At 34.1% G+C, this 57,671-nt stretch carries 60 protein-coding genes and 3 pseudogenes (1 of these 63 only partly in view); 15 read left to right on the plus strand and 48 right to left on the minus strand.

Annotation, left to right across the window (positions count from 1 at the left end):
* From ACUN28_RS17925 to ACUN28_RS17950, 6 genes are all read right to left on the minus strand, one after another.
* Nucleotides 1-2,835, minus strand: partial view of an amino acid adenylation domain-containing protein gene (locus ACUN28_RS17925; RefSeq protein WP_016087961.1) — the start only. Its footprint begins 4,320 nt before the window's first position; only the first 2,835 of its 7,155 coding nucleotides appear in the window; its start codon is at nt 2,833-2,835; its stop codon lies beyond the left edge, outside the window.
* 31 nt (nt 2,836-2,866) lie between these two features.
* Entirely contained in the window at nt 2,867-3,754 is an 888-nt protein-coding gene (gene dhbB, locus ACUN28_RS17930) for an isochorismatase (protein ID WP_016087962.1), read from the minus strand.
* Nucleotides 3,755-3,784: 30 nt separating this feature from the next.
* Nucleotides 3,785-5,401 (minus strand): (2,3-dihydroxybenzoyl)adenylate synthase, encoded by a 1,617-nt coding sequence (locus tag ACUN28_RS17935; protein WP_016136680.1) that lies wholly within the window; start codon nt 5,399-5,401, stop codon nt 3,785-3,787.
* 12 nt (nt 5,402-5,413) lie between these two features.
* Nucleotides 5,414-6,613 carry an isochorismate synthase DhbC gene (dhbC, locus tag ACUN28_RS17940; RefSeq protein WP_016087964.1) on the minus strand — a complete coding sequence of 400 codons (1,200 nt, stop codon included), beginning with the start codon at nt 6,611-6,613 and terminating at the stop codon, nt 5,414-5,416.
* 26 nt (nt 6,614-6,639) lie between these two features.
* Complete coding sequence (gene dhbA / locus ACUN28_RS17945) at nt 6,640-7,425, minus strand: 2,3-dihydro-2,3-dihydroxybenzoate dehydrogenase (RefSeq protein ID WP_016087965.1); 786 nt, start codon at nt 7,423-7,425, stop codon at nt 6,640-6,642.
* Nucleotides 7,426-8,047: 622 nt separating this feature from the next.
* A complete protein-coding gene (locus ACUN28_RS17950) occupies nt 8,048-9,250 on the minus strand; it encodes an L-lactate MFS transporter (protein WP_016087966.1) in 1,203 nt (400 codons plus the stop codon).
* 480 nt (nt 9,251-9,730) lie between these two features.
* On the opposite strand from ACUN28_RS17950, the gene ACUN28_RS17955 reads away from it, so the two are divergent.
* The gene (locus ACUN28_RS17955; RefSeq protein ID WP_016087967.1) at nt 9,731-9,916 is read left to right on the plus strand and encodes a YkvS family protein; all 186 of its coding nucleotides are present in this window, start codon (nt 9,731-9,733) and stop codon (nt 9,914-9,916) included.
* A 115-nt stretch (nt 9,917-10,031) separates the two neighbouring features.
* On the opposite strand, the gene ACUN28_RS17960 is transcribed toward ACUN28_RS17955, so the two are convergent.
* Complete coding sequence (locus ACUN28_RS17960) at nt 10,032-10,331, minus strand: ArsR/SmtB family transcription factor (protein ID WP_000214798.1); 300 nt, start codon at nt 10,329-10,331, stop codon at nt 10,032-10,034.
* 329 nt (nt 10,332-10,660) lie between these two features.
* On the opposite strand from ACUN28_RS17960, the gene ACUN28_RS17965 reads away from it, so the two are divergent.
* Entirely contained in the window at nt 10,661-10,834 is a 174-nt protein-coding gene (locus ACUN28_RS17965; RefSeq protein ID WP_001142748.1) for a hypothetical protein, read from the plus strand.
* Nucleotides 10,835-10,957: 123 nt separating this feature from the next.
* On the opposite strand, the gene ACUN28_RS17970 is transcribed toward ACUN28_RS17965, so the two are convergent.
* The 4 genes from ACUN28_RS17970 to ACUN28_RS17985 all read right to left on the minus strand — a co-directional run bounded on the left by ACUN28_RS17970 (nt 10,958) and on the right by ACUN28_RS17985 (nt 15,900).
* Nucleotides 10,958-14,047 carry an AAA family ATPase gene (locus ACUN28_RS17970; RefSeq protein WP_016087968.1) on the minus strand — a complete coding sequence of 1,030 codons (3,090 nt, stop codon included), beginning with the start codon at nt 14,045-14,047 and terminating at the stop codon, nt 10,958-10,960.
* Complete coding sequence (locus ACUN28_RS17975; protein WP_016087969.1) at nt 14,044-15,201, minus strand: exonuclease SbcCD subunit D; 1,158 nt, start codon at nt 15,199-15,201, stop codon at nt 14,044-14,046. The genes ACUN28_RS17970 and ACUN28_RS17975 overlap by 4 nt, the downstream gene beginning before the upstream one ends.
* A gap of 15 nt (nt 15,202-15,216) precedes the next feature.
* Complete coding sequence (locus ACUN28_RS17980; RefSeq protein WP_016087970.1) at nt 15,217-15,456, minus strand: DUF2584 family protein; 240 nt, start codon at nt 15,454-15,456, stop codon at nt 15,217-15,219.
* 186 nt (nt 15,457-15,642) lie between these two features.
* Nucleotides 15,643-15,900, minus strand: coding sequence for a hypothetical protein (locus ACUN28_RS17985; RefSeq protein WP_016087971.1), 258 nt, complete (start codon nt 15,898-15,900; stop codon nt 15,643-15,645).
* Nucleotides 15,901-16,216: 316 nt separating this feature from the next.
* Between ACUN28_RS17985 and ACUN28_RS17990 the strand changes: the two genes are divergently transcribed.
* Both ACUN28_RS17990 and ACUN28_RS17995 read left to right on the plus strand, forming a co-directional pair.
* Nucleotides 16,217-17,272, plus strand: coding sequence for an enoyl-CoA hydratase/isomerase family protein (locus ACUN28_RS17990; protein WP_016087972.1), 1,056 nt, complete (start codon nt 16,217-16,219; stop codon nt 17,270-17,272).
* A gap of 224 nt (nt 17,273-17,496) precedes the next feature.
* Nucleotides 17,497-18,129 carry a LysE family translocator gene (locus tag ACUN28_RS17995; protein WP_016087973.1) on the plus strand — a complete coding sequence of 211 codons (633 nt, stop codon included), beginning with the start codon at nt 17,497-17,499 and terminating at the stop codon, nt 18,127-18,129.
* Nucleotides 18,130-18,200: 71 nt separating this feature from the next.
* Here the strand turns inward: ACUN28_RS17995 and ACUN28_RS18000 are convergent, their stop codons facing one another.
* The 8 genes and pseudogenes from ACUN28_RS18000 to ACUN28_RS18035 all read right to left on the minus strand — a co-directional run bounded on the left by ACUN28_RS18000 (nt 18,201) and on the right by ACUN28_RS18035 (nt 27,879).
* Nucleotides 18,201-19,661 (minus strand): CoA-acylating methylmalonate-semialdehyde dehydrogenase, encoded by a 1,461-nt coding sequence (locus ACUN28_RS18000; RefSeq protein WP_016087974.1) that lies wholly within the window; start codon nt 19,659-19,661, stop codon nt 18,201-18,203.
* Nucleotides 19,662-19,698: 37 nt separating this feature from the next.
* The gene (locus ACUN28_RS18005) at nt 19,699-20,589 is read right to left on the minus strand and encodes an NAD(P)-dependent oxidoreductase (RefSeq protein WP_016087975.1); all 891 of its coding nucleotides are present in this window, start codon (nt 20,587-20,589) and stop codon (nt 19,699-19,701) included.
* A 16-nt stretch (nt 20,590-20,605) separates the two neighbouring features.
* Nucleotides 20,606-22,327, minus strand: a complete 1,722-nt coding sequence (locus ACUN28_RS18010) for an acyl-CoA dehydrogenase family protein (protein WP_016087976.1) — start codon at nt 22,325-22,327, stop codon at nt 20,606-20,608.
* 154 nt (nt 22,328-22,481) lie between these two features.
* Entirely contained in the window at nt 22,482-23,390 is a 909-nt protein-coding gene (gene prpB / locus ACUN28_RS18015; RefSeq protein ID WP_016087977.1) for a methylisocitrate lyase, read from the minus strand.
* Nucleotides 23,391-23,405: 15 nt separating this feature from the next.
* On the minus strand, nt 23,406-24,845 hold the full coding sequence (gene prpD / locus ACUN28_RS18020; protein WP_016087978.1) for a 2-methylcitrate dehydratase: 1,440 nt from the start codon (nt 24,843-24,845) through the stop codon (nt 23,406-23,408).
* A gap of 98 nt (nt 24,846-24,943) precedes the next feature.
* Nucleotides 24,944-26,065: a citrate synthase gene (gene mmgD, locus ACUN28_RS18025; RefSeq protein WP_016087979.1), complete on the minus strand. Its 1,122-nt coding sequence runs from the start codon at nt 26,063-26,065 to the stop codon at nt 24,944-24,946.
* A gap of 469 nt (nt 26,066-26,534) precedes the next feature.
* Nucleotides 26,535-26,718, minus strand: a pseudogene (locus tag ACUN28_RS18030) (HesB/YadR/YfhF family protein).
* A gap of 15 nt (nt 26,719-26,733) precedes the next feature.
* A complete protein-coding gene (locus tag ACUN28_RS18035; protein WP_016087980.1) occupies nt 26,734-27,879 on the minus strand; it encodes an MFS transporter in 1,146 nt (381 codons plus the stop codon).
* 238 nt (nt 27,880-28,117) lie between these two features.
* On the opposite strand from ACUN28_RS18035, the gene ACUN28_RS18040 reads away from it, so the two are divergent.
* Complete coding sequence (locus tag ACUN28_RS18040) at nt 28,118-28,399, plus strand: hypothetical protein (RefSeq protein ID WP_016087981.1); 282 nt, start codon at nt 28,118-28,120, stop codon at nt 28,397-28,399.
* Between the two features lie 79 nt (nt 28,400-28,478).
* Here ACUN28_RS18040 and ACUN28_RS18045 read toward each other — a convergent pair whose 3' ends face one another.
* The gene (locus tag ACUN28_RS18045) at nt 28,479-30,980 is read right to left on the minus strand and encodes a transglycosylase domain-containing protein (RefSeq protein WP_016136678.1); all 2,502 of its coding nucleotides are present in this window, start codon (nt 30,978-30,980) and stop codon (nt 28,479-28,481) included.
* Nucleotides 30,981-31,446: 466 nt separating this feature from the next.
* Here ACUN28_RS18045 and ACUN28_RS18050 point away from each other — a divergent pair, with 466 nt between their 5' ends.
* A complete protein-coding gene (locus tag ACUN28_RS18050; RefSeq protein WP_016087983.1) occupies nt 31,447-31,656 on the plus strand; it encodes a KTSC domain-containing protein in 210 nt (69 codons plus the stop codon).
* A gap of 67 nt (nt 31,657-31,723) precedes the next feature.
* Here ACUN28_RS18050 and ACUN28_RS18055 read toward each other — a convergent pair whose 3' ends face one another.
* The 4 genes from ACUN28_RS18055 to ACUN28_RS18070 form a co-directional block, all read right to left on the minus strand.
* A complete protein-coding gene (locus ACUN28_RS18055; protein WP_016087984.1) occupies nt 31,724-31,936 on the minus strand; it encodes a YqaE/Pmp3 family membrane protein in 213 nt (70 codons plus the stop codon).
* 210 nt (nt 31,937-32,146) lie between these two features.
* Entirely contained in the window at nt 32,147-32,806 is a 660-nt protein-coding gene (locus ACUN28_RS18060; RefSeq protein WP_016087985.1) for a DUF6944 family repetitive protein, read from the minus strand.
* Between the two features lie 204 nt (nt 32,807-33,010).
* Nucleotides 33,011-33,718: an SDR family oxidoreductase gene (locus tag ACUN28_RS18065; protein ID WP_016087986.1), complete on the minus strand. Its 708-nt coding sequence runs from the start codon at nt 33,716-33,718 to the stop codon at nt 33,011-33,013.
* Nucleotides 33,719-34,027: 309 nt separating this feature from the next.
* Complete coding sequence (locus ACUN28_RS18070; protein WP_016087987.1) at nt 34,028-34,363, minus strand: hypothetical protein; 336 nt, start codon at nt 34,361-34,363, stop codon at nt 34,028-34,030.
* A gap of 209 nt (nt 34,364-34,572) precedes the next feature.
* Here ACUN28_RS18070 and gerPF point away from each other — a divergent pair, with 209 nt between their 5' ends.
* A complete protein-coding gene (gene gerPF / locus ACUN28_RS18075) occupies nt 34,573-34,788 on the plus strand; it encodes a spore germination protein GerPF (RefSeq protein WP_033659688.1) in 216 nt (71 codons plus the stop codon).
* A 203-nt stretch (nt 34,789-34,991) separates the two neighbouring features.
* On the opposite strand, the gene ACUN28_RS18080 is transcribed toward gerPF, so the two are convergent.
* The 5 genes from ACUN28_RS18080 to ACUN28_RS18100 all read right to left on the minus strand — a co-directional run bounded on the left by ACUN28_RS18080 (nt 34,992) and on the right by ACUN28_RS18100 (nt 39,599).
* Nucleotides 34,992-35,327: a YolD-like family protein gene (locus tag ACUN28_RS18080; RefSeq protein WP_033660065.1), complete on the minus strand. Its 336-nt coding sequence runs from the start codon at nt 35,325-35,327 to the stop codon at nt 34,992-34,994.
* Between the two features lie 446 nt (nt 35,328-35,773).
* Entirely contained in the window at nt 35,774-36,181 is a 408-nt protein-coding gene (locus tag ACUN28_RS18085; protein ID WP_016087990.1) for a hypothetical protein, read from the minus strand.
* A 241-nt stretch (nt 36,182-36,422) separates the two neighbouring features.
* The gene (locus ACUN28_RS18090) at nt 36,423-36,641 is read right to left on the minus strand and encodes a hypothetical protein (protein WP_016087991.1); all 219 of its coding nucleotides are present in this window, start codon (nt 36,639-36,641) and stop codon (nt 36,423-36,425) included.
* An 897-nt stretch (nt 36,642-37,538) separates the two neighbouring features.
* The gene (locus ACUN28_RS18095; RefSeq protein ID WP_016087992.1) at nt 37,539-38,390 is read right to left on the minus strand and encodes a peptidylprolyl isomerase PrsA; all 852 of its coding nucleotides are present in this window, start codon (nt 38,388-38,390) and stop codon (nt 37,539-37,541) included.
* 195 nt (nt 38,391-38,585) lie between these two features.
* On the minus strand, nt 38,586-39,599 hold the full coding sequence (locus ACUN28_RS18100) for a glycoside hydrolase family 25 protein (protein ID WP_016087993.1): 1,014 nt from the start codon (nt 39,597-39,599) through the stop codon (nt 38,586-38,588).
* Between the two features lie 280 nt (nt 39,600-39,879).
* Between ACUN28_RS18100 and ACUN28_RS18105 the strand changes: the two genes are divergently transcribed.
* Both ACUN28_RS18105 and ACUN28_RS18110 read left to right on the plus strand, forming a co-directional pair.
* Complete coding sequence (locus ACUN28_RS18105; protein ID WP_016087994.1) at nt 39,880-40,074, plus strand: hypothetical protein; 195 nt, start codon at nt 39,880-39,882, stop codon at nt 40,072-40,074.
* A gap of 427 nt (nt 40,075-40,501) precedes the next feature.
* Nucleotides 40,502-40,927 (plus strand): GIY-YIG nuclease family protein, encoded by a 426-nt coding sequence (locus tag ACUN28_RS18110; protein WP_016136676.1) that lies wholly within the window; start codon nt 40,502-40,504, stop codon nt 40,925-40,927.
* A 339-nt stretch (nt 40,928-41,266) separates the two neighbouring features.
* Here the strand turns inward: ACUN28_RS18110 and ACUN28_RS18115 are convergent, their stop codons facing one another.
* From ACUN28_RS18115 to ACUN28_RS18140, 6 genes are all read right to left on the minus strand, one after another.
* Nucleotides 41,267-41,878: a hypothetical protein gene (locus ACUN28_RS18115; protein ID WP_048894630.1), complete on the minus strand. Its 612-nt coding sequence runs from the start codon at nt 41,876-41,878 to the stop codon at nt 41,267-41,269.
* 107 nt (nt 41,879-41,985) lie between these two features.
* Entirely contained in the window at nt 41,986-42,522 is a 537-nt protein-coding gene (locus ACUN28_RS18120; RefSeq protein WP_016087997.1) for a C1q-like domain-containing protein, read from the minus strand.
* 241 nt (nt 42,523-42,763) lie between these two features.
* Nucleotides 42,764-43,075: a hypothetical protein gene (locus ACUN28_RS18125; RefSeq protein ID WP_016087998.1), complete on the minus strand. Its 312-nt coding sequence runs from the start codon at nt 43,073-43,075 to the stop codon at nt 42,764-42,766.
* A complete protein-coding gene (locus ACUN28_RS18130) occupies nt 43,057-44,079 on the minus strand; it encodes an anti-sigma factor (RefSeq protein ID WP_016087999.1) in 1,023 nt (340 codons plus the stop codon). Before ACUN28_RS18130 ends, ACUN28_RS18125 begins: the two co-directional genes overlap by 19 nt.
* Nucleotides 44,069-44,569, minus strand: a complete 501-nt coding sequence (locus ACUN28_RS18135; RefSeq protein WP_016088000.1) for a sigma-70 family RNA polymerase sigma factor — start codon at nt 44,567-44,569, stop codon at nt 44,069-44,071. The genes ACUN28_RS18130 and ACUN28_RS18135 overlap by 11 nt, the downstream gene beginning before the upstream one ends.
* A gap of 596 nt (nt 44,570-45,165) precedes the next feature.
* On the minus strand, nt 45,166-45,417 hold the full coding sequence (locus tag ACUN28_RS18140; RefSeq protein ID WP_016088001.1) for a DUF3947 family protein: 252 nt from the start codon (nt 45,415-45,417) through the stop codon (nt 45,166-45,168).
* Between the two features lie 431 nt (nt 45,418-45,848).
* Here ACUN28_RS18140 and ACUN28_RS18145 point away from each other — a divergent pair, with 431 nt between their 5' ends.
* Nucleotides 45,849-47,429: a collagen-like repeat preface domain-containing protein gene (locus tag ACUN28_RS18145; protein WP_048894631.1), complete on the plus strand. Its 1,581-nt coding sequence runs from the start codon at nt 45,849-45,851 to the stop codon at nt 47,427-47,429.
* Between the two features lie 284 nt (nt 47,430-47,713).
* On the opposite strand, the gene ACUN28_RS18150 is transcribed toward ACUN28_RS18145, so the two are convergent.
* Complete coding sequence (locus tag ACUN28_RS18150; RefSeq protein WP_033659685.1) at nt 47,714-48,067, minus strand: hypothetical protein; 354 nt, start codon at nt 48,065-48,067, stop codon at nt 47,714-47,716.
* A 242-nt stretch (nt 48,068-48,309) separates the two neighbouring features.
* Nucleotides 48,310-48,624 carry a hypothetical protein gene (locus ACUN28_RS18155; RefSeq protein ID WP_016088004.1) on the minus strand — a complete coding sequence of 105 codons (315 nt, stop codon included), beginning with the start codon at nt 48,622-48,624 and terminating at the stop codon, nt 48,310-48,312.
* 75 nt (nt 48,625-48,699) lie between these two features.
* Here ACUN28_RS18155 and ACUN28_RS18160 point away from each other — a divergent pair, with 75 nt between their 5' ends.
* Nucleotides 48,700-49,308 carry a hypothetical protein gene (locus ACUN28_RS18160; RefSeq protein ID WP_016088005.1) on the plus strand — a complete coding sequence of 203 codons (609 nt, stop codon included), beginning with the start codon at nt 48,700-48,702 and terminating at the stop codon, nt 49,306-49,308.
* On the opposite strand, the gene ACUN28_RS18165 is transcribed toward ACUN28_RS18160, so the two are convergent.
* Both ACUN28_RS18165 and ACUN28_RS18170 read right to left on the minus strand, forming a co-directional pair.
* The gene (locus tag ACUN28_RS18165; RefSeq protein WP_016088006.1) at nt 49,287-49,460 is read right to left on the minus strand and encodes a hypothetical protein; all 174 of its coding nucleotides are present in this window, start codon (nt 49,458-49,460) and stop codon (nt 49,287-49,289) included. The genes ACUN28_RS18160 and ACUN28_RS18165 overlap by 22 nt on opposite strands.
* A 177-nt stretch (nt 49,461-49,637) precedes the next feature.
* Nucleotides 49,638-49,727, minus strand: a pseudogene (locus tag ACUN28_RS18170) (helix-turn-helix domain-containing protein); the annotation flags it as partial.
* A gap of 142 nt (nt 49,728-49,869) precedes the next feature.
* Here ACUN28_RS18170 and ACUN28_RS18175 point away from each other — a divergent pair.
* The 3 genes and pseudogenes from ACUN28_RS18175 to ACUN28_RS18185 all read left to right on the plus strand — a co-directional run.
* Nucleotides 49,870-50,221 (plus strand): annotated as a pseudogene (locus tag ACUN28_RS18175) (site-specific integrase); the annotation flags it as partial.
* 64 nt (nt 50,222-50,285) lie between these two features.
* The gene (locus ACUN28_RS18180; protein WP_016088007.1) at nt 50,286-50,600 is read left to right on the plus strand and encodes a thioredoxin family protein; all 315 of its coding nucleotides are present in this window, start codon (nt 50,286-50,288) and stop codon (nt 50,598-50,600) included.
* 291 nt (nt 50,601-50,891) lie between these two features.
* A complete protein-coding gene (locus ACUN28_RS18185) occupies nt 50,892-51,773 on the plus strand; it encodes a cation diffusion facilitator family transporter (RefSeq protein WP_016088008.1) in 882 nt (293 codons plus the stop codon).
* Here ACUN28_RS18185 and ACUN28_RS18190 read toward each other — a convergent pair.
* The 5 genes from ACUN28_RS18190 to ACUN28_RS18210 form a co-directional block, all read right to left on the minus strand.
* The gene (locus ACUN28_RS18190) at nt 51,763-52,398 is read right to left on the minus strand and encodes a phosphatase PAP2 family protein (RefSeq protein WP_016088009.1); all 636 of its coding nucleotides are present in this window, start codon (nt 52,396-52,398) and stop codon (nt 51,763-51,765) included. The genes ACUN28_RS18185 and ACUN28_RS18190 overlap by 11 nt on opposite strands.
* Nucleotides 52,399-52,475: 77 nt before the next feature.
* Nucleotides 52,476-53,231, minus strand: a complete 756-nt coding sequence (locus ACUN28_RS18195; protein WP_016088010.1) for a sporulation protein — start codon at nt 53,229-53,231, stop codon at nt 52,476-52,478.
* Complete coding sequence (locus tag ACUN28_RS18200) at nt 53,213-54,034, minus strand: serine/threonine protein kinase (RefSeq protein WP_016088011.1); 822 nt, start codon at nt 54,032-54,034, stop codon at nt 53,213-53,215. Before ACUN28_RS18200 ends, ACUN28_RS18195 begins: the two co-directional genes overlap by 19 nt.
* Nucleotides 54,034-54,216 (minus strand): hypothetical protein, encoded by a 183-nt coding sequence (locus ACUN28_RS18205; protein WP_016088012.1) that lies wholly within the window; start codon nt 54,214-54,216, stop codon nt 54,034-54,036. Before ACUN28_RS18205 ends, ACUN28_RS18200 begins: the two co-directional genes overlap by 1 nt.
* A 110-nt stretch (nt 54,217-54,326) precedes the next feature.
* Nucleotides 54,327-54,506: a YozD family protein gene (locus tag ACUN28_RS18210; protein WP_000658451.1), complete on the minus strand. Its 180-nt coding sequence runs from the start codon at nt 54,504-54,506 to the stop codon at nt 54,327-54,329.
* A 149-nt stretch (nt 54,507-54,655) separates the two neighbouring features.
* On the opposite strand from ACUN28_RS18210, the gene ACUN28_RS18215 reads away from it, so the two are divergent.
* Nucleotides 54,656-54,823 (plus strand): DUF3930 family protein, encoded by a 168-nt coding sequence (locus ACUN28_RS18215; protein ID WP_000456535.1) that lies wholly within the window; start codon nt 54,656-54,658, stop codon nt 54,821-54,823.
* 4 nt (nt 54,824-54,827) lie between these two features.
* On the opposite strand, the gene ACUN28_RS18220 is transcribed toward ACUN28_RS18215, so the two are convergent.
* The 4 genes from ACUN28_RS18220 to ablA form a co-directional block, all read right to left on the minus strand.
* Complete coding sequence (locus tag ACUN28_RS18220; protein WP_000101496.1) at nt 54,828-55,490, minus strand: hypothetical protein; 663 nt, start codon at nt 55,488-55,490, stop codon at nt 54,828-54,830.
* 188 nt (nt 55,491-55,678) lie between these two features.
* Nucleotides 55,679-55,894: a YozE family protein gene (locus ACUN28_RS18225; protein WP_000750725.1), complete on the minus strand. Its 216-nt coding sequence runs from the start codon at nt 55,892-55,894 to the stop codon at nt 55,679-55,681.
* Nucleotides 55,895-55,966: 72 nt separating this feature from the next.
* The gene (locus tag ACUN28_RS18230; protein WP_002119088.1) at nt 55,967-56,239 is read right to left on the minus strand and encodes a YokU family protein; all 273 of its coding nucleotides are present in this window, start codon (nt 56,237-56,239) and stop codon (nt 55,967-55,969) included.
* Nucleotides 56,236-57,657, minus strand: a complete 1,422-nt coding sequence (gene ablA, locus ACUN28_RS18235; protein WP_016088014.1) for a lysine 2,3-aminomutase — start codon at nt 57,655-57,657, stop codon at nt 56,236-56,238. The genes ACUN28_RS18230 and ablA overlap by 4 nt, the downstream gene beginning before the upstream one ends.
* Between the last annotated feature and the right edge of the window lie 14 nt (nt 57,658-57,671).

The following is a 57,671-nucleotide window of genomic DNA, read 5'->3' on the forward strand; positions in this document are numbered from 1 at the left end:
ACCATTTGGCGTTAATTGTAATTCTTCTAGCACAACAAATGCTGATGGCACCATATAATTCGCTAAACTTTCTGAAACATAAGAACGAATTTCTGCAAGATCAATTTGTTCCTTTCCTTCGGCAACGATATACGCAATGATTCGTTTATCATTTGGGCGATCTTCTCGTACCATCACTACTGCTTGCTTAACATTTTCATGTCGTTGTAATACCATTTCAATTTCAGCTAATTCAATTCGGAAACCGCGAATTTTAATTTGATGATCTGCGCGGCTCACGTATTCTAGCACACCATCGTTACGCCATTTCACCAGATCACCTGTGCGGTACATACGCTTCCCTGGTTCTCCATATGGATTTGCAACAAACCGTTCAGCCGTTAACTCTGGTTTTCCTAAATATCCGTTCGCGAGCCCCTCCCCCGCAATATATAGTTCACCAATCACTCCAGGTGGAACTGGTTGTAAGCCTGCATCTAATACATACACGTCTGTATTCCAAATCGGTTTTCCAATAGGAGGTATACCACTTTCATCAATGTTCATGAAAGTAGACCAAATAGTCGTCTCGGTTGGTCCATATAAGTTTGTAATAGCGCAACCTAATTCTTTTAATGTATTTGCTAAATGGGCCGGAAGAGCTTCACCACCAACGAGCACATTTAGCCCTTGTAGCCGCTCTGGATATTCAGTTACTAACGCCTGCCAAAGCGTCGGTGTAGCTTGCATGATTGTCACTCTTTCTTCTTGTAACAATGCCGTTAACGCAGAAGGTTCTTGAATTACCTCTTTTTGTGCAATTGTTAAACTTGAACCACTAATAAGAGGTAAATAAATTTCTAGAGCAGAAATATCAAACGCAAACGTTGTAACTGCTAATAAATGATCATTTTCATGTAATGAAAACATATCTTTCATGGCCAATAAAAAGTTACTTAAAGCTTTCATAGGAACAATTACACCTTTTGGATTTCCGGTTGATCCTGAAGTATAAATTGTATACGCAGGCTTTAAAAGTGATTCATCATTTCTAAATGGTAGATTCATATGAGAATATGCTTTTAACGCTAGTTCTGTTTCTTCACTATCTAATTCGATTTTTTTCATATCATTTTCTATAACTAAGGTTGATGAAACAGATGAATGTGTGATGATACAAACTGGTTTTGCATCATTTACTATATAATTTATTCGCTCTGCTGGATATTCTGGATCTATTGGTAAATACGCTGCACCTGCCTTTAAGACTGCTAGCATACTGACTACCATTTCTATTGACCTTGGAAATACTAAAGCTACAAACTGATTTGGCCCTATTCCTTCTTCTACTAAATAGTGCGCCAGTTCATTCGCTCGTTCATTTAGCTCTTTATACGTAAGATCTTCACCGTTACAAGTAACCGCTATTTTATTTGGAGTCTTTTGTACTTGTTTTTCAAATAATATAGGTAGAGAGATGAATTTATCAGCTGCCTTCGTTTCATTCCATTCCAATAAAACTTTATGATTTTCTTCAGGAAGAGTAATGTTTATGCTTCCAATCGACGCGTCTTTTTGATAAACATTTATCATTAATTCTAATAAATTCATAAATCTCTCTTTATGCAACGCTAGTTCCGCGCCATTATATACTTCTAGATTCGCATCAAAATGAATCATTAGCTCATTTTGATCAAAACGTTTATATACATTTATTGATAAATCATCGACAGGTCCTGCTGATAAATTATGTGTAATACCACGATTTCCAGCAAAGTTAAGCCCATAATCAAAAGGCATAACATTCACTAATGGTCCAAATAATCTTTGGTTTTCACCTAATAACTTTAAGTCTCTTCTTAATTCCTCATGACGGTATTTATGATGACGACGTACGTCTTGGATTTCTTTAGAAACTTGCTGTAATAATTCCGCAAAAGTTATATTTGGAGTTATAGTGAGACGAAGTGGTACTAAATTCATTACCATACTCGGTGTATGAATAGATACAGAACCTAGACGCCCCATCATCGGTAAACCTAAAACAATATCATTTGCACCTGTTAACTTATGCATATAAATACTTGTTACAGCTATAATAAATTCCGGCCAACTTGTTAACGAAATATTGATATCTTCTAGTAAATTTTTCGTACTAGAATTTGATAAATAAGCCGTTTCTCGTAAAAATCCATTTGATGTTCTCGGCGCTCGTTCTGCTAAACTTACAACTTCCGGTTCATCTGCAAACTTCTCTAACCAAAAAGTACAATCTTCCTGAAATTGTTTAGACTCACGATACTCCATATCTTCTTGTACAATTTTCGCAAGAGAACCAAATGGCTTTTCATTCCTTTTTGTCTCTTCTATAAGTGATGTATACTCATTGGCTACCTTTTGGCTAAGAAGTGAAAATCCATAGCCATCCATCACAATGTGATGGATGCGCTGATACCAAAAGAAACGATTATTTTCAATTTGAATAAGTGCTTCAGTAAATAATGTATCTTTTTTCAAATCGATTGGTATAGATAAATCATTTTTCATCCATACCTTAGCAGCTTCTTCAGGATTTTCTTCTTTACGAACGTCAATAAAATGCATATGAAACTTTGACGATTCCTCAATAACTTGCCATGGGCCAATTTCATCCTCTTCAAAACGAACGTGTAGTGCTTCTGCTTCTGTTACAACATTTCGTACTGCTAATTCGAAAATTTCTTGATTAATATTTCCGCTTATTTCAACATATTCCCCAGTATTATAAATCGGATTCAGCGGATCTAATTGCTGTGCAAACCACATACCAGTTTGCGCAGATGATAACGAATGGCGAACCTTTTGACTATTAGGCATTCTTTACTACCCCTTTATTATGTAGTCTATATTAAAGTACATGCTCTGTTTGCGGAGATAATAAGCGGTACCAATCAACAACCGTTGGGCTCTCTGCTAAATCCGCAAAAGTGATTTCTTTTCCTTCGCGGCGCCATTTCTCTACTAAACTCATAATTCTGACCGAATCAAGTCCTCTATTTAATAAATCTTCATCAGTCTCAACACTCTCTACTGGTTCACGAAGTAATTGTGCAACTAGTTCATGTACTTGCTGTAAAGTGATTTCATCATTATCTTTTAAACTTTGTAACTCTGTTAACAAAATGTTAGTTGATGTCGTTACTGCACATCTATTAGATGCATACTCCAACGCTTGTTTATGATGTTCTAGTGAAAAATCAGCAACTGCATCTGCTACAAAGAACGGCTCTATACCATCCATAAACGCTTCACAAGCTGTTAATAGGCAGCCAATATGTGCATAAATACCGCAAATGATGAGTTGATCTCGTCCTTGTTCATTTAATATTTCTAGTAAATTTGTCTTTTTAAATGCACTATATCTCCATTTTGTTAAGAATATATCATCCTCATCTGGAGTAAGTTCATCAACAATTTTCTTTTTATCTGGTCCAGCAGGAATACCGTCACCCCAGAAGTCTTGCAATAACCCTCGCTGTTCTAACGTTTGTCCACCAGGTTGTGCTGTATAAACAACTGGAATACCAAGTTCCTTACATTTTTCTCTTATCACCTTAATATTTGAAATGAGTTCTACTTTCGGTGATTCTGTATCGCTGTATGCATCAAGAAAATATTCTTGCATATCATGGATTAGAAGAACCGCACGTTTCGGATCTGGCGTCCAGTTCACTTTATTTTTTGGTAGTTCTGATTCAACTGGCATTTTGTATACTGAAATAGATGGAATAGCCATCTAATCACTTCCTTCCAATTTTTATATTATTTATCGTTTTACCGTAATAAGTTTTTCAGCAATAGCTTTACGTAATTCTTTTTTGCTTACCTTTCCAACACCTGTTTGTGGGAATGATTCAATAAATTCAATTCGATCTGGAATCTTATAAGCTGCTATACCACGTTCTCTTAAAAACATTTTCAATTCACTTACAGTTGGAGCTTGTCCGCGAGCTATTACAAATGCACAAGTACGTTCTCCTAAATAATCATCAGGCATTGATACAATTGCTACATCATGTACTGCATCATGTGCTAATAGATGATTTTCAACCTCTTCCGCAGCAACTTTCTCACCACCACGGTTAATTTGATCTTTATCTCTTCCTTCTACAATGATGTAACCTTGTTCATTTACTTTTACAAGATCACCTGTGCGATAAAATCCATCCTTTGTAAAGGATCTTGCATTATGCTCTTCTGCTTTATAATAACCACGAATTGTATATGGCCCTCTTGTTAATAAACTACCTACTTCTCCAGGTTTTACATCGTTATCATTTTCATCAACGACCTTTACCTCATCAAATGTAGACATCGGTCTCCCTTGTGTATGAATAATAATTTCTTCAGGATCATTTAATCTTGTGTAATTTACTAATCCTTCTGCCATACCAAACACTTGTTGTAACGTACATCCAAATGTAGGGCGTATACGCTTTGCAACTTCAGCACTAAACTTAGCGCCCCCTACTTGAATCACTTCTAGGCTCGATAAATCGTTATTACGTGAAGAGGCAGCATCTAGCCATACCATTGCTAATGGTGGAACGAGCGCTGTAATCGTCACTTTTTCTTTTTCTATAAGAGTAAATGCCTCATCTGGACTACCCCCAGTTGCCAACACTACTTTTCCACCTGCGTAGAAAGTTCCAAACGTTCCAGGAGAACTCATCGGATAGTTATGTGCTACTGGAAGTACCGCCATATAAACACTATCTGCATTTAAATTACAAATTTCAGCGCTAACACGTAAACTATAAATATAATCATCATGTGTTCGAGGAATTAATTTAGAAAGTCCTGTTGTCCCTCCTGATAATTGGAGAAATGCAACATCACTTGGCTGGACTTCTGGTAATGGAACGGGATCTATATACAGATCATTTATGTTCACAAACTCTTCTTCTTCTCCCACTACAATTACATGTTGTAAAGTTGGCACTTTCTCTTTCACTTCTCTTGCTAGTTTTCGATAATCAAAGCCGAGAGCCTTATCTGAAATAACGTAAGCACTCGCCTCACCAAACTCACAAAAATAACTAATTTCACTGCTTCGATGTGAAGGTAGTGCAAAAATAGGAAGTGCTCCAATTCGAAATAGCGCAAAACATATTTCGAAAAACTCGATAATGTTAGGTAACTGGATTACAACTCGATCTTCTTGCTTTATTCCTAAATTCAGTAAACCTGCAGCTAAACGATCTACCTTTTTATCAAGCTCACTATACGTTATTTGCGAATTACCGCTTACAACCGCGATTTGATCTCTATATTTTTCAGCACGCTCTTTTAACATCGAACCAAATGTTTCTCCAAGCCAACATCCTTCTTCTCGGTAACGATTTGCAAATTCTTTTGGCCATTCCGTATAACCTTCTAACATTCTTTCTTCCCCCTACTTTTCATTAAGTGAACTATCCTTTAACCCTAAAGCTTTCAACATTGTTTGAAATTTAGCAGAGGTTTCTGCTAACTCATCTTCAGGATTAGACTCAGCAACAACTCCAGCGCCTGCATATAAACGAAGTGTATGTTCTTGTACTTCAGCACAACGAATTGTAACAATCCATTCACCATCTCCATTTAAATCGCTCCATCCTAACATTCCTGTAAAGAATTCACGGTCAAATGGCTCAATTTTTTGAATAGCTTCTCTCGCTTCTTCCATCGGCGTTCCGCAAACTGCTGGCGTAGGATGAAGAGCAATTGCTAATTCCAAAGAAGTAGTATTTGGATCCTTTAGTTCACCTTTCACTTCAGTAGACAAATGCCACATCGCTTCACTATGAATAACGGATGGTTTTTCCGGAACATTTAATGTATGACAATACGGACGAAGCGCAGCAGCAACCGCTTCCACTACTACCGCATGTTCGTGTAAATCTTTTGGAGAAGAAAGTAATTCCTCTGCTCTTCTTTTATCTTCCACTGGATCATCACTACGAGGTCTTGAACCAGCTAACGGATTAGAAGTAACTTGCATACCATTACGTGAAACGAGTAATTCAGGGCTTGCTCCAATTAATGTCTTATTATTCTCATTTTCATCTTTCGGTAAATTCACAGCAAATGTATAACCATGCTTATTATGTTCTGCTAATTCTCGAAGAAGTTTTTGCTTATTAATCTGTTCAGAAGATTCAACATCTAACGATCTGGATAGAACGATTTTCTTTAAATCGCCGTCTTGGATTTTTTCAATTCCTTGCTTCACACCGTTCATATACACTTCAGGCTCTGGGACTGGCGTCATTTCGAATGTTAAGTTCTCATTTGTTTCAAGCTGATTTGTTGTATCCAATTGTAAACGCTCAGAAATTCTACTATATTCTGGGACGATAAGTTGAACTTCTTTTCTACGATCAAATGGCAAGGCACCTACAACGATAGGATTCGGATTTCCTGCTTGTTTTGCATTACGTAATACGGCTTGCACAAGCTCTGGAAAACTTTCAATTTCACGATGCTTTACTGTAGCAAACCCTCCTTCTGTCAATATCGTTCGAGTTGGTGAAGCAAAAAAGAAAGAAGATTCAGTCTTATAATCTTCTAATAATTTTTCTGACAGTTCCTTTACAGCCGTAAATTCATTCATAGTATAGTAGCCCCCTAAATTTTTTATTAAATTCCTAATGTAGCTCCGCCATCGACACATAAATTGTGCATGGTAATGTGGCTTGCTTTATCTGAAGCTAAAAACAATACCGCTTCGGCAACTTCTGAAGGCTGTGCAATTTTTTGTAACGGTATACCGAGTCTATATGTGCTTTGAGAACCAGCAATTATATTTTTTGCCCCATTCTCATCAGCCCATAGTAACCTTTGCATTTCAGTTTCAGTAGAACCTGGAGAAACTAAGTTACAGCGAATGTTGTACGCTGCAAGTTCTAATCCTAAACACTTCATAAACATCGTCGTTGCAGCTTTTGATGCAGCATACGCAGCCATCTCCATTCTCGGGGTATTTGCTGCATTTGACCCAACTGTAACAATTGCCCCTGACTTTCTTTGCATCATCTGTTTACTTACTGCTCGGGACATATAGAAAACTCCTGTAGAGTTTACAGAGAATGTTTTATTCCAATCTTCATCACTTAAAGAGTGAATCGCTCCCATACGTAAAACCCCTGCAACATTTACTAATATATCTATTGGTGCTATATCATTTTCAATGCGCTTTACTATATCTTCAACAGCAGCACTATCACTTACATCTAAACGAAATGTTTTCATACGTGTTTTATTTAATTCATTTTGTTTTAAGAGTACTTTTAACTCTTCTTCATTTTGATCAACCGCAATAACTGTAGCTCCTCTTTCTAAAAACATTTTTGCTACAACACTACCTATACCTTGGGCTGCACCTGTTACTAAAACCGTTTTCCCATCAAATTCCCCTAAGTTCATTTCCTCTATCCTTTCATTTGAAAATTAATCTAATCAAACAAATAATGATAATGATTATCATTATCGATGTAAAAAATAATACACTTACTAAACTAATTGGTCAAGTGTACTTTTCATCAAAATATTATTCATTGATAATGTTTTTCATTTAATATTCTTACACCGAAATGATAATCTTTCTCAATAAACTTGTCAACCTATTTTTATTTTTCAGATAAAATATTTTAATACTTCTTAATAAAATCACATTTAAACGCATTAAAAGTACTTACTTTATAAATAGAATTCAAAACCCTCTTTTTAATATTGCAGACGATAAACTGTAGATATCTTTATTTACAATGCTTTTTCAAAAATTCGAGTATATATTTTCTCAATATTTTTCTGAAAATATATCTTGCAAATACAAATGAATGTCTTCCTTATAATTTAAGATTTAATAAATGTTTCAAATATGATGTATCAATTCATTACATTCCAATATAATCCAAATGGATATTCTACTCTTTTTTTTCTCAAGAAGCTGCCAAAGGTTAAATAGTCTCGTTAACATAATTCAAAAAAGCACCCTATTTAACAGGATGCTTTTTCATAATCATAGTGTTATAGAAGATTTATATACTTATGCTACGCTGTGATACTCTTCTTCTTGTTCTATTTTCTGCTTAGGTGCTTGAATTAAAATTGCGATAATAAATGACACGACACATAATACGCCGATCACCATAAAGGTTGGTTTGAATCCACCTAGAAGTGCACCGATAAAGGAACCTGCAAGTGCTCCAAATCCAAATCCTTGATACACAATTCCGTAGTTCTTACTATGGTTTTTCATACCGAAGAAATCACCAACAATAGCTGGGAAAATAGTGATATTTCCACCAAAGCAAAACGCTACACTTGCTACACATACGAAGTAGATACCATAATTTAAATCTACGAAACTTAAAACCAAGACTGAAGTCGCCATAACAACAAAAGTACCAGTAACGATTTTTAAACGGCCGATTTTATCTGATAACGGTCCTAGAATAATACGACCTAATGTATTGAAGATTGCAACCATAGCCACCGCATTAGCTGCTGTCGCTGCGCTAAGCCCTACAAGTTGAACACCAATGTCTTTTACCATACCAATTAAGTATAAGCCACTCATACATGATGTAAATAACATAATAAATAATAAATATACTTGTTTTGTGCCTAACATTTCTTTCGTTGTATATTCTTGAGTTTTTGTTTCATGAACTGCTCCTTGATCTGCAGCTTGATGGATTAAACAAGCGCCAATTACAATCATAGCTGTAACAATTAAACCCCAGTATATAAATGCTTGCGATACACCAACTGATTCAATCAACTGTGCGTTTACGTATTTGAAGATTAAGCTACCCGAACCATATGCAGAGACAGAAATACCAGCAATTAAACCTTTACGCTCTGGAAACCACTTGATTAAATTTGATAGTGAAGTGATATATGCTGTACCATCTGCATACCCTACAACAACTCCTGCTAGTACATAAAGCAATAGTAATGAGGAAGCTTGTGAACTAAGAATTAATCCTAGTCCTAATGCTAGTCCAGCTATCATAATAAGTTTACGAAGTCCCCATTTTTCTTGTAATTTACTCGCAAATAAAGTTGAAAATGCTAAGGAAAGACTAGTAATTGAGAAAGTTATAGCAACTGCATTAAGACTCCAACCGTATTTACTAACTAAAGGCTGATTGAATAAACTCCATGTATATATCGTTCCAAGCCCCATTTGTACTATAACTGTGCCAAGGACAACAAGCCATGGATTAACATTTGATTTTTTCATACCTTTCCGCCTCCTCTTTCTATTTCAATGCTATTCGCTAAATTTTCTTTTTTTATGTTCATATTGACCACCTCTTTTGATTTAACACCTTCATTGTATAAGATGTCCCCGCTTATGTAAGCACTTACAAGGCAGAGCGTCAAAAACATGGAATCAGTTACAGAAAACGAAGGACGAAATACAAAAAGCTACTTATTAAATACATAAGTAGCTATTATAATGTTTTGCATCAATAGGACTTACAGCTGTTTTATCATCTTCTTTTATACAAATTATGTTTCAAGTTAAATCATTGTTAGATTGCAAAATTTTGATTTTCCTATACAAACAGAAAAAACTTTTTTACACTACGATGTACTTTATTTTTTATAAAATCACAAATATTTTTTTGATAAATAAAACTAAATATTCACTAATATACCTATACGTGGTTTAATATATATAATAAAAAAACATTTCTGTCTTTAATGAGGAGGTACTATGAAAGCAAACGTAGGGGATACTATACTTTTTCAACGAAATAATTTAAAGATTACGGGATCTGTACTAAAACTTTATACTGAATCGGTCTTAGTTGAAATTACAAATGTAAGCGGTGGTACTTTTGAATTTGATCGAACAATTGTAAATCATAAAAACTATAAAATTATGAATACGAATACATAAAGTTAAGTTTTAATCAGTCGCACCAACCGGGCGTTTACGGAATGCTCATGCGGAATAACACAACAAAAATAGCCCCTGCTCACCAGCAGCGGCTATTTTATATGAAAATACTTCATTAGTTTATATATCCTAAAACACTTACAATCTTACTCGCTTTTAAATTATTAATATGATAATAAATTTCTAAACCTCTTCTCTCAGCTCGTAACACTTTACCTTTCATTTTTGATAAATGTTGCGAAACAGTCGATTGTGGAATGTTTAGTAATTCTGTTAATTGTGTTACATTACAAGTTTTTCTCGTACTTAATTCATTTACAATTTGTAATCGAATTGGGTGCGCCATAATTTTTAAAATATCTACATCTTCTTCTGAAACTAAACTTTTTCTCATTTCACTCGTATATGTTGTCATAAGACATTCCCCTTTTATATGAATTCCTTTTATTTAGATCTATTTCCAAAATATTTAAAACTCCGATGTGAAACCTTTATATAAAAATAATAGAATTTTAAATTTTTAAAAACAGAAATAAATTCAATTCACTTTATTTATTTGGTACATATACATAATACAATGTTAATATGTGCTCTATGTGAAGTTCGCATAAATTTGCAATGAAGATTTTCAAACAATTCATATCTAACTATACACTTCCTCCTAACACTATCCAGTGATTTTAACATATTTTAGGCATTTGTATATACTATCTACAAAATAAATGTTGTTTAGGAGGAATTCAAATGCCAACAATGTTACAAGAAGAAGTTGAAGAAGCGCGCGAAACATATGTCAGTCGTATCATATTGGTCGGTGGATCAGCTTTATTTTTAGTAGGTGGTGTTATATCGGCCATTTCAGCCTTTAAAACTTATAATCGCTTGGAAAATACACCGCCTTCTACAGATAACTCATAGGTGAATTATCTAATTGCGAATAACAAATAAATGCCGCCTCTATAAAGAGGTGGCATTTATTTTACCTTAGGTTCTATACTAAAAAATCGCAAACAATACTTTAAGTATGAATGACAATGGAACTTACTTCACCACAAACCTCGTCTGACTACACCCATCCTTCTGCTTCGTTACCTCTAATACAGCTGGCATTGCGTTTTTCAGCTCTTGAACGTGTGAAATGACACCGATAAAGCGGCCTGATTTTTGTAAGTCTATTAAGGCATCTACGGCTTTCGTTAATGATTCTTCATCTAATGAACCGAACCCTTCATCGATAAACATCGTTTCGATGGAAATACCACCTTCATATGCTTGAATGACGTCTGCCATTCCGAGCGCTAAGCATAGCGATGCATTAAATTTCTCGCCGCCAGATAATGTTTTCACATCGCGTGTTTGGCCAGTGTATGCGTCATATACATCTAAGCCTAATCCGCTTTGACGATTTCTCTTTTCTACTCGTTCACTTCGTTTTAAATAAAATTGTCCATTTGATAATTTACGTAATCGTTCGTTTGCAATTTGAACAATTTGTTCTAAATACTCAATTAGGATGTAACGTTCAAATGATATACGGCTTTCGTTATCACCTTTCATTACTTCATATAAGTCAACAAGTTCTTGGAAAGCTTTTTCTTCCTCATGAATTTGCTCATCAATACGTCTAATATTTTCATGTAAATCAGAAATATATGTTACGGCATTTTGCGCACGTTGACGTTTTTCTTTAATGATATCAAGGTTAATTTCTAGTTCTTTTATATGTTCACCTAACGCTGTAATATCCATATACTCTTTATCTTTTAATTCAGCATGTAACTCTTCAATTTGTTTTGCAAGTACTTCAAGAGATGAATAATAGCTTTGAATTTCTTTTTGTATCATTTCCATCTCAGCATCACTTAATTTAGCTTCTTTATACGTAGATTGATCTGTAAATCCGCTCTGCTCAAGCTCTTTCATAAAGCGCGTGAAAGTCTCTTCTTTCTTCAATTTTGCACTTTCAAATTGATTAGAAGCACCTTCCTGTTCTGCTTGAATACGTATATTTTCGTTTTGCCAATGTTGATACGCTTCCTGCACTTTCTTCCATTCGTCCTCCATTAATCTAAGTTCATGCATAGCTTGGTCAAATTGAACTTTCCAAGCTTGGACTGTTTGTAAGTTTTCAGGAATGTTTTTCTTATCATGTTCATATGACGTACGAAGCTGCATACACTCCATTTCTGTACGGTGCTGCTCTGTTTCTACCTCACGCTTCTGTTTCTGCAGTGCATCTACTTTTTCTTCTATGCTTTTTATTTTCACAGCTGTTTGCTTACGCGTTTCTTCACTTGCTTTTAACGTATTCACTTCAGTTGCTAATTGTTTTCCCTTTTGAACAAGCGCACTGTATGTTTCAACTAATTCTTCAGAGTGATAGCCTCGCTTCTTAACTTCTTCTATTACTTGCTCATATTGAAGATGATAGAAATTCCATTTCTCCTCTAATTGAACATGTAATTTTTCAGCAATATTCTTCTTGTCTCTTAAATCATTTAACTCTTTTTCATCAATCGCATCACTTTGCTCTGTAGCTTTTTTCGGATGGTTCGTGCTGCCACATACTGGACAAGATTCGCCATCATGTAGATGAAGAGCTAATATACCAGCTTGTTCACTTAACCAGCGACGTTCCATACTTTCATATGCATTAACTGCCAATTGCATCTTATTATATGCTGCTTCTTTTTCTTGCTCGAATTTTTGTTTTTCTTGCCATACATCATATGCTTGCTTTAAAACTTTTGCATCTTCTCGCATATTCGTTAGTTCTTCTACTTTATCTACATATTGTTCAAGTGCTTGTTCTAATTGCTGTAATTCACCAGACATTAGCAGTTTTTGATTTGTATGCTCTTCTAATTGTCGATCTAAGTTTTGCATACTTTCTTTTAATTTTCCTATTTGAATTTCTGTATTTTGTAAATTCAACTGTTTCTCAGCTAATGATGCAATAATCGGTTGTAACTCTTCTAATCTTTGAACAAGTTTTTTTGCATTTTCTCTCTCAGGTTCTTTATTCTTTACTGCTTCATATTTCTCCTGAGCAAGTTCAAAGTTATTCGTTATATTTTCTTTTTTGGCGATAATTTGTTTTAACAAACTTTCAGCTTTTTGCACATTTTGCATTGCTTCTTCGTACCATTGTTCAAATGGTAATAAGCGCTTCGCTTGTTCCGCTCGCTTAAAAGATGTTTCTTTCATTTCAATAACTCTACGATTTTCTTGTAAAATATTATATTTCTCATTCTTTTGTTGTAAATCTATAAATTTCTCATTTACAGACTTCGCTGCGTGAAAACGTGTTTCAGCATCCTTTAATTGCTTCGTTTGAACATCTTGTTCTACTTGTAATTGCTCAACCTCTGCCTTATACACAGCTGTTTCTTGTTCTAATGCTTCTACTACTTGATGCGTATTTACATGCTCTTGTTCCACTAATGTCTCTAATAATGCTCCATCTCGGATTGGTAATTTAAAAACATTACGAAAATATAGCTCTCGCTCTTTCTGTTTTTCTTGCAAGACATCTTTCCATTGTTTTCGTTTTTGATCAAGTAACTCACGCATTAACTTATAACGATCTGTTTTAAAAATACGACGCAAAATTTCTTCTTTGTTTTCTGTCTCAGATGTTAATAGTTTTCGGAATTCCCCTTGTGGTAACATAACAATTTGGCTAAATTGATGTTTACTTAAACCAATTAAATCTTCTACTTTTTTATTTACATCCGTTACATGGAAACGATCAACAGCTGGAACCTTCTCTTCATCATTCACTTCATATAATTCTACAGCATGTCCCGTAATCGTCTTATTCCCTTGTTTTTTATGCCCAAGTTGTCGTTTTATTTCATAACGTTTCCCTTTTAACTGAAAGGTTAGTTCTACACTTGTATACGTATTATCATCAGCAAATTGACTGCGAAGCATGCTCGTGTCACTACGTTCTTCTCCGCTTGCCTCACCATATAACACATAACAAATAGCATCAAAAATCGTTGTCTTTCCAGCTCCAGTATTTCCAGAAATAGCAAAAATACGATGCTCTCCAAGATCATCAAAATCGATTACTTCTTTCTGTTTATATGGGCCAAATGCCGTCATAATAAGCTGAATCGGTCTCATCCTCGTTCACCTTCCCGTTCTTGCACTGTTTGTAATACTTCTACAAATAGACGTTCTTTCTCTTCTGATAAATCTAAGCCTTTCATCTCTTTATAAAAAGCTTTTAATAGTGATAAATCATCCGTTTTATGTCTTGAAACAGTCACTTCATTTGAATCCGTGAACTCTCGTCTTTGAATGGATCTTTCAACATGCATTGCATTTGGATATACAGAGCGTATTTTTTCCATTGGCTGCAAGACAGGATTTTCATCTAATAATTTTACAAACACGTAATCTTCACTTACTGGATGGTGTAATAATTCATCTATTTTCGCTTCTACTGTTCGCATTTTACGGCGTGGTGTAAGTAACCTTTTTTCAATTGTTACTTCTCCTTGCTCGTCCAGTTCTACAATATAATATCCTTTTTTATGTTTTTCTTCAGAAATAGAATAGGCAAGTGGTGAACCTGAATATCGAATTGTCTCATTACGTACGAAATGCGCTTGATGTAAATGTCCAAGCGCTGTGTAATGAAACTTATCAAAATAATGACTATTTACATATTCAGCACCACCAATTGAAAGTGGTCGTTCTGCATCACTTGTATTCTCCTCCGCTTCTCCCGCAGAAGTTACAAATGCATGACCAACAAATACATGTCTAGCTTCTTTATCCATCGTTTCAGAAAGCTCATTCATAAAAATACGCATCGCATCATCATGAGAACGTACGTCTTCGTTTTTCAATACATGTCTAACTATGCTTGGATCCGCATATGGAACGAGATGGAAGTGAACTTCGCCATATTCATCATTTAATATAATGGGCTCATATGGAAATTGAAACTGTCCCACAATAAATAATCCTTGTTTCTTCATTAAACTACTACCAAAATGAATACGATCAGGACTATCATGGTTACCTGCAACCGCAATAACTGGTGTTTGTAAATCAATCACTATTTTTTGCAGCACTTCATTTAATAAGTCTACTGCTTCCGTAGGTGGAATTGCTCGGTCGTATAAATCCCCTGCAATAATTACGGCATCTGGTTTTTCTTCTTCAACAGCTTGTACAAACTGATCTAATACAATCTTTTGATCTTCAGTCATATACACGCCATGAACAAGCTTTCCTAAATGCCAATCCGCTGTATGAAATAACTTCATGGTTTCCTGCTCCTTTTAATTTACTGATTTTAGTGATACGAGTTGATAGTTTATTGTAGTTTTTCCGTTTCCCCACTCTAACTTTTGTATCATTGCACTACCAATTCTTTCTTCATTTGATTTATATAAAGGTAATATTTCTTGAACTGTAAATAAGTGATAACCATCCAATTTTAATTGAAATATGTTTTCTTCTATATGTAATCTTACTTCTTTTTCATTTGAAATAATTTTTGTGTGCATCTCAAATTTCATGATAGATACAACCCCTTTTTCTAATCTCTCTCTACATTATTAATAGTATATTGGCTATGCAAGATTGACAAGTAAATACACGGCAAAGTACATACTTTTCTATTTCTAAATGTTTTTATTTTTACATATAATACGGTATGTGAAATTTTGTTCGTTACAAAAATAAAAATGCCTACTGCGACATCTTTATTTTTGTATAAAGTCTTTCATTACATAATATAAAACTGTAATGAAAACGATTGCTACAAAAAAGGAAAATACTGCGACAATGTACCCATCCTTATTTAATAGAATGCAAAAAGAAATAGATATGATAAAAATCGGAAATACAAGCCGTACTTTATCCTTCACTTCCTCTGTCGTATCTGTATGATGAAAATACTGAGTTATCCCTATCATTAAAGAAGACAAAATAATCACCGCCAATAGTAAAGGTCCTGGCATTCCGATTTCTCCTTTCTCTATTTCTAATGAAAAGCAATTTTTCTTTCATTATACTCACTTCAAATACTCTATTCGAAGTGAGTATATACAATTTACACATATATAATAGCGTGTTTATCATGATAAATTCAAATAATTACAATTACAGTAATGTTGTAATATTCATTTTCAACCTCAGAAATCCTGCAAATATAACTCGTCAAAATATGCATTGGGTAAATTAACATATATCGCCAACTTTAGACAAAGTTTATAAAGGACATTTCAGTACGTATCAAGAATTAAGAATAAGAAGATATGTAAGGGAGGATGAATCATGACTGAACACGTTTTATTTTCTGTTAGTGAAAACGGCGTTGCATCAATTACTTTAAACCGTCCAAAAGCACTTAATTCTTTATCTTATGACATGTTACAACCAATTGGGCAAAAACTGAAAGAGTGGGAACATGATGAACGTATTGCGCTTATCGTATTAAAAGGAGCTGGTACAAAAGGTTTTTGTGCAGGCGGTGATATTAAAACACTTTATGAAGCACGTTCAAATGAAGTTGCATTGCAGCATGCGGAACGTTTTTTTGAAGAAGAGTATGAAATTGATACATATATTTATCAATATAAAAAACCGATTATCGCTTGTTTAGATGGAATTGTAATGGGTGGTGGTGTCGGTCTTACAAATGGTGCGAAATATCGAATTGTAACTGAGCGTACAAAATGGGCAATGCCAGAGATGAATATCGGCTTTTTCCCAGACGTCGGTGCTGCTTATTTCTTAAATAAAGCTCCAGGGTTTGCTGGCCGATATGTTGCTTTAACAGCAGCTATTTTAAAAGCTTCTGACGTATTATTTATAAACGCTGCTGATTACTTTATGACATCTGATTCATTACCAAATTTCCTTACTGAACTGGAAAGTATAAATTGGCATAAAGAAGATGATGTACATACTAATTTAAAAGAAGTCATTGGTACATTTGCAACTACTTCAAAATTAGAAAGCGAGCTTGCTCCTTCATTAGAAGAAATCAATTCACATTTTGCTTTCGATTCAATTGAAGAAATCATCCATTCATTGGAGAAAGATCAAAGCTCCTTTGCTTTAAAAACGAAAGAAACACTATTATCAAAATCCCCTATTTCACTAAAAGTAACATTAAAACAGTTTATTGATGGACACAATAAGTCCGTTGAAGAATGTTTCGCTACCGACCTTGTACTTGCTAAGAATTTCATGAGACATGAGGATTTCTTTGAAGGAGTACGATCCGTTGTAGTTGATAAAGATCAAAATCCGAATTATAAATATAAGCAGTTAAGTGATGTTTCAGAAGAAGATGTAAATCGGTTCTTTAACTTACTTAACGCATAAAGTGAAACTTTAATAAGTGGGGGTTCATCGCACGCTTATTTTTATCCCTCACCAATCGCCCGTTCATACGGGATAAAATCTAGGCTATATAGTCGTGTAATTACACGACTATATAGCCTCTTTCCTATTTAATAATTTTTAATAAAATTTAATTTTATTAAATCAAAATGTGTGCTACACTATTTTTAATCAAATATTCTAAAAATTAAAAAGGAGGAGCGACTATGATTGAAAATTTTTTTCTTTTCATCATTATGTCTATTTGTCTTATTATTTTACCCGGTCCTGATACTGCAATGGCCACGAAAAACACATTAGTTGCTGGTAAGATGGGTGGAGTGAAAACAGTATTCGGTACATGTGTTGCACTTTTAATTCATACTTTAGCAGCAGTGATCGGCCTTTCCGCACTTATTGTAAAGTCAGCTCTTTTATTTTCTATTTTCAAGTACGTTGGAGCCCTATATTTAATTTATATTGGTATTAAAGCCCTTTTAGCGGTGAGAAATAAAGAAGGCGTTGATACGAACGATATATCTTTGAATCATGAAAACGAGCATACTTCTTGTTTTCGCCAAGGGTTTCTTACGAATTTATTAAACCCTAAGATTGCAGTGTTCTTTTTAACTTTTTTACCGCAATTTTTAAATCCAAACCATAATACGTTTATCCAACTTCTCGTAATGGGCCTTACTTACCTCGTTTTAACAGTTATTTGGTTCGCTTTTTATATATTTTTAATTGATAAAATTAGTGCTTTTATGAAAAAACCGAAGACTCAACGTTATATTCAAGGGTTAACAGGAATCGTCTTAATTGGTTTTGGCATTAAACTAGCTTTTGAAAAAAGTAATTAACAAGAAGAAAAACACCACATCTTTAGAGTGGTGTTTTTCATTTAACAACTGATTTGTCTATCTACTCTTTATTAAAACCAGCGCTCAGTTACAACTTTTTTACGTGTATAGAATTGAACGCCATCTGTACCATTTGTACCTAAATCACCAAAGAATGAAGCTTTGTTTCCTGCAAATGCGAAGAATGCCATTGGTGCTGGAACGTTTACGTTTACACCGATCATACCAGCATCGATGTTATCACGGAATGTTTGTGCATGTTTACCATTTGACGTATAAATAACCGCACCATTTGCAAATTTAGATTGATTTGTTAGTTTAATACCTTCTTCTAAATCTTTAACTCTTACAATGCTTAATACTGGAGCAAAAATTTCATCTTGCCAAATTTTCATCTCCTGATTTACACCATCAAAGATTGTTGCCCCTACAAAGTAACCTTCTCCAACTTCTCCCTTAATTTTGCGGCCATCTACTAATAAAGTTGCTCCATCGGCTACACCGCTATTAATATAGCCTAATACACGCTCTTTATGAGATTCACGAATTAATGGTCCAACATAATTATCTTCGTGGAAACCGTCACCTACTTTTAGCTTCTTCGTCTCTGCTACTAGTACGTCGATGAATTCATCAGCAATTTCATCAACTACTGCTACTACTGAACATGCCATGCAGCGCTCTCCACTACTCGCAAATGCAGATCCAATTACACCTTGCACCGTTTTCTCAAGGTTGCAATCTGGCATAACAATCGCATGGTTTTTCGCACCAGCTAACGCTTGTACACGTTTCCCATGTTTCGTACCTGTTTCATATACATAACGAGCTACTGGCTCAGATCCAACGAACGAAACAGCTTGAATATCTTTACTTTCTAAAATGCTATTTACAACATCTTTTCCGCCTTGCACTAAATTTAATACCCCTTTTGGAAAACCAGCTTCATAGAATAACTCTACAAGTCGCTCTGCTAAAAGTGGCGTTCTTTCAGATGTTTTTAATACGAATGTATTACCACAAGCAATTGCAAGTGGGAACATCCATAATGGAATCATCATTGGGAAGTTAAACGGTGTAATACCAGCAACAACTCCAATTGGATAGCGCCAAATCGATCCATCGATGCCGCTAGCAATATTCGGTAGAGCTTGTCCCATCATTAAATTTGGTGCTGATGTTGCAAGTTCTACTGCTTCAATACCACGCTGCACTTCACCAGTTGCATCCGTTAATGTTTTACCATTTTCTAGCGTAATGATTTTTGCAAGCTCTTCTTTGTTTTCTTGTAAGAGCTGTAAATATTTATACAATTGTCTTGAACGATTCGGAACTGGTACTTTAGACCATGTTTCGTATGCTGCTTTTGCCGCTTCAACAGCTTTTTCAACATCTTCTTTCGGAGATAATGGAACGTAAGCGATAATTTTTCCAGTCGCCGGATTTGGAACTGCTTCTACTTCTGTACCAGTAGATTCTACCCACTCACCATTAATATGATTTTTCACTCGTTTAATTTCAGTTGTAATCATTATATTCTCTCCTTTTTTTATGGTGTATATAAGTCTATTATTTTTGATTAGAAATTAATTGTTCACTAACTTTCTTATATAAAGCAGCCATATCGTTTTCACCATATCCAGCTTCACTTGCTTCTTCATATACGTTTAATAGCATTTCACTTACTGGTAAGTGAAGTTCGCTTTCTTTAGCTAAATCAACTGCAAATCCTAAATCTTTCTTTAATAAATTCACAGTAAAGCCTGGGTCGTAGTTTTCAGATGCAATAAAACTTTTGTAATTGCGCTCATAAATTCTACTTTGACCGTAACTTACATTTAAAATATCAAACATTTTATCTAAATCCATATTGTTCTTTTTCGCTAATGTTAAAGCTTCACTCACACCAGCTGTATAGAAACCAATTAATAGATTGTTAATTAATTTAACAGTCGTACCGCTATCAATTTGTTCACTAACGTGGAAAATATTCGCGCCTAACACTTCCATGATAGATTCAGTTTTATCATATACCTCTTTTGATCCACCAACCATAAACGTTAATGTACGGTTTTCGGCTCCAATTACCCCACCACTAACAGGTGCTGCTAAAAAGTCTACTTTCTTTTCCTTTGCAGCTTCCTCTAACTGTTTGTTTAATTGAGGAGATACAGTACTTGTATCAATTAACACTACATTCGAGTGACTATTTTCAAATAATCCGTCTTCCCCAAAATATACAGCTTCAACAGCGCGAGGTGAAGGTAAACTTGTAAAAATCACATCGCATGTTTCTGCTAGTTTTGAGATTGATAAGCCGATAATTCCTCCTTCTTTTTCAAAGGAAGCTTCAACCTCTTTGTTTAAGTCCACTCCATATACTGTGTAACTTGATTTAACTAAATTTTTAGACATCGGAAGACCCATGTTACCTAAACCGATAAAACCAATCTTTTTCATATCGCTTTCCTCCTATTTACACAATATACTTTCCGCGATTTATAATAGCTTTCGCAATTTCTCTCTTTTTTGTAAATACGTTCGTGTATAAAGGTACTAATAATTGACGAATTTCTGCTAAAATTACGTGTCTATCTTGTTCTTTTGTAACAGCCGCTGAAAGTATAGAAATCGCTGCATCTTCTACTTTACGGTAGCCTTCTTCACAAATAACGTCAGTTATCATTTGTTTCGTACGCTCTTTCTCTTCACCATTTTTACTAATTGCTTTACTCGTACGTAAAAATGCTGATTCCATGACGTACACGTCCGTTAACATATTTGATAATACACGTGAATATTCTTGCTCTTGGTCAATTTTTAACTCTGGAGTTTTAGAGAGCGTTTTCAAAGATTGTTTCAACAATTTTTTCGCTAATAAAATGTAACGTTGGTTTCTTTCTACATTTGCTACATCAACTTCTACTTCTACTTCTACTTCAGTATCTTCTATTTGTTCCATTTGCTTTATTAACATTTTAGCAACTGTTAATCTATTAATTTCATTCGTACCTTCAAAAATACGACTAATTCTTGCATCACGATATAATCGTTCTACCTCGTACTCTTGCATATAACCGTAACCACCATGAATTTGTACAGCTTCATCTACGATATAACCAAGTGTTTCAGAAGCATTTACTTTATTCAGTGCACATTCAATTGCAAATTGAGACATTTTCTTCATAAGATCCTCATCACTCTCATGAATTGCTTCATCGATGACACCTGCTGTACGATAGGCTGCACTTTCTGCACCATATGTAGCAATAATCATATTTGCAATTTTCTCTTGAATCATCGTAAAGTCTACTAATTCTGTTTGGAACTGTTTTCGTTCTTTTCCATATTGAACCGACAAACCAATGGCTTGTTTTGCTGTTCCAATATTTCCAAAAGCAAGCTTTAGTCTAGCGAAGTTTAGAATATTAAGAGCTACATGATGCCCTTTTCCAACTTCCCCTAATACATTTTCAGCAGGGATGACAACATCTTCTAAAATAAGGGTAGCCGTTGAAGAACCTTTAATCCCCATTTTCTTTTCTTCTAGTCCAATGGATACACCTTCACATGTTCTTTCGACAATAAACGCTGTCATTCCTTTATTTGTCTTCGCAAAAACAACGTATACATCTGCCATATGAGCATTTGTAATCCACTGCTTCTCACCATTCAACTTCCAAGCAGTACCATCTTCATTTAATACTGCACTCGTTTTTGCACTTAAAGCATCAGAACCAGCATTTGGCTCAGTTAAAGCATAAGCCCCAATCCATTCTCCAGACGCAATTTTCGGCAAATATTTTTCTTTTTGTTCTTTCGTTCCGTAATATATGTAAGGCAATGTACCTACACCAGCGTGTATATTAAATGAAACGCTAAATGCACCAGCATATCCCATTTTTTCTGCTACAAGCCCTGAAACTGCCTTTCCTAACTCAAAACCACCGTACTCTTCTGGGACCTCGATACTTAATAATCCAAGTTCCCCAGCTTTCTCAAATAATTGACGAGAAACTTTATAGTTATGTTGTTCAATATTCTCCATTTGTGGAACAATTTCTTGTTTAACGAATTGTTCTGTCATTTTTGCGATTAAATCTTCATCTCCTGAAAAATCTTCTGGCGTAAAGAAAGTATGATTCACATCTTTATTAAGTGAAAAAAATTCATCCCATGGTAACTTCGTTTTCTCCATCTGAATCCCCCTATCATTTCGGCCTAACTTCCTACTACATATGCTCGTCTACGATGAGTGGAATATCTTATTTTTGAAAACAGAAGGCGATGAATTTTCACATCAAGCAGTTCGTTTTGCCAAAGATGTATTCTCATCGCCTTAGTTGTTTTATCTATTGATCCTCTGATAATACTGTTTTTGCAATTCCAGTATCTAATTCTTCAAAGTCATGATATGAAATTGTTTCATATAACTCACTTCTCGTTTGCATACTTGAAAGTGCATCTTTTTGAGAACCTGTTTCCTTAATTAAAGTAAACACATTCTCATATGCTTTCGCTGCAACACGAAGTGAAGTTACAGGATAAATAACCATTTGGAATCCCATATTTGCAAATTCCTCTGCACTATAATACGGCGTTTTCCCAAACTCAGTCATATTCGCAAGTAAAGGCGCATTTACTTTACTATTAAATAGACGGAACTCTTCTTCTGATTGAAGCGCTTCAGGGAATATCGCATCTGCACCTGCTTTTACATAGGCGTTTGCTCTTTCGATCGCTTCATCTAAGCCTTCTACACCGCGAGCATCTGTACGTGCCACAATATATAAGCTTGGTGCAACTTCTTTAATCGCTTTAATCTTTTGAACTAATTCTTCTGTAGTAACAAGTTTCTTACCATTCAAATGTCCACATTTCTTTGGTAATTGCTGATCTTCAATTTGAACAGCTGCTACTTTCGCTTCCATCATTTCTACTGCAGTTCTCGCTACGTTTAGTACACCGCCAAATCCCGTATCAATATCAACAAGAACTGGTAAATCTGTAGCTCTTACTAGATCCCTTGCTCTCTCTGCTACTTCAGTAGACGTCACGATGCCTAAATCAGGTAGACCTTTACTTGCAGTATAAGCAGCTCCTGATAAATAAAGAGCTGAAAACCCTGTATTTCTCGCAACTAAAGCTGCCATTGCATCATGAGCACCTGGAATTTGCAAAATTTCATTTGCTTCTACTAAAACTCGGAAGCGATTCGCAAGCTCTTCTTGTGTTGACTGTTTATTCACAACCCAAGCCATTTTAAATTCCCCCTATTAGTTAATTAAGAATAGATCTACAAATTCGTTTACATTCATATTTTCTAGTTTTTCTTCATTTAAACAAACTTCATGAATTTGTTCTTGTTGCTTACTAGAATAATGACCTGCCATATTTGCAGTGAATTTTTGAACAACTTTTGGAATTGCTTCGTCTCTACGGAAACGGTGACCAAGTGGATATTCACATTCCACGTTTTCTGTTACAGTGCCATCTTTGAAATGAACTTGAACAGCGTTGGCGATTGAGCGCTTGTTCGGGTCAAGGTAATCTAAACTGTACTGTTTGTTTTCAACAACAACCATCTTATTACGTAATTCATCTACACGTGGATCATTTGCTACTGTATCCTCATAATCATCCGCAACGATATCTCCTTTTAATAAACCAATTGCCGTAATATATTGTAAGCAATGATCACGATCAGCTGGGTTATTTAATGGACCTTCTTTATCAATAATACGAATTGCTGATTCATGAGTTGTAATTGTAATACGATCAATTTCATCTAATCTTTCTTTAATTTCCGGATGTAATTTCACAGCACATTCTGCAGCTGTTTGCGCATGGAATTCTGCTGGATATGAAACTTTAAATAATACATTTTCCATTACATAAGACTCTAACGGTCTTGCTAACTTTAATTCTTGTTTATTGAATAATACATCTTGGAATCCCCAGCCTGGTGCAGATAATGCTGTTGGATAACCCATTTCACCTTTTAGAGCAGTCATTGCAAGATGAACACCGCGGCTTGTTGCATCACCTGCTGCCCATGATTTACGTGACCCAGTATTTGGAGCATGACGATATGTACGAAGACTAGAATTATCAATCCACGCATGTGATAATGCATTAAAGATTTCTTCACGTGTTCCGCCAAGCATTTTTGCAACTACAGCAGTTGTTGCTACTTTTACGTATAATACGTGATCAAGACCAACACGGTTCAAACTATTTTCTAAAGCAAGTACACCTTGAATTTCGTGTGCTTTAATCATCATTTCTAATACTTCACGTACTTTTAATGGTTCTTTTCCTTCTGAAATACGAACACGGCTAATATAATCTGCAACAGCTAAAATTCCGCCTAAGTTATCAGATGGATGTCCCCACTCTGCTGCAAGCCAAGTATCGTTATAGTCTAACCAACGGATCATACATCCGATATTAAATGCACCTTTCACTGGATCAAGTACATATGACGTACCTGGTACACGTGTACCATTTGGCACGATTGTTCCTGGTACAACTGGTCCTAGTAATTTCGTACACTCTGGATATTGAAGTGCTAAAATACCGCATCCAAGAGTATCAAGTAATACGTAACGAGCAGTACTGAATGCTTCTGCACTTGTTACCTCTTTATTTAATACATAATCCGTAATTTCTTCTAATAATGCATCTTTTTGTTTAATTTCATTTGTTTTAATCATGCTATTCTTCCCTTTCTGTCGAAAATTCGTTATTATTAATGATGGGTGTCGGTCAAACACCCATCTGGCGGGCGGCGCTAACAACTCCCCAGTTGTTCTTATTTACTAAGCACATGTCGCTCGCCAATATAATTTACACGTGGACGGAACAATCGATTGTTCGCATGTTGCTCAATTACGTGCGCACATAGTCCCACTGTTCTAGAGCTAAAGAAGATTGGTGTGTAAAGTTGAATTGGGATACCAAGCATCCAATATACTGGAGCTGCATAATAATCAAGGTTCGGATAAATTCCTTTTTCCTTCTCCATAATCTTTTCTCCAGCTTCACACATTTCATATAGTGTATAATCACCTTTTACATCACATAACTGCTTTAAAGCTTCCTTCATCATCAGTGCTCTTGGATCCATCTTCTTCATATACACTCGATGTCCAAACCCCATAATTTTTTCTTTGTTAAATAGTTTCTTCTGTAATAACTCTTCAAACTTCTCAACATTACCAGCTTCTAAAAGCATGTACATAACCGCTTCGTTTGCACCGCCGTGTAAGCTACCTTTTAAAGATGCAACTGCACCTGTTAAAGCACCATATAAGTCGGATTGCGTTGATGCAATAACGCGCGCTGTAAATGTAGAGTTTGGCATTTCATGCTCACTATATAATACAAGGGAACGATCAAAGATCTTCTCCTCAAGTTCAGTCGGTTTTTTACCTGTTAACATATAGAAGAAATTCGCACTATATGATAATTCCTTAAGAGGTTCGATTGGGTCTTCATTATTTAAAATATGATAGCTATTCGCTACAATATTTGGTACTTTACTCAATAATTTGTACCCGCGGCTTTTGTTTACTTCTAACGAGCGGTTTTCGATATCATTATCGTAACCAGCTAATGCAGACACACCTGTACGCAATCCATCCATCGGGTGCGTTTCTTTCGGTAATGCCTTTAATACGTTGAATACACCTTCTGGTACCGCGTATTCCTCTTTTAATTTCTTTTCAAGTGTTGCTTTTTCATCCTCATTCGGTAGATGTTCTTCCAATAAAAGGTGCACAATGTCTAAATACTCTTTTGTTTTTGAGAGTTCGATTAAATCATACCCTTGAATTACAATTTCACCTTTCACCGTGTCAAGAAACGAGATCTTCGTCTCCGCTGCCACTATACCATCTAATCCCGGGGAAAATTTTTCTTTAGCTTTCATCATTATTTCCTCCAATCCTAATAGATCTTCGTGCACATAACTGTAAGCCTTTACAATATTGTGAAACTACATTTCTATTTCAATGTATCAGAGTTTTTAGAAGATTTCAATTTATTTTATAATGATAAGTTTCCTATACTTTTACCGATGTAACAATACAATTTTTCAAAAATAACTTTCATATTTTATAAAGAAAGGACAGACTTCTTTTCGTTTTTATTAAAACAAAATATAAGGATACTCCAACAAATCCCGCAGAATATATCATTCTCCCTATTCTATTAAGAAAATAAAAAAACGAGCTGTACACATGCACAACTCGTTTCTACATAATATTTATTTCACTATCTCATCAATATAATTCTTATATAAAACTTATTTATTTTCAAAAAAGTTATTATTTTACATAATTAAATTAAATTTCTTACGTTTCCACGTGATAACCTACAACTAAATGATAGTTTTGAAAGTGCTAAGGATCATCAACATTCACAAAAAAATAGAATGTCTTCTTCCTCAACTGACACAATTTCCCCATCTGGTTTCCTAGAAACTATCCCTAAAGAATATCCAGGCTGAATTGGACTATTATCATGCTATATTCGTAATTCTTCCTTAAACCATTGTAAATCGTCATGTTCAATTAAAATTTTCATCTTTGTTCCTCTTGTTTACCCAAATTCTTTTTTACCTAATCGCTGTTTTACAAAAATGACAAAAATAATGAAAGCGATTAGTCCTGAAATTGCACTACCTGCAAATAAAATACGGTAACCGAACATTTGCGAAACAACTCCAAGTAAAATCGCACCCAATCCAATCCCTAAATCAAATGCGGTAAAGAATGAAGCGTTAGCAACTCCTCTTTTACTCGGGTCAACAATTGTAAGCATCGCTGCTTGCAAAGCTGGTTGTGCTGAGCCAAATCCAATACCGTATAATATCGCCGCAATCATTACACCCGTCAAACCATTTGAAAGAGTTAATACAACGATAGCTAAAATAGTAATGCATAATGCTGGGAGTATGATGAATACTTCTCCAAATTTATCTAATAATTTCCCTGAAATTGGTCTTACAATTGTTAAAGCAACCGCATATACAAGAAAGAATGTCCCCGGATTCACATCAATTGACGATGCAAATAGCGGTAAAAACGTCGTAATCCCTCCATATGCAAATGATAAAAAGAAAACAACAATTGTAATGGATAATACGGATTTTTCAAACAGTTGCATTTTCCCTTTTTCTTTTTGTGGTGTGAATGACATTTTCGTCATGAACGATAATAGGACTGCCATAAAGGATAAAAGAGTTGCTAACAAGAATAGACCATGAAATGAATAATTTTGTACCACCGATAATCCAATCATCGGGCCGATTGCCATCGCAATTGTCATAGCCATCCCATACCATCCCATACCTTCGCCGCGGCGTGAATCTGGAATAATATCAGTAATCGCTGTTCCAACAGCTGTTGTAGAAACAGCCCATGTTACTCCGTGAATAACACGTAAAACAGCTAAAAGTATAATAGTAGACGCTAAATTATAAGCATACATCGTTAGCCCAAAAAAGATGAGTCCGAAAATAATAAAAGATCTTCTACCATATTGATCTAACATTCCTCCGATAATTGGTCGTATTACAACTGCTGCTATTGTAAACATCCCCATCATAAGTCCAACTTGTGATTCATTGCCACCTATCTCTTTAATAAAGAGCGGAAGTGTTGGAACAAGTAAATAAAATCCTGTAAATAAAAATAACATTGCGAAAGTCATTTGAATAAATGATTTCGTCCATAATCGTTCCATTAAAATTCCTCCATAAACACGTAAGTTATTGCAATTAACACCTCCATTTTACATTTTCCCGGTCACTTTTCCCTCCGTAAATAGACGTATCTTTTTATAATAAATGGTCTACAATCAATTTAAATTGGTCTTACAACTTTATACGTATACCTTAGCCTAAAGTCCTATCTATATGTACCTTTATCTGTGTGAAAAGAATATACTACTGTTATTATCACAACTTAGGAGTGATTATGTTATGTGGGTATCTTCAAGAGTAACTGCCGTAGTTCCTTCGACTCCTGGGATACACGTTCCCGCCACTCATACAGCTAGTTCCGATGTCGGTATTGAACTTCCCGCAACTTGGCAACAATATCAAATTCCCGGTCAAGTTACCCCCTCATTTTGGCATCATGGCGCACATCCAAGTAGTACTACCTTTTACAACCCCAGTTATACTCCATTGCCTCCGACTCAAGTCTTTTATCATTTTCCATCAATTTATTTTCAAAATTTCTATGGTACTTTTAACATTTAAATTTAAACGATAAAAAAGCACTTAAGATTGTAATGTTTACAAATCTTAAGTGCTTTTTTGTACTTTTTATAAAATTTTCTTATTGCCCATTATTAGCAGGGGCCTCTCCTGCATTCCCGCCAGTATCTGGTTGTGTCGTCGCTGGTGGAGTTGTATTACCTTGCCCCCCTCCATTATTTGCTGGAGGTGTCGTATTTCCTTGACCTCCTCCGTTATTTGCTGGAGGTGTCGTTCCTTGACCTCCTCCGTTATTTGCTGGAGGTGTCGTTCCTTGGCCTCCTCCATTATTTGCTGGAGGTGTCGTTCCTTGGCCTCCTCCGTTATTTGCTGGAGGTGTCGTTCCTTGGCCATTTCCGTTATTTTGTTCATTTTGTTTCTTTTGTTCTTCTTGTTTCTTTTGCTCTTCTAGTTTCTTTTGTTCTTCTTGCTTCTTAAGTTCATCTTGTTGCTTTTGTTCTTCTTGTTTTTTCAGTTCTTCTTGTTTCTTTAATTCTTCTTGCTTTTTCTCTTCTTCAGTTTTTTGCTGTTGATCTTGTTTTGGTTGTTCCGTTGTATCCGGTACGCTCGTATTTGGAGAAGAATCACGTTTTTCACCTTTTATACGTAACTCACTACCTTCTTGAATAACAGTACTTGGCATTTTAAAGCGTGATTTATCTGTAGCCATTTCACTCATCATTTCTTTAAAGATCAATTGTGCAATTTTCGTATTTTTACTACTAATATACTCGTCTTTACCATCTTTCATATACCCAGTCCATACTGCCATCGTATATTGCGGCGTATAACCTGCAAACCAACTATCACGAGTTGCACTTTCTGGAATATTAAATTTCGCTAATTGTTTTGAATCATAGTTTGTTGTACCCGTTTTACCAGCTACATCTAAAGAACTAATATTTGCCGCTGTACCAGTACCTGATGTCACCACTGAGCGAAGCATATCAGTAATCATATATGCTGTAGAGTCAGCTATAACTTGTTTTGGTTTTTGTCCAAAACTTTGTGACTTTCCGTCTGGATAAACTACTTTCTTAACAAAATGCGGTTTCGTATACTTTCCACTATTACCAAATGTCGCATAAGCACCCGCTATTTCAGTTGGTGATACTTCGTTTGTACCAATAGCTGTAGATTCTGCCGGCGCTTTATTAAATGTAATACCTAATTTCTCAGAGAATTCCTTCGATTTATTAAGTCCTACTTCTTTTGCAGTTTTAACTGCTGGAACGTTACGTGACATTTTTAACGCTTCACGCATAGTAATTGGACCTAAATGACTTCTGTCCGCATTTCGAAGTTCTTGTCCAGTTGAATATTTAAATGGAGAATCATCAATTTGATGATAAGTAGCCCATTTTAAGTATTCAATTGCAGGACCGTAATCAAAGATCGGCTTCATAGTTGAACCGGCTGCACGATCTAATTCAATCGCCATATTATGCCCTTTAAATACTGCTTTATTTTCACCACGACCACTGCCTATAGCACGAACCTCACCTGTTTTCGTATCCATAAATGTGAAAGCACCTTGGAATTTCTCATTTGGATAATCAATAATATTTGTATTTAAAATATTATCAGCCAACTTCTGTGCTTTTGGATCCAATGTTGTATGAATTTCTAAACCGTCAGATCCAATATTTACATCTGGTATTTCCTTTTCTACTTCTTTCACTACTGCATCCATAAATGCAGGATATGGCATCGCTTGTAGCTCAGCTGCACTCTTAATATTTTTATCCACTGGTACTTTCGATGCTTCTTCCATTTCTGCCTTTGTAATATAACCATGTCGGTTCATTAATTTTAGTACAACATCTCTTCTTTCTGTTGCCCTTTGAACATTTTCTGGTTTCGATGGATCATAGTTATTTGGTGCTTTCGGTAAACCTGCAAGCATCGCAACTTCTGGTAATGTTAAATCTTTCAATTCTTTACCATAGTAGTTTTGTGCTGCTGTTGCAATTCCATATGAACGATTTCCTAAATTAATTTTATTTAAATACATTTCTAAAATTTCATGTTTTGAATATTGTTGTTCTAGCTTATAAGCTAAATATATTTCCTGAACCTTACGTTTTGATGTTTTTTCCATCGATAAGAAGTAGTTTTTAATAACCTGCTGTGTTATCGTACTTCCACCTTGTGAACCGTAATCTCCTTTAAGACTTACCAAAACAGCACGGGCAGTACCTTTAAAGTCTACTCCGCTATGTTCGTAAAAACGTGCATCTTCTGTTGCTAAAAATGCATTTTCTACTAATTTAGGAATTTGATCATACGTAACATTCGTCCGTTTTTCTTTCCCGTATTCATATACCAAATCGCCATTTTTATCATAAATTTTTGAGGATAACGGATTAACAAGTTTTGCTTTCTCAAGTTTTGGTGCATCCTTAATCATTACGAAAAAGGTAGCAACCCCCCCCACTAAACCAATAATACCAAGTAATAAACAAGTAATTAAAAACTTGCGAAAGAATGATGTTTTACCTTTTGGTTTTTGTGTTTTAGAAGCTGGCTGTTTTTTCTTTTTAACTTGTCGTCGCTCCTCTCGAGAACGATAATTTTCTGACATGTTACTTTCTCCTGCCTTTCAATTCTCCCGTTGATTTACTTCAAAATATTGAGGTCACTTTCTAAAATAAATTTAATTCAGAAAGTATATTGACCTGGAGCATTCAATATTTTCCCAATTCACAGATTATAAATTTTAGAATACTTCTTATACAAAGTATTTTCACTTTTATTTTCCCTAATAATGCTGCCCCTTTAAGCATAGAATGTAAAAAGTGAATTTTTAATACCTCGTATAAATAATATACCTTTTTTTCAAATGGTCAATATTTTCTTATTTATAAATCAAAGGTGAAATAAAAATAGCACAACGATATGTACTTCGTGTGAACTTCCTTATAATTACGTATAACGAACATTTAATATATTGCATATAAGTATAATACCTCTTTAATTATAAGGATTTCAACACCACAACCTCAACATCTACAAGAAATTATTAAAAATGAAAAGTGAGGAGTTGCGCAATGATGGAACTATCTCCCGTGATTTCAAAAAATATAGTTGCTGTTGGCTATAATCCTTTTTCTATGATTTTACGCATCCAATTAAAGAATGCAATGTATGATTTCTTTGACGTGCCTGAAAACATTTACACCGGTCTATTAAACGCATACTCTAAAACTAATTATCACAATACTTATATTAAAAATTCTTTCCGCTACACTAAAATTTAAACTTCAACAGCATAAAAAAGAAAGGAGGTAGTCCCCCCTTTCTTTTTAAAATAAATTCACGACTCAGCTATCTTCTATTCCTCTTATTAATTTCATCATATGCTTGAATTTGTTTTTTTAAACGCCGATCTGCTTTTTTATCATGTACAACTAATATCGCATGTATAACCCCTGGAACCCAAAATATTAATGTTAATATGAAATTAATTATTGCTTGAACTGGTTTTCCACAAAATAATACGGCTACAGGTGGTAGAAGAATTGCCAATACATACATCATCTCTTGAAAACTCCTTTTTTGTATTTTTTATCTCTCTTCTTTTCATACACTAACAAAACCAATTATTTTTTGTCTTTCATAAATTTCAATTAAGCATGAAAAACTTTTCTACTCTTATATATATTCTATTCATATACCCAAAAACCTACTACTTCAATCTTACCACTTATGTAAAATTGAAATTTCTCTACCTTTATTAAACGAGCATTTTCATATTTTTATTTTTTCTAATCTTTCTTCGTTCTCTATTATAGTTAATCCAATCGCAGAAATAATAGTTCCTATTGCTTGTATCCAAATACCAATGAGAGCTATTATCCTCTCGTTCTTTTTATTAATCATATGATCTTCATTTTCTATTCCATTCTTCGATACATTAACAATACCTTGATACGCTTGAAGTCCAGCGCCTAAACTTTGCAGAGAATTGCCTAGTATTATAATTCTCTGTATTGCTTTCATCTCCAGCAAAGCTGCTTCTACTCCTAAAAAAGCTCCAATTGATTGTAAACTGTTTCCGACAATTATGAGAAAATCATTCTCTTTCAATTGTTCATTTATATTAAAATATGTTCCTATTACATTTGATATATTCCCTAATGCTAATAACTCAATGCCCATTTTATCAAGCATTTCACTTTTATTCTCCAAACAAATATTTTGATTTTCTTTTTCACCTTCATCTTCGGTATTATTACTCGCTATAATTTGTAATATATACCCGAGGGCTTGTAATGAGCTTCCTACAATTACAAGATCCGATTCAACTTTCTCTTCTCCGATAAACCCTCTTGTCGTCCCAATAGCCGCTGTAAGATTTCCTCCTACTTGAAACCATGCTCCTGTCACCTTTAAACCGCTTGGATTCATTCTGATCACCTATTTAGAAATTTTCTAGTGCTTTCGAAATACACAAATGGTATCCTTTATCCCATATTTATTTTCTATATGTAATTTTGTGCATTCTATAATGTATTAATCATATAAAAAAGCACCTTTAAGGTACTTTTTTATACATGGTGTGTGCACTAAAAATATGCTAATTAAAAAATACTTATACAATTCAATAAATATTTACATACAATCTGGACATGTCAATGAAGCCCCATTTTTATCTATTGTTATATTCAATATATATTGTATCGCATAATGTGACCAAATTTCAGGTGTGGGTGATTCTTTTACATACTGTGGTGCACATGAATACAGCATTGGGGTGCTAATACTTCCGCCCGGATCTAAAGCCACAACAGCCATACCATAGGGCAATTCAAGTGCCATAGATTTCGTGATACCTTCAATTGCAAACTTTGAGGCACAATATGGCGCAAGCTCAGCTTCCCCCTCTCTCCCCCAACTAGAACTCATATTAATAATAATTCCTTCTTTCCTAGCTACCATCGCTGGGACAAACGCTCTTATTACATTTACTACACCGTTTACGTTTACATTCATTATATTTTCGAATTCTCGAGCGGTTATTTTCCACAATTGTGCATTTTTATTAACAATCGATGCATTATTTATTAACAAATCAGGTGCTCTATGTCTGTTGAGTATATAATTTGCCCAACTACTTACTTGTTGAGAATCTGAAACATCAATTATTTGAAAATCATGTGTATTACCGTAATATTTTTTCAGTTCTTCAATTTTATCTTTTGAACGTCCACAGCCATATATATTCCATCCCAATTCATGAAATCGATCAACCATTGCACGGCCTAATCCTTGTGTCACTCCTGTAATAATTACAATCTTTCTAATGTCGTTTCGCGTCACGTACCTCTCCTCCTTTACAACATTGTACACTCTTCCTTTTCATTCAGCCATTTACTAAAGTATCAACTCATTTCATACTTTAGTAATAGTTTTTATATAAACAAAAAGAGTAACCATAACAGTTACTCTTTCTTATATATCAAAAAAATCATTATTTATTTTGTTATTGCTTTTAAATTTTAGCTTCTCTTTTCTGCATTTTAATAAAACTATATTTATGTTTACAGTGGGATTCATTCGAAAAAATTTTATACCATTTTTTCAACATAGAACAGTTCACCTCTATGTAAGAATCTTCATCTAGTCTTATTACATACTTTTATATAAATTCTCAATCTCATGTTGCAACTTTTGGAATTGTTCAAAATGCATAGTGATAGATTGACTGTTACCATAATCAACACTATGCTTCACAAATAAAACACCAGTGTCATGAAAAATTGCTTCCAGTTCTTTTCTGATGGATACTTTCATTATATGTGCTGTTTTAATAGCCGATATAATTGCAATTTCATTAAACTTTAATTTTATTTCATTTGGACAAAATGCTTCTTCAATCAATATAACTTCATTGCTATAAATAAGTGCAACAAGATTACTTGATTTTGCATCTGTTAAATCTACTTTTTTTATAACATTATTCATTACATTTTGCCTCCTCTGATTTCGTATATATTAATTATACAATTGTTATTTTTGATTACTCAGCCTTACATAAATTTTAACATACTTTTATTGTGGGATTAAGCTACACTTCAAACGTTTTACTATTCCACAATTTTTGTTACATGAACCATTTGGACTATAAGGCCATATAGTAGTGTTAACAAATGATTGTAAAGCGGGTGAAAACTATGCCCTCAATTGTAGGGAATTTAGTTGTACAAAATAGTAACGGTTCATTTAACTTAGGTGATTTCTACAACGTTTCTCCGAAAGAAAATACGAAGGCTTATAATGGATCTGGTGCTTCAAACGTTGGTTTTGTTGTTAATACTTTTAATGGCGTGAGCGCGACTAATACGTTTGATTCTGACCTTGCAGATCAAAACCAAGTGGGTACAGCCTAGTCCTATTTTTTCATCGTTCTGTTTAAGAATTTTAAATTTGTCCATACTATAATCAGGCTGTTACACAGCTATAGTACCCTATCTTTTTCTCCCTTTCCCTGGGGCTTAGCAGCTAGTATGAAGCTAGCTGCTTTTTCGTTTCATTTTTCTATTCCTCATCTAACATAACATAAAGGAAGCTAAAATTTAAATTTCAGCTTCCTTTATGTTATTTCAATAATATCCGAAGTATGAAATACGTAAGTTTTATAAAATGCGTCAGTACATATTACACTGTGCTTTAGCGGGTTTATATGCACAACTGTCATATAACTTGTAAGGATGTAGCCATCTTCAAAATATGTCACCAATATTTCTTTCTCAGACAATAATGACGTTAATAATTTATCAGAAATTCCCTCTTTTGCTTCGTTTGTTAAGAGCGGTTTTTGTACTTTAAATTTCTCTCCAATAACCTTTTGTATACTTAACAACTGTTCCGACATTACTGTAAATGGAACCCATTCTCTTTTTTCTTTTTGCACCTTTACATCATTCATTTCTTTATCTCCTTGATCATTTATCCACTCTATTTCACACACATTGTTCCTCAATTATTCATTAATAATTGCTAGGCTCATATTTTATCCCGCATTAACAGGTAGTGAAGCCCTTACCTCAAAATTCGCTATATGCGAGGACGGTAAGACGAAAATCAATTGCCCGTAAACGCTTAATTGGTGAAAACTAATAATTAGCGGAGGATGAACACCCTGCTAATTAAAGTTTCATTTTATTTCTAACTCTTATACTATCTATACCTACAGGAACATTCGTTCTAATTATACACGAACCTACGTTCTTTTGAAATGATTTATCCATCATTTATTTTTTCTTCATCAAATAAGCTTTTCACTTCTTATTTAATAGGACGTTCACCTATCAACTAAAAAAGCGACTTCATACAAAGTGAAGTCGCTTTTTCTAATATCGTATATTTCTATATTTATTTTTCTATCCTGACAAGTGTTCTTTCCGGAATACAAAGTTCATCTATATTAATATGATTTATTTTTAATTTTAATTCTCCCACTCGTTCTTTATCTTCATCACCAACCCAACAACTGAATAATTCAAAATAGTCCCCATCATTTAAATATCCTTCCATAATCGAGCATAAAGCTAATAGCTTTTTTTTAGCTTCTTTCTTCTCCCTTTCATTTTGCCACTCAACAAGTTCAATGCCCCAACTCGTTGAAACTTCATACGTGTAATTTGTTTGAAATTGAAACTCTTGTACAATTTCAAGCATACTTTCATCTGAAAAGCACGGTCCAAAAACAATTACATCATTAGAATCTGGATCCGTTAACGGAATTTCTACATTGCATCCTATATAACTTGCTAAACTCATTTTTACTCCTCCCATATTCGTATAAAAAATACTTTATATAAACATTTATCTACTTAAATATAAAATTCCTGCCTAAACTAAAAGGTTTTAAATTTTTGATTTTATTAACCCATCTATAAATGAAAGCATACATTATGAAGAACGAACTCACAAAATTTCTATGAAAAGAGAGCAATTTAAACACTCTCTTTTCGTACATACTATATAAAACTGTTTAAAAATACATAATTTCCTCTTATTATTACATATATTTTGGTTGTACTATTATATGTAATTCCCTCTCTGTCACTGTTTTTTTGGGGTTACGAAAATACTCTAATTCATATTTTAATACTTCATACTCAACCATCCCGATCTTAATCCCTTTCGTTTCTTTTAAAATAACTAATAGGTTACTTATATCTTCATCATACGATTCAAAAATCTTCCCTCCACCTTCTCTTTGAAAAATTACTTTCACATTTTCTCCCCCTATATGAATTATTTATCAATTCAATAATTCATTTAAAAGTATTCATTCTTTCCCATAAAAATTCCATACTAAAAAGAACATCCATCTTAATAGAATGCTCTGCTTTTCACTTCCTATAGCGTCAATATATTCTCAATACTATTGTATGTATCACCGATGATTTTATGAGTATTTTAGATTAGTTTGTTCCAATTTGTTTATGGCTATTTCAGAATGAAATACCAGCCCTTTTCATTTGTATGAACAATGTTCTTGTTGCACATTCTTTCATGTACTTTCTATACTCTTTTATTTTCTCCATGACGCTCAGTATCATGCCATGGCTCCGATGTTTCTTTGATTTTTTATATTCGCTACGCCCTAATCCTTCTTCTTTTAAATCAATTACATACAATTGAGCATAATCCGGATTTACTAACGATAATGAAGCAAATATATTTTTAAAGAAGACCCTATTTCCTCCCTATTCAAATAGTGTTTTCACTTCCATTGCTCTTGCAATATGATACACAAATTTTTTTCGACATTTTTCTACACAAACAGACATTTTTAGTGTATTCTATAGTAGAAGAATAATTAAAAGACTTATTCTTTGCTATTGAGAGAAGAGCCTGAGAGCCATATCAGGCTCTTCTTTGCTTATACACCATGTATCATTCTTCAAACTATGTTTATCCACTTCAATCAAATTAATCAATTAAAATATTATAATATCAACATTATATGAAGTACTTATTATCCGTCTTTTTAAAAACCATAATTTTCCATTGTAATTCTTAATATTTAAATGTAATATTGTATTGTCTTACTATCTATTTATAACTCACACACTAACTAGAAAAGGGAACCTACATAGGTTCCCTTTTCTAATTATAGTTACAGTCATTATTTCTTTTCTAGAAATTCAAATGTATCTTTAAATTCTTTATCGTTAACCTTAATATTAGCATCTTTCAATAAATCATTGACTATTTGTTGCTTCCATTTACCTGTCGTATCTTGTAGTCTTTGCTGTTCTAAATCTTTACGAATTTTATCTTTCACTTCATCAAATGGCTTCAATTCTTTTTTATCCGTCACTTTAATAATATGGTAACCATAAGTTGTTTTTACCGGATCGCTTACTTGTCCTGCATCTAATTTATACACAGCTTCCTCAAATTCTTTCGCCGTTTGTCCTGGAGCAAAACCAGTTATTTCTCCGCCTTGTTCCTTTGAACCAGTATCCTCTGAGTATTGCTTCACTAAAGCCGCAAAATCTTCACCATTATTTACTTTCTCTTTCACTTCTTTAGCAGTCTTTTCATCTTTCACTAAAATGTGACTTACCTTCATTTCTGGTTTATAGTTATCTTTTACATCTTTTTCTGTGACAGTCGCTTTAATCGCTTTCTCAAATGCAATTTCTGGCTTCATTTTTTCTTTTAATTCATCTTCATTTTTTAACCCAACTCGCTCTAAAGTCGATTTGAAGTTGTCACCCATTTTATCTTTTGCTTCTTCTACTTGTTTTTTTGCTTCTTCATCTGAAACTTTATATTTATCTAGCAACGCCTTACTTAACACCATTTGATATAAAGTACTTTCCCCATATTTTTGTCTTAATTCTTTACTTAACTCTTTCTCTGTAACATTTCCTACTTTTGATGTTACTACGTTGTCTGAGGAACCACATGCAGATAATGCCAGTACTACGCATGAAATAATTGTTCCTAAAAATAGTTTTTTCTTTTTCAATTCAAAATACCTCACTTTTATTATTATACAAGAATAACTATACGATACACTTGTGTAAACAATGTGTTTTCCACATGTAATTCATTTCATTTGAAAAAACTATGTATCATGCTCTTTTTGTTCAAATATTAAAGGTCATCTTACTATGTATCAGTAATATGACCCTTTGCGTATTCCTAAAAACATTTTAGCTACTTATACATACTTAATCGTTACATGTTCTTCCAGTATCCAATTATTTTTTCCGATATCTACCGCATTTTTGGCTCTTCCCCACACACGAAAAGATTTTGATCCATCAATATTACCTTTATAATTTATACATTCAGGCTCTGCATAGTAATTTACTTCGTACCCAACAGGATATTTTGAGGATGCATAAAACCATTTCACATCAAAATATTTTTCATATACCCACTGCTTATCGTTCCCCAAGCAAATCATATCTTTATCGGCACCTCCCCAATAACCATGTAAGACTAAATATGGCGTTTTTTGAGTGATTGTACCTGTAAACTGCGGATTCGCAGGATTTTCATATAAGTTTATGCCATATCCATCTGGATATTTTGAAATCGCAATACCAATACCATTTGATTGCTGTGTATTCTCTTTGTTAGATTGAATAGATTGATTTACTTGATCTGAATCTATAAACCAAGAAAGCGACTTATTTCCTATTAATTGATTCAAATCACATTTCCCAATACCAGGAACATTTCCCGAATCAGTATATTGCCAAATATCGCACGGATATGCTGGCTTATTCCCTCCATAACGAGGTATCCATACAAAATCAGCTTCAATATTACGTGCTCCAAATGATACATACGTGTGATGCCCCACATATAGCCCTACTTTTTTTGCACCTAAACGGCGTAATTCATCTATAAAAGCCTGTGTCCCCCCTTGCATATCCATCATCGTTTGAACTTCTACGTCCACCACCCAAAATTTAGCAGATTTATCACCACGACTCCAAAAATCTTGTGCCTCTTTCCTGGCATCAGCAATAGATATAAAACGGCAAAATGCATAATTACCAAATGAAATACTGCGTTTCTTCATTTCATTCACATAATTTTGATACATAAAATCTACCGTATTCGAGCCATCTTGAACTCTAGCAATAACTAAATCTAGCCAAGATGCTGCAATATCCCAATTAATAGTTCCATTCCATTTTGAAATATCTATAATATACCCCATTACAATTTCACTCCTTTTTATTATCATATTCAAAGATCGTTTTATTGAAAGCCCCTTATGCCTAATACTAGCTATCTATAATATAAATAAAGAAAATCTATATTGTTTTTCAAAATATACAGTCTTTTAATTAAGTTTCTACTAATTTTCCACATTCTGATCACACTATAAAACTCCATATCATTATCAACTCAACTAAATTTTCATATTATATTAATACGCCTTTATAATCTAAACGAAAAATCGCAGTATACAATACTGCATCTTAGGAGCTGATTTCATGAAAAAAAAACCTATCTTGTTCAAAGTTCCACCAAATTCAAAACTAAAAGTTACATTTTTCGGTCCTTGTAACGAGGTAATTACAAATGTGTCTATAATTAATCAACTTTCCACACCTAAATGTCAAACTATTACGCAATATCCAAACTATAAGAAATACGAAACTGAAGTGCGATCATTATCCAATTGTTAATCCGTTCCTATTCACAATCCTTACAATTTGGTTAGCTAAACGACTTCAATAATAGATTAAAATTACTCATTTCATGATATTCCATTGATAATCTATTGATTTTTTACACGTTTTTATGAACCGAGCATATATTAATGTATGGAGATTATCCACTCATAAAACCTATCTTTCTTTAGAGCGTACTTTTTATGTATGCTCTTTTTTTATTTATCCCTCATTCTATACATATAAACCTGTTCACTTTTATATTTCATGAGTGGTAAACCCACCCACTCACTGTTTATAAACAATCTAATCAATGTGTACTCAACAGTACTCATTTATTTATTATACGTTCACTATAATTCTTGCATTTTCTTTCGATTTTTGAGAAATTGAAATGAGTTAATTTATTTTATTTTAATATCTTGATAAAAAGGTGAAATGTATGACTGTTGTACATATTAGGTGGTCTAAACTTTATAATTTATCTGAAATCAATCATTATGAAGAAGCTTTTTCAAAGGGGATATATACAATTTATAGAGTGTATCGTGGAAAAGAAAAATTACTATACATTGGAAAAACAAAAAGAAGTTTTTCGAAGCGATTAAATGAACATTACAAAGATTGGATTCATGGAGCAAGAGGAATCCATGTAAGGTTAGGGATTTTAGAATTTCCTAATGGCGGTAAATATTCTGAACAAAAATTATTAGATGTAGAAGCACTTTTAATTTCTTGGCATACTCCACTAGAAAACACCCAATGTACGAATTACTATATAGGTAGAGAAAATTTAGAAGTTATCGGCTTTGGACAAAGAGGATTAATTGATAAAAAAATAACTACTCAGTACTATGAATGGGTATGAACTCAGATTATAAATTAGTTTAAAAGAGTTTGACGCTCCTACCCCTAAAGTCCGCTGTGGTTTTTGACGTATAACAAGGCAACATACAGATCTATTCTTCGCCATTGAGAAAAGCGCTTGATCGCCATGTCATGCTCTTTTTCATTTAAACTGACCTCTGTTACATTTGTATATTGATTCAATCATCATCTAGCTACTAAATTGACCAACAATATATTAAAATTCTTTATATACTTAAGGAGGTCCATTTACCCATATATTTTAGAAAAACAATAATAATCCCCCACCATTTGGTGAAGGGGATTAACTAAACCTACAAAAAATGTTTTATTATCTTCATTATTCAGTTGGAGAAGGGAATCTTGCCGCTTCAAAGTGAACAGTATTCAAACCATTAACATTTTGTACAATTACGCCAGCAACACTACTCTCAGCAAAAACTTCAACTGAATCCCCTGCTTCTAATTGAAGAATAGAAGTTACTGAAACATCATTATTAAAAAATACCCCTGTCCCAAAGAAATCATTATCTATCGCTATTGCTGGATTTCCATTCACACGAATTTCAACTCTAGCTCTGTAATTTACATTAAAATCATTTGGAGAGAATGTTATATTTCCTAGTACACTATATACCCCTCTAGTCTTTGGAATAAAAATAGATGTTGCTGGATTATATTCGTTCGCTAGATCAAACTGTTCATTTTGAAATAATACTTTAACAGAAGTATTTTCCGGAACAAGTTGATTCATTGTATTAACAGCTCTAAATGCAGACGCTCTTACAAGCTTTTCTTTCTTATCATCACAACAATTCACTTTTACATACTTTCTATCACATTGACTATTTTTTCTAAAACAATCATGACTTTTCTTTTTATAACCTTGACAATACTTACAGTAATAGTATGGCGTAGTAAATCCCCCCTTAAATTTATGATTACATAATATGTAACATAGATTAGAATCGTTTGGACAAACTGATACTATTTTTAATAGAATAAAAAAACCCCTACCATTTCGGCAGGGATTATCCTTTATCTTCTGTATACTCGACTTTATTTAATTGGTGAAGGGAATCTTGCCGCTTCAAAATGTGAGCCGTCTTCCGAAGTGCTTAAAACTCCGTCTATGCTACTTTGTGCATACACCTCAACTTGGTCTCCTTCATCCAATTGAATGATCGTCGAAACACTTACTACATTTCCAAAGCTTATTGGACCGAAAAAGTCATTATCTATAGCTATTGCTGCGTTTCCATTCACACGAATTTCTACACGAGCTCTATAATTTAAGCTAGAATTGTTTGGAAAAAAACCAATCGTTCCAATAATAGAGTAAATCCCTCTAGTCTTCGGAATAAAAATAGACGTTGCTGGATTATACTCATTTGCTAAATCAAATTGTTCATTTTGGAACAATACCTTTACAAAAGTATTGGCAGGAACCGTTTGATTCACCGTATTTCTAGCTCTAAATGCTGATGCCCTAACAAGCTTTTCCTTGTTGTCATTACACTTACTAGTGTTCTTACAACAGTTATGCTGTTTCTTTTTATACTCTTTACAATACTTACAGTAGTAATAGCAAGACATACTAGTTCCCCTTTCATGCTTATTACTACATATTATGTAAGAGGGATGCGTAATGTTTGGACGAGCTATTGTTTTAGCCCTATACTTGTCGCCTATTTATATACACTTGAGCAGAAGACGCATCAATAAAACCACAACCTAATAGTATACACATTATTCAAATGTGATAGATTCTTCCCTTATCTACTTTACTTTTTGTACATAAAAAAGAGCGAATCTATATTCGCTCTTTCCCACATATTTACGGCCCAAAGCTTATCATCCAACCTAACATAAATCCAAATACAGTAAACAGTAGCATAAAAACAAATAAACTACATGCCCACAATGCATATTTTCGACTTTTTCTTTTTGTGATCATGCCTACGACTGAACATAACAATCCAACTCCAACTATTTGCCGAAAACCTTCGTCTATAAATGTTTCTTGCATAAGCAATATAATGTTTAAATACAATAACGCTAGAAATGCAATAATTAATGAAATAATCCCCATCCACGTTTCCTTTTTATAACTATGATTCTTTCTTTTTTTTAAGAATGCCAATTCCATAATCTCGCTTCACCTACTTTCAAGTTTCTAACTTTTTCATGACTCATTAATTTTTCAACTTCTCCTTTAGGTCCAGTTACAACTGCTCCGTATGTTTTTACCCCATTTTTTTCAAGGAAAGAAATACGCTTTGACAACTCTAAAGTTTTCGCTCTAGATAGCTTCACCGCTAAATCTTCATGCTTCTGTAATGACTTTAACACATCAATAAATTGTTCTTCATGAGGTGAATCACTTGAAAAAGGACCACCTAGACTTGAAATTATATCTGCCGGAAAACCAATCGGTGCAACATACATACCCTCATCATTCTTTTGCTTCTCCTCTAGTCCTGTATTCACGGCATACCAAACAATATCAATAGTTGGAAACATGTTCGTTACCTCTTGTATACTTAATAATTCTCTAAAAGATACAAATGCTTCTACAACAGATTCTTGCGGAAGACCTTTTAATACCTGCGCTTCTTCGCTACTACTATAAGACACATTATAATTATTAGGGTGCGACAATACCTCGTTATCTACGTATGAGATTTCTGGAATTTTTTCATCTGTTGTATATTCACGGCTTACTTTCGTTGCTCTACTTAATAAATAATCTGTTTTCTCTTCTCCTATTCGAATATCTTTCTTTCCTACCCTTTTATACAAATCAAAATGCAATTGTAAACTAAGCGGTAACAACGTTTGCTCCATGTCCCTTTCTTTCATAAATACATTTGGTTCTGTTACACTTAACGTTTGATTTACTACATTCCGTATCTCCATCGCGTTTGTAGGTGCCAATGTATAATAAAAGAGTGTAGATATATATAAAATAGGTTGAATAAGTAATAACAAAGTAAATACAATCAAAACATTCGTAATACGCGCTCTTTTTTTACCTATTTTCAACACTTGCTCCTGTTTTCCATCAGGAAGAGAGGCTGGCCTTTGATGAAGAGCTTCTTGTAACAATTCTTTATAATCATCTTGTTCAGAATGAGGTTTATCATTTGTCATTTTGACTCTTTTCCTCCTTTAACAATTTTTTTAATCTCTTTCTCCCACGAAATATATGACTTTTATAAGTGTTTAACTTTAAATCTAATACAGAAGCACCCTCTTCGTACGTTAATTGATGTACGTCACATAATAAAATAGCTTGTGCCTCTATCACCGGTAAAGTATGAATAATCTGAATTAATTTTTCGTAACTATTTTTTGCGACTACATACTCTTCTGTAGATTCCCCTGCTTGTATTGTCTCTAATTCCTCCGTTCCTACAAACGTTACTTTTTTCTCTTTCCTTACAAAATCAATAAACGTATGATATGCCACTTTAAAAAGCCATGATTTTACCTTTTGGTTTTCATAGTCTTCTAGATAAAGATACGCCCGATAAAAAGTCTCCTGCATCAAGTCCTCCGCTACGTGATGACTGCGAGAAAGGGAAAATAAATACCGGTACACATCGTTTATATAAACTTTATATATTTCTTCAATCTCCATCCCCCTCCTCCTTTCATATATAACACGAATAAACAAATTAAAAAGTTGCATTATTTTCCCTTTTTATTTTTAAAAACATTTATACATTTTAATAACTATTTACAATTATAAACAAAACATAAGATGTTATGGCTGTAAATATCCTTCAAAATGGGAAAAATCGGTTAGGATGTTCTTAGTAAGTTAATAGTTATAAGACATTCGTCCTGTACGATATAACCGCAGATAGGACTTCATTGTTGCATCTAGGCCTGGTTCGCCTAAGTAAATGTTTATGTATCCTTTCATACAAAACAACTAACCATCATTTGTTATGATAAGATAATTCCTATTCTTTCTTTAATCGGTTTCTTCTCACAAAAAACTCAACTTGTAGTATGTACGGGGATTATCTCATGGATTATTTACAAATTATATGTGGGGACTATTTGACGCTTACATAAACACAATTTCATCCCCCTCAATTGTACCCGCCATTTGTAAGCAATAAGACTCACACCTCAAAATTCGGCACAGTTAGGTGGGAGCCGTGTTGCCCGATTGGTAAGAGCTAATAATCAGTTTGGAACCTGCTCCCAACTAATAAAAATTTTTCTTTATAGATTAAATACAGTTCCATATGGGATAGTAAGAAAAGAACTTCCATACGGTGTGATTTGATGTACTGGGTAAAAATACTCCATGGATGAATAATACGGCTGTATACCTTGTTGCTGCATTTGCATTTGTTGTTGCATTTGTAACGCTTGTTGAACAGCTTGAACTGTACTTTGTGCTCCGCTAAACGTTATTGATGTACCATATGCTGGTCGAATATCTGCTTGAGAAGCAAAATATGAATAAAACATTATTTTCAACCCACTTCCATATAAGTTATTACAAAATATATTATGATTCTTTATTTTAGGAAGTGCTAAAACCTAGTACATTAGCTTTTAGTAAGTTTTTCATTATAATTATTTCTTTTAATATCTTCAATTATTAAACGTAAATGAATTATTAAAGGAGATTATATAAAATTACAAAATGAATAATCTTAAATAAAATTCTATATGGAGCTGCATTAGATCTTAACTTAATTAAACTTAAAATTATCACCTTATCCACCCTTTACAATAATACTAGTCTCATAAGGACACATCCATTTTGTTGACATATACTTTTAAAAAACATTCCTGGATATTTCACATATAACTTATACTCATAAACACTTAAATCTAGAAACAAATATTAATTATCAAAACATACTTACTATTTTCTTTTTTTAAAGGAGGTAATTATAAAATATAATAAAAACTCAAACGATCCGTGCGAAAAGTTCCAATTCCTCTGTTTTATTTCTATATCCCCTTGTGATCAAACTAATTGTTGTACACCTGTTTTTTTCTCATTTTCTCAGCAACAAGAATTATTGTCCCTAATTAACCAATTAAATCAAGCTATCTTTTCTTTTTTCACTACACCAAACCCAACAACGATACAAATACTCCAATCATCATTACAGGCGTTAAATGATTTATTAATTGCAGTACAACCAAATACTCCAAATAAAAGTTTAGTTATACGAACTATAACTCAATTAATCAATTCCTTGCCTACTGCATCACTTACTCAAATTTCTGCATTGTTTCAATTTTTATTCCAAAACTTATCTTCACTTATTAGTTGTTCAAATATATCAGACCCTCTTCTGCAGCAAACGTTCAACTTAATTTTGCAAGGAATATTGAATAGTTCGCTATTAAATATTATTGGAACACCGGGACCGACTGGACCTAGAGGAGCTCAAGGATCTCAAGGTGTGCAAGGGATTCAAGGACCAGAAGGGCTCGCAGGTGCAACTGGACCTCAAGGCGTGGAAGGAATTCAAAGGCCGGAGGGACCACCAGGACCGGAAGGACTCGAAGGGCCGACGGGACCGACGCGGCCAACCGGACCTGCATGTAATTTCCTTGTTTATGTTACAAACGCAGGAGTTATAGATGATCCTACCGATGATACAGTATCTGTAATTAACACCGGAACAAATACAGTTGTAGCTACAATTACTGTAGATAATGCACCTCTCGAAGTAACCGTTTCTCCAAATGGAACTCGCGCTTATGTTACTAATATTTTTTCTGATACCGTCTCCGTTATTGATACTTCTACAAATTCGGTTATCGCTACCATTCCTGTTGGAAGCGACCCGATTGGTTTAGCTGTTTCTCCAAATAACACAACTGTTTATGTTGGAAATCACGGTAATAATACGGTTTCTGTTATTAATGCTGCTACTAACACCGTCATTGATACAATTCCTGTTGGTAACGCTCCGCAAGGAATCACTATTTCTCCAAATGGAGCTTTTGCATATGTTGCAAACGAATTAAGCAACACAATTTCTGTTATTAATACTGCTACAAATACAGTTAGCGCTACGATTCCTGTTGGTATTCGCCCTAGGATAATCGTCTTTACACTAGATGGCACTCGTGCATATGTCACAAATCAAAATAGCAATACGGTTTCTGTTATTGACACCGCTACTAATTCCGTTATTAATACAATTAACGTAGGTACTGAACCGGTCGGTATAGATATTACACCAGATGGCACTCGTATTTATGTTGTAAATAAAGTTAGCGATAATGTATCGGTAATAAACGTAGCAACAAATGCAGTAATCGATACAATTCCTGTTGCTTTATCCCCGGATCAAGTAACCATCATACCAGATGGCACTCGTGCCTATGTTACAAACCAAGCTAGTAATACTGTTTCTGTTATCAATACTGCTACAAATACGGTTATAGATACGGTACCAGTAGATGTTGCTCCAACTGGTATAGCAACCGGAACTATTTTTTGTGCTCCTTAAAAACTTCATATTCATAGCAGACCCCTGTACGTGCTTCGTGTTAATCGCAATATACATATGGAGGGGATATTATTCGACTCATTACATTTTTCTTATGTATACTTCTATACATTTGTTTGTAAAATCCATTGTATTAAAAGAAGTAACCCAGTATCTTTACGAGCTTAAATAGAGTCACAAATTATCTATATCACGCTCTAATCTTATTTTCCTAACCTCCTATTCATCACCCCCTAAAATTTCACAAAATAAAAAAGCAGCTGTTAAGCTACTTTACATTCATTTTATCCCCAAGAGAAATGATAAATATATTCTCCCGCTACACTTTGATTAATCCCAATAATTCTAGCAAACCTCATTAAGTCCGCACCCTGAAGAAAATACATCGCAAGCATTACTGGTACTTGCGACCACATAAATTGATAAAACTCCTCGACTCTCTGGTTTGTTGAAACAATTAAATCATTTACAGGCCCTTGATTCCATACAGAAGTACTAACTGAACGAAACGGAAGATCTTTCCCATTAACCACTATTCGCGCTATACTTTGAGTTATGTCCACATCAATTCCCTCCATCATTACAAAAATCGGACCTGTGCATTTACTCCTTTCTTTATAAATATTCTTAACCTTCATAAATGTCTAAGGCAAACCTCTATTTTTGCTTATATTCAAATGAATTTATTTCACACAGTAAACAAGTTAATAAAATTTCAGTATTACTCTCCTCAACTTCCGTATCATTTAGATCATGTACACCCTTATTCAACTTTACAATTCGGTATACAAAATTATATATCTTATTATCTCAATATCACTTTATTTACTACAAGTTGATAAAAAACATTCAAACCAATTGATAAATCAACGTTTGTAATTTAATTCCTTATTTTAAATCCCACCTTTTTATTTTTAAACACTATATCCGAATAATTATATTGGAATTTCTTGTTGTATACACATCTATCTTTTTCAGGTATTATATACGAGAAGAGTAAGGTAAGAGTTACTCTTTGCCATTTTAGGAAAGGTCCTGTTGGAAACAACAGGACCTTTTTTCGTGTTAGCAATACGCAATAAGAAACACAAAAGCCACGACACTCACGCACCTTGGCTAAATATATAAAATTAATTGGTATTTCCGGATCAACTTTACAGTAGCCTTTGTACATGAACATCGGTTTTTCTAGCATCTAGTTCACCTCCTTAAAAATGCAGGATTTCCCTTTTCAATATCGAATTAGTAATGTTTGGAAAGGGGGTGTAACATGGCGGAAATTAAGGTGGGACTTACACAATTTTTAGACTTCACACTGAAAAGTAGTGCAGCAAAAACAAATTTTGTAAAGAATCTAAAATCTCAACCTGAATATCACCCAGTTTTTGATTACTGGAAACAATTACGAGAAACTGTTATTAAATTTCATAAAAACGAACTACCTTTTGAATGTTTTGAAACATTAATCCAAACTGTTGACCAGAAGAAAAAGCAAAACTATATTGATGTTATAAAGCAGTACAAAAAATTTATTAAAAACAAAGACGTCTCTTGGTTTGATCCAGGTAAATCACATTGGTTATCAGATAATTTAATCGTCCGCTCATCACCTGAACTTGGTTTGCTCATTAATGATGAGCCGCATCTTATTAAACTGTTTTTCAAAGGAAAAAAAGAACGAATTGATAAATATAATATCAACTCAACACTGACATTATTAAATGAATCAACATTTTCAACTGAATATAACGATGTGAATTATACAGTCCTTAACATCCAAAAGAACAGAATGTATACGAATAACTCTATTAATAATGATCATTTAATAGCTCTTGAATCAGAAGCTCACCAGCTTTGTTATTTATGGAATAAGATGTAAAGGGTATATTCATTTCTTTCAATACCTTGTTCATGCGTAATTTTGGCACATTTTTCACAAACCCAATTCGTTTCGTTTAATTGAAGCTCACCTTCTTGTTTCTCAGAAACAATGCAGGGTGGGCGTTTTTTGAATATAGTTTCTTTACCCATTTCAACATCCTAATTCCCCTCTCTGAAAGAATAATATAATGACTTCTTTCTACCACATCTACATTAACCGCCTGACTTCTTAACCGCTGAATAATTCCTCAGATGTTCTTACAATCTCTTTCGCGTTCCACATCGTGTTTTTCTTTCACTCTATACAGTGCATCTTGTTACTCACACTTCTTTCGCCCACATTACTTTATTTGATTGTGATTGTTGCTGGAACTCAGCTAACGCCGCCTTAATCTCTTCTCTCACAACTTCACGAATAAGTTCTTATAACGATTCCTCTAAATTCATACATGCATCCCCTACATCATTTTTTAAATTTCCTGCTTGTTGTTCCATTCACTCATAAAATTTATGAGTAATGATCATCCACCGTTTACTTTCTCTAAGTGCCGGAAAGAGATTGCTTGTTTTATCCGACATTACATTACTGGCGCTTCATAAACATCTCCTACAAATATCTGAGGAAAAGAACGTTATAGCAATGGCTAACATGAATACAATTTGATTTACCCTACTTATAATAGTAAACTTACAATTTCAGAAGTTTGACACAGCTCATGAAAAAGCTTATAAAGAAAAGTGAGGTTCCTAATATTCGTTTCTAGGATTTAAGGTGTATATCCAAAAATCGCAAATGAATGATCAGGACATAAAAGAGTAGGGTCACATTTGATACCTACTCACATGTTCTACCAAACCTACAAAAAACAGTCGAAGATTTTGCAAACAATTTATTTCAAAAAACTAATGTTTGCAATTACGGATTTTGCATAAAAATACTAGCATATCCGTGTGACATTGAGAGGAGTCAAAAACATGAAAGAAATCAAATCTGAACAGGAATTCAAAGACATCATCGCAAGCGAGAAGCCAGTAGTTGTTAAGTTCTTTACTACATGGTGCCCAGATTGCGTGCGTATGGACAACTTTATCGGAGATGTAATGGAAGAATTCAATAAGTTTGAATGGTATTCTATTAATAAAGATGAGTTCCCAAGTATCGCTGAAGAGTATCAAGTAATGGGTATTCCAAGTTTACTTGTATATCAAAATGGTGAGAAGCTAGGCCACTTACATAGTGCTAACGCAAAAACTGAAGAACAAGTTACTGAGTTTTTAGAAGCATACTAAGATGAAAACCCTCTGAAAAATATTTTCTAGAGGGTTTTTATTTTTCCCAAATCATCTTTCGGAAGTGTACATATTTACACTCCCTTCTCCTCCCCTCTAAGTTATACATAGATCCAAACCGTGTCTATACCCTAACTTTGCACTTTACAACATATTTTTCCTTCGCGAAACTTTGTTATCCACTTCTTAAAAAGCTATAAAACGTCAACAATGTTTGTATAGACCCACACGAGTTTCGTTTGGTACTCTATTTATAGAAAGAAATTCCTTGTAGAAAGGTGAGTGATTAAAATGGATACTCTTTCTCATAAAGAAGCTGATAAAGGTGCTATTGTCAGCATTATGGCCTACATATTTTTATCCTCTATGAAAATCATCATCAGTTATATTACCCTCTCTAGCGCATTACGTGCTGACGGTTTAAATAACTTAACGGATATCGGTGCTTCTTTAGCGATATTAATTGGTCTAAAAATCTCTCGTAAACCTCGTGACCCAGATCATCCATATGGACATTCACGTGCAGAACAAATTGCATCACTTGTTGCTTCTTTTATTATGGCAACGGTCGGATTAGAAGTTGTTATTAGTGCCATTCAATCTTTTTTTAATCCGAAACAAGCAGCGCCTAATGTTCTTGCAGCATGGGTAGCCTTATTTTCTGCTGTCGTTATGTACTGTGTGTATTTGTATACGAAAAAGATTGCAGCACGGACAAAAAGCAAATCATTAGAAGCCGCTGCAAAGGATAATTTATCAGATGCTCTCGTAAGTATTGGTACAGTAGTAGGTATTGTTGGTTCACAGTTCCAAATGCCTATTTTAGATCCTATCGCCGCTTTAATTGTCGGCCTTATTATTTGTAAAACTGCATGGGAGATTTTCGTAGAAGCTTCTCATATGCTAACGGATGGAATTGATCCAGATAAGATGGAAGAGTATGCTGATGCTATTGAACATATTGGTGGCGTGGAAAACATCGTAGATATTCGCGCTCGTATGTATGGGAATCAAACGTACGTTGATATTACGATCGAGGTTGATGCTCGTATGGATGTTGGTGAAAGTCATTGTATTACTGACAACATCGAGGCTATGCTTCGGAAAAATTTTGGCATTTACCATGCACACATTCATGTTGAACCAATGGAAAAAGAACCTATTATGACATAGGTTCTTTTTTAATGAACGTTTTATGAAATATAACACATAAAACGAGCCAGCTACCGCCCGCTGCCCATCCCGCTAATATGTCAGATGGATAGTGAACGCCAAGATATATTCGGCTAACTGAAATAGATAATACAACAAAGCTCGCTATAAAAATAATCAACAATTTTTTATGCAATGTAATACGCTCTTCTGTAATCGTGACGTATGCAATAAAACCTAAAAAAGCAGTAGCATTCATCGTATGGCCGCTCGGAAAACTATATCCAGTTGCAGTAACAAGCTGCGTTACATCAGGTCTTGCTCGTTCGTACCATAGTTTAAGCATACTGTTTAAATAACGAGATCCATAATAATTAATTGTTAGAAGTAATGCACTAAGCAACTTTTTTCTAACGAGAAAATACATTACAAGAATAATGAGTAACGGAAAATATATTCTTTTGGAACCGATAAAAGACACCCAAGTAAAGTAGGCTGTCAAGTAGTCGTTTCGAAAACCTTGAATAAAATGCGCTACTATATTGTCAAATTTCTCAATACAAGCGGTATGATACGAAAGTGATAATACGACAAAACAAATGAGTAGCGTAAAACTTAACAAGTATAAATGTCGATATCGTTTCACATACATAACCTCACTATGCAAAAAAATGGAGCGGTTGTTTTAGTTTTCCTCTCAATTTCTTTTTTATGCATAGTTTATTAAAAAATATAATTGTTAATTTTTTCTTTCATCATTGGAATATCTTCATTCATTACTGTAAAGCGAATCACTTTCTCGTCAAGATCAAGCGCTTCTGCAAATAAACCTGCTAATCCACGAGATTTTCTGTCAACTTCCATAATAATCTCTAGGCGATCATATGCGCTTGGCAAGATTAATAATTCTAGTTCGTCTAATTTCCCATAATACTCTCCCGAAACAGGAACAAACTCAAATTCTTGTGCGAATGGAACTTGCTTACGTAATCGATACGGTAATTCTTCACATTCTATATGACGCGCTTTAAAACCTAATTGATTTACACTCTCTAATACACTATTTAATAGTGCATTTGGCAACACTTGAATGTAATCACGATCACTTGGATCTATACTGCGTTTAATATCAAGGCCTGTATGCACCCAAACTGTTTTCATTCCAAGTGTAAGCGGTGTTTCAACTGGCATTTTAAATGAAAATGGAATTTCTTTTTTTTCATTCGGCTCAACAGAAAAAGGTTCTGTTAAACGAACTCGCTCTAAATCATATGTTGCTGTTACTTTTTTATCATCCACTTCTCGTACATACGCTGTTGATAACGTTAAGTAAATGCTTTCAATTTGTTGGTTAACTGAACCACCAGTTATATGAACCTTCCCTTGTATCTCTTCTCCAACAATATACTCATCTTTTTCAAGAACTGTATCTACTTTTGTACTACCAATACCAACGCTTGCTAAAAACTTTTGAAACATGGAGCCTCCATCCTTTCTAAAGCAAAAGCTACATCTTTTTTTAAATCTTGTACATTCTCATAGTACGGTGTTTTTATTTGTAACATTCGCATAAGCATTTCACGGTTATAATTTTCCAAAGTTAATTCGTCATACCATGGTTTTTCATGTTTTTCATTAGATTCATAGCCTGCATATAATAAAAATAACGAGAAATGACCAAGCGCATAAAAATCGCTACGAAAGTGAACTTCTCGCATCAAAGCTTGTTCACCTTCATAAGTTGTAGCTCGTTCATCACCCTCACCCTTCAATTTAGCCAATCCAAAATCAATAATACTAATTTGGTTTTCTTTCATTAATATGTTTGGAATGCGTAAATCTCGGTGAATAATGCCTTCACTATGAAACACCGACACAATTTGTAATATTTTATATAAAACCCAAAAAACTTCACGTTCTGTATACACATGCCCATCTAAGAAAATATAATCTTCGAAATTTTTACCCGGCATATATTCCATCACAAAAAAGCTTTTTTTCTCCCATACAAAATGATCATATAACCTAGGAATTGCATGATGATTTAATGTTTGTAAAATCATTTTCTCTTGTTCAAATGATTTTCTACCAGACTCATATCTTTGTTTACTTTGTCTTAATTGTTTTAAGACTTTATATCTATTTATTTGTAAATCATTAACGACATATGTAACCCCATAACTACCCATTCCAATTACTGATTCAATTTTATAACGTTCTGCAACAATTGTATTTTTTCGCAGTGGTCTATCAAATAAAGCTAGTATACGACGCCATTTCATCAGCTACTTGAAAAGAAGCTACGGCTTTTACGTTTTCTTTTATAATGTTGATGCCCATAACCCGATGAACGTCGTTTATAATCGCTACTTGAATAAGAGCGCCCTCTATGGCGATAGTCACTACTCGAATACGAACGATATTTTTTCTTTCCTAATAAAGAATCAATAATTTTTTTGAACATCCCTTCACCTCTTGAGTAAAATTTTCTTTTAATTATACCAATAATTTCTGCCTATATTTGTGACAAGTTTGTAAAGAGTAAAAAACGACGAGTTAAGCCCGTCGTTACTTTCACTCATCTTCTTCATCAAAAACTTCATCAATCATACATTTCTCTAATAAATACTCGAATGTAATATCTGCGAGATCTTCAATTTCCTCTCGTTTTGGAACGTATCCTCTTTCAATTAGTTGCTCATAAAAAAACTCCGCAATCTCTTCCGTATCAATTACGACTTCAATTTCCTTCATGAGCATCACTCCTTTATTTCTGTTTTATGAAAAAATCTCAAAATTATGTATATGAGATTAGAAAAATAGTTTTTATTTTTTATAGGTCATATCATTTGGACGAGATGCATACGATGGTAGTACAAGCTATCAAAAAGGGGGAAATAATTATGGAATACCAATATGAGGTAGAACAAGAAGTAGGGCAAACAAAAGAAGAGTTCATGCATGAAGATCAATGGGCAGACTCTCTTATTAAATGGCTTTTTATTTTTTTAATAATTGTAGGCATACCTTATACTGCATATGTTGTTGTTCAATTCATTCTCTCTTTCTAGTTAACTATTTTTTCTCTGTCAATTTAACTAAATAATTATGAACAACATCCATAACAATTTTGTACTCTTCATCTTTAAATGTATCGAATAACAATTGATAATCGTTATAAATATCAAGTAATCCATCAATGATTTCTTGACGATTTGTCTTAACACTCACTTTTTTTGAGTTATTAATTGACTTTAATTTTCCTAAATCTAATTTATTCATGCCAGCTTTATCTTGTTTCATTTTCTTCAAAATTGCATTTGCCGTCTGAGCATTGGCAAGTAACGTTAAATCTGATTCATCCGCTTCTAACCATTCACCATCCGTAATTCGTGACAATTCATATATTGTATCTTCCCATGCGTCATTTTTATATCTCCATACTTCTGTACGAAAACCAACAATTCGAAAAACATCTTTATCATAACCTGTTACTTGCACGAGATCACCAAATGTGAAATTATAGTTTAATTCAATCCACTCAGTTTCACCTTTTTTCATATCTTGCTCTGAAACGTGCTGCAATGTTTGCTCTACGTAAAATCCATCGTGATTATTGACTTCGTATACGTAAACTCCATCTAAAACCTTCATATTTGTGATTTTACCAACGGTTCCATATAGCGTAATCACGACTATGTCCCCTACGTTGTATTTAGGTTGCTTTTTTCTTGCCATCTATATCTCTCCTTTTTTTGACGTCGTGATTTTGATAACAGTATATGCAACCTACATAAAAACGCTTATCACAGAAGCGTATATTCATAAATTTTTTCAATAAAAAATATCACCACATGAAAATTTATTTACAACGTAAAAAAAGCTAGCAAATAGACTAGCTTCACGTCAAAAATTTCATATAGTTTTTATCTCTCTTGTATGTATAAATCCCAAGCTTCATCAAATATAGACATACTTTCTAGCATTCCACTTAACTCTAAGTATGAACTAATTTCATCATAATCTTCAGATTGCTTCGGAAAGCTTAAATCATCATACATTGCCTCTGCTAAATTCGATATTTCATTACTAAATAAAGCTGCACGATGCTTCATCATATAGTGGTAAAATGTCTTTTTCAAAAATATTCCCTACCTTTCTAACTTGGGTACATTATACAAGGCACAAAAGAAAAAAACCAGCATAAAAGCTGGTTAAAAGTCGAAATAATTTCTTTTTAATAGACGTGGTCTTCCCATTAATTCTTCATATGTTAGTTGTTTTGGCAAGTCTTTCGTATAAATTAGAAACAATTGATCTTCTATTTCTTTTACTGTGTGGTCTGATTGATAATCCATACCACATGAGGAACAAGTAATGCATGGTGTCTCTTGGATTTCAATGGCTTTTGTACCATCTGGTAATTCCCAATATACAGTATTCAAGCTTTCTTTCGCTTCTGTACTGTCACACCACATACAATTCATACTGCATCACCCTCAGTTTTTTTGTCGTTTTCTTCTAATTTAGCCATTTGTGCTTGATATTTTTTATCTTTTAATTGGTCGCGCTTATCACGTTTATCTTTTAGTGATGCATGAGTGTCATTATCTTCATAGTCTTTACGACGGCTCATACGCTGTAAATCGTCTGGAACAAGGTTAAATTTCTTATCACTCATAAGACCTGCGATACCAACATCTGAACGTTTTTCTTCGTAGTTTGGATAGATTTCTTTAAAGTACCCTTCTGCTCTTCCTGGAATATAGCTCTCTGGCTCTGGATACGTTGTAATAACACCTTCAAAGTTACGAAGCACAACTTTATCTGCACTTTGTGAGATTAAATAGTTTGGCTGAAGCGCAATTTTGCCGCCTCCTCCTGGTGCATCTACAACGAATGTTGGAACCGCATAACCAGATGTATGACCGCGTAAACCTTCAATAATTTCAAGACCTTTAGATACTGGTGCACGGAAATGACCAATACCTTCAGATAAGTCACATTGATAAATGTAGTATGGACGTACACGGATTTTTACTAAGTCATGCATAAGTTTTTTCATAATCGGAACGCTGTCATTAATACCAGCTAAAATTACTGCTTGGTTTCCGATTGGAACACCAGCATTCGCTAGCATTTCACATGCTAGTTTCGATTCTTCTGTAATCTCAATAGAAGTGTTAAAGTGTGTATTCAACCATACTGGATGGTATTTTTTAATAATGTTACATAAGTTTTCTGTAATACGCTGCGGGAATACTACCGGTGCTCTCGTTCCGATACGAATAATCTCAACATGCGGAATCTCTCGTAAATTTTTTAATACATATTCTAAAATTTTATCGTTAATTAGAAGACCGTCACCACCAGAAATTAACACATCTCGTACTTGCGGTGTATCACGAATGTAACCAATTGCATCATCTAATTGTTTCTTTGGCACACCCATTCCAATTTGTCCACTAAAACGACGGCGTGTACAATAACGACAATACATAGAACATTGATTCGTTACTAAGAATAATACGCGGTCAGGATAACGATGTGTTAGCCCTGGAACTGGTGAATCTTCATCTTCATGAAGCGGATCTTCTAAATCATATTTTGTTTTATATAACTCTTCCGAGATCGGTACAGATTGCATCCGAATCGGACAGCGTGGGTCATCAGGATTCATTAGCCAAGCATAGTACGGTGTAATGTTTAACGGGATCGTTTTTGTTGAAATTTTAACGCCTTCTTCTTCTTCAGGTGTTAAATTAATCACTTTCTTTAAATCATCTAACGTTTTGATCGTATTCGTTAATTGCCAAACCCAATCATTCCATTGCTCTTCAGTAACATCCTTCCACAACTCGATATCCTTCCAGTGACGATTTGGTTTGTATACATCATGTAACATTGCTATTCCCCCTT

This window comes from Bacillus sp. WC2507, from assembly GCF_052656125.1.

Bases quoted from the DNA above. Each gene is read 5' to 3' on its own strand.
- ACUN28_RS18120 (WP_016087997.1), bottom strand. From the start codon at position 42,522: ATGTCTTGCTATTACTACTGTAAGTATTGTAAAGAGTATAAAAAGAAA.
- ACUN28_RS18045 (WP_016136678.1), bottom strand. From the start codon at position 30,980: ATGTCAGAAAATTATCGTTCTCGAGAGGAGCGACGACAAGTTAAAAAG.
- ACUN28_RS18110 (WP_016136676.1), top strand. From the start codon at position 40,502: ATGACTGTTGTACATATTAGGTGGTCTAAACTTTATAATTTATCTGAA.
- ACUN28_RS18140 (WP_016088001.1), bottom strand. From the start codon at position 45,417: ATGTTTTATTCATATTTTGCTTCTCAAGCAGATATTCGACCAGCATAT.
- mmgD (WP_016087979.1), bottom strand. From the start codon at position 26,065: ATGATGAAAGCTAAAGAAAAATTTTCCCCGGGATTAGATGGTATAGTG.
- ACUN28_RS18135 (WP_016088000.1), bottom strand. From the start codon at position 44,569: ATGGAGATTGAAGAAATATATAAAGTTTATATAAACGATGTGTACCGG.
- ACUN28_RS18070 (WP_016087987.1), bottom strand. From the start codon at position 34,363: ATGAATAATGTTATAAAAAAAGTAGATTTAACAGATGCAAAATCAAGT.
- ACUN28_RS18055 (WP_016087984.1), bottom strand. From the start codon at position 31,936: ATGATGTATGTATTGGCAATTCTTCTACCACCTGTAGCCGTATTATTT.
- ACUN28_RS18050 (WP_016087983.1), top strand. From the start codon at position 31,447: ATGATGGAACTATCTCCCGTGATTTCAAAAAATATAGTTGCTGTTGGC.
- ACUN28_RS17995 (WP_016087973.1), top strand. From the start codon at position 17,497: ATGATTGAAAATTTTTTTCTTTTCATCATTATGTCTATTTGTCTTATT.
- ACUN28_RS17960 (WP_000214798.1), bottom strand. From the start codon at position 10,331: ATGACAACATATACGAGTGAAATGAGAAAAAGTTTAGTTTCAGAAGAA.
- prpB (WP_016087977.1), bottom strand. From the start codon at position 23,390: ATGGCTTGGGTTGTGAATAAACAGTCAACACAAGAAGAGCTTGCGAAT.
- ablA (WP_016088014.1), bottom strand. From the start codon at position 57,657: ATGTTACATGATGTATACAAACCAAATCGTCACTGGAAGGATATCGAG.
- ACUN28_RS18010 (WP_016087976.1), bottom strand. From the start codon at position 22,327: ATGGAGAAAACGAAGTTACCATGGGATGAATTTTTTTCACTTAATAAA.
- prpD (WP_016087978.1), bottom strand. From the start codon at position 24,845: ATGATTAAAACAAATGAAATTAAACAAAAAGATGCATTATTAGAAGAA.
- ACUN28_RS18100 (WP_016087993.1), bottom strand. From the start codon at position 39,599: ATGGGGTATATTATAGATATTTCAAAATGGAATGGAACTATTAATTGG.
- ACUN28_RS18035 (WP_016087980.1), bottom strand. From the start codon at position 27,879: ATGGAACGATTATGGACGAAATCATTTATTCAAATGACTTTCGCAATG.
- ACUN28_RS17980 (WP_016087970.1), bottom strand. From the start codon at position 15,456: ATGAAATTTGAGATGCACACAAAAATTATTTCAAATGAAAAAGAAGTA.
- ACUN28_RS18130 (WP_016087999.1), bottom strand. From the start codon at position 44,079: ATGACAAATGATAAACCTCATTCTGAACAAGATGATTATAAAGAATTG.
- ACUN28_RS18220 (WP_000101496.1), bottom strand. From the start codon at position 55,490: ATGGCAAGAAAAAAGCAACCTAAATACAACGTAGGGGACATAGTCGTG.
- ACUN28_RS17970 (WP_016087968.1), bottom strand. From the start codon at position 14,047: ATGAGACCGATTCAGCTTATTATGACGGCATTTGGCCCATATAAACAG.
- ACUN28_RS18105 (WP_016087994.1), top strand. From the start codon at position 39,880: ATGAAAAAAAAACCTATCTTGTTCAAAGTTCCACCAAATTCAAAACTA.
- ACUN28_RS18160 (WP_016088005.1), top strand. From the start codon at position 48,700: ATGGCGGAAATTAAGGTGGGACTTACACAATTTTTAGACTTCACACTG.
- dhbB (WP_016087962.1), bottom strand. From the start codon at position 3,754: ATGGCTATTCCATCTATTTCAGTATACAAAATGCCAGTTGAATCAGAA.
- ACUN28_RS17975 (WP_016087969.1), bottom strand. From the start codon at position 15,201: ATGAAGTTATTTCATACAGCGGATTGGCATTTAGGAAAGCTTGTTCAT.
- ACUN28_RS18000 (WP_016087974.1), bottom strand. From the start codon at position 19,661: ATGATTACAACTGAAATTAAACGAGTGAAAAATCATATTAATGGTGAG.
- ACUN28_RS17985 (WP_016087971.1), bottom strand. From the start codon at position 15,900: ATGCCAGGACCTTTACTATTGGCGGTGATTATTTTGTCTTCTTTAATG.
- ACUN28_RS17955 (WP_016087967.1), top strand. From the start codon at position 9,731: ATGAAAGCAAACGTAGGGGATACTATACTTTTTCAACGAAATAATTTA.
- ACUN28_RS18150 (WP_033659685.1), bottom strand. From the start codon at position 48,067: ATGAAGGTTAAGAATATTTATAAAGAAAGGAGTAAATGCACAGGTCCG.
- dhbA (WP_016087965.1), bottom strand. From the start codon at position 7,425: ATGAACTTAGGGGAATTTGATGGGAAAACGGTTTTAGTAACAGGTGCA.
- ACUN28_RS18165 (WP_016088006.1), bottom strand. From the start codon at position 49,460: ATGGGTAAAGAAACTATATTCAAAAAACGCCCACCCTGCATTGTTTCT.
- dhbC (WP_016087964.1), bottom strand. From the start codon at position 6,613: ATGAATGAATTTACGGCTGTAAAGGAACTGTCAGAAAAATTATTAGAA.
- ACUN28_RS18205 (WP_016088012.1), bottom strand. From the start codon at position 54,216: ATGTTCAAAAAAATTATTGATTCTTTATTAGGAAAGAAAAAATATCGT.
- ACUN28_RS17990 (WP_016087972.1), top strand. From the start codon at position 16,217: ATGACTGAACACGTTTTATTTTCTGTTAGTGAAAACGGCGTTGCATCA.
- ACUN28_RS18215 (WP_000456535.1), top strand. From the start codon at position 54,656: ATGGAATACCAATATGAGGTAGAACAAGAAGTAGGGCAAACAAAAGAA.
- ACUN28_RS18155 (WP_016088004.1), bottom strand. From the start codon at position 48,624: ATGCTAGAAAAACCGATGTTCATGTACAAAGGCTACTGTAAAGTTGAT.
- ACUN28_RS18005 (WP_016087975.1), bottom strand. From the start codon at position 20,589: ATGAAAAAGATTGGTTTTATCGGTTTAGGTAACATGGGTCTTCCGATG.
- ACUN28_RS18180 (WP_016088007.1), top strand. From the start codon at position 50,286: ATGAAAGAAATCAAATCTGAACAGGAATTCAAAGACATCATCGCAAGC.
- ACUN28_RS17950 (WP_016087966.1), bottom strand. From the start codon at position 9,250: ATGAAAAAATCAAATGTTAATCCATGGCTTGTTGTCCTTGGCACAGTT.
- ACUN28_RS17935 (WP_016136680.1), bottom strand. From the start codon at position 5,401: ATGTTAGAAGGTTATACGGAATGGCCAAAAGAATTTGCAAATCGTTAC.
- ACUN28_RS18185 (WP_016088008.1), top strand. From the start codon at position 50,892: ATGGATACTCTTTCTCATAAAGAAGCTGATAAAGGTGCTATTGTCAGC.
- ACUN28_RS18210 (WP_000658451.1), bottom strand. From the start codon at position 54,506: ATGAAGGAAATTGAAGTCGTAATTGATACGGAAGAGATTGCGGAGTTT.
- gerPF (WP_033659688.1), top strand. From the start codon at position 34,573: ATGCCCTCAATTGTAGGGAATTTAGTTGTACAAAATAGTAACGGTTCA.
- ACUN28_RS18125 (WP_016087998.1), bottom strand. From the start codon at position 43,075: ATGGAATTGGCATTCTTAAAAAAAAGAAAGAATCATAGTTATAAAAAG.
- ACUN28_RS18080 (WP_033660065.1), bottom strand. From the start codon at position 35,327: ATGAATGATGTAAAGGTGCAAAAAGAAAAAAGAGAATGGGTTCCATTT.
- ACUN28_RS18040 (WP_016087981.1), top strand. From the start codon at position 28,118: ATGTGGGTATCTTCAAGAGTAACTGCCGTAGTTCCTTCGACTCCTGGG.
- ACUN28_RS18085 (WP_016087990.1), bottom strand. From the start codon at position 36,181: ATGAGTTTAGCAAGTTATATAGGATGCAATGTAGAAATTCCGTTAACG.
- ACUN28_RS18230 (WP_002119088.1), bottom strand. From the start codon at position 56,239: ATGAATTGTATGTGGTGTGACAGTACAGAAGCGAAAGAAAGCTTGAAT.
- ACUN28_RS18060 (WP_016087985.1), bottom strand. From the start codon at position 32,806: ATGAATCCAAGCGGTTTAAAGGTGACAGGAGCATGGTTTCAAGTAGGA.
- ACUN28_RS18195 (WP_016088010.1), bottom strand. From the start codon at position 53,231: ATGTTTCAAAAGTTTTTAGCAAGCGTTGGTATTGGTAGTACAAAAGTA.
- ACUN28_RS18200 (WP_016088011.1), bottom strand. From the start codon at position 54,034: ATGAAATGGCGTCGTATACTAGCTTTATTTGATAGACCACTGCGAAAA.
- ACUN28_RS17965 (WP_001142748.1), top strand. From the start codon at position 10,661: ATGCCAACAATGTTACAAGAAGAAGTTGAAGAAGCGCGCGAAACATAT.